This is a genomic window from Vreelandella sp. H-I2 (genome assembly GCF_052959335.1).
In genome coordinates, this window is the sequence record NZ_JBRAMC010000001.1 from 801,013 (window position 1) to 858,683 (window position 57,671).

Sequence of the window (57,671 nt, forward strand, 5' to 3'; positions counted from 1 at the left end):
TATTGCGAAAGATAAAAGGAAGGTCCCACAGCATGGCTTCTGGTACGAAACCGCCCATAGGGCCGTTTTCAACGTCTGCCATTTCAATAGTGCCTAATTGGATACCTTCAACGATTGTACGGGCATCCCCTAACTGGCCAGCGGGGTAAATTTGCACGCTGATATCACCATTAGAACGTTCTTCCACCATTTCTTTAAACGCCTGAACACCAACGTTTTGTGGATCTTCTGGGTTGGTATTACCGTTATGGGCCATTTTGATGTTGATAGTAGATTGAGAGAATGCGGTTAGCGGCAGTACTGCACAGATGGCACTGATGGCTATCACATGCATAACGACATTGTTTTTTATTTTAGTTTTCATCTTTTTATCCTTCTTTTAGCTTTTGTTATTTGGGTTATTGACGGGATTATTGGGAGTGCCGGAAGTGAGCGTTCTGGCGATTTCCTGAGAGGCTTTCTTTCTAAGTTCTGATACAGAGTCTTGAGATAAAAAAGCGGTATGAGGCGTAATAATGACATTATCAAGCTGGGATAGCTTAGGTACAGCACGCGGTGGTTCTTGTTCGAGTACGTCCAGGGCAGCCCCGGCAAGACTCCCTTCTAGGATAGCGTTGTAAAGATCGTTTTCTTCGATAAGGCCTCCTCGGGCAGTGTTAATCACAAAAGCGGTTTTCTTCACCTTCGCTAACGATGCTTTATTGATGATATGCTTTGTCTTTTCTGTTAGCGGTAGATGTAATGATAGGAAATCGACCTCACTGAGGAATACATCGAAGTTGGTTATATTTTCAATTTGGAATTTGGCAAGGCTTTTGGGTGAACTATAGGGATCAAAGCCGATTACCTTCAAGCCAAATGGCTTTGCGCGTGCCGCTACCTGCTGTCCAATAGCGCCGCACCCCAATAACCCTAGCGTTTTACCTTTAAGCTGAGGTACATGTTTACCTTGATTAGCGTCCCAAACGCCTTTTACAACTTGATTATGTAAATAACAGGTTTTCCTGGCTAATGCCAAGAGCATGCTAAACGTATGATCTGCCACTTCATCCTGGCAATAATCAGGAACATTGGCGACAATGATACCTTTTTTTGTGGCGGCCTCTACATCGATGTTGTTATAACCGATCCCAGCTTTAACAATGATTTTGCAACGCTCAAGGCTATCAATCACCTGAGCAGTTACGTTTGCATAAACGACAAGGAGTGCGTCCGCTGTCTTGCCTAGCTCGCTAAGTGTCTCGGCATCGCTAGAGGGGCTTAATTTAAAGTCGACACCTCCCTGGCTAAACACGCCTTGCTCTATCGAAGTATCAGGGAAAATGGTATCTGTCATAAGAACTGATAGTCTCACGTTACAACCTCTCTTATCATTATTATAGTGACGGAGGATTACTTCTCCATTTGACAAGCAATCTCATTTAGTTAAATTATTCAAGCAACTATTCTATTCGCAGTGTGTTAGTTAGAGCGCCAATACCATCGATTGTTACCGACATCACATCACCCGCATTAACGGGCCCCACCCCGTGGGGAGTGCCGGTGAGAATGACATCTCCAGGGAGGAGCGTCATGCAGTGGGATATATAGCTCACCACCTCGTCCACACCGAATATAAACATGTTTATGTTAGAGCTTTGGCGTACTTCACCATTAACAGTTAGCTGAATGTTTGCATCATTTTTATTTATTTCTTTTACTATACCTGGACCTAGAGGACAAAAAGTATCGAAAGATTTACCCCGAGTCCATTGCTTATCGCTTAGCTGAATTTCTCTAGCGGTAAAGTCATTAGCACAGGTATAACCAAAAATATAATTGCCCGCTTCATTTGGAGAAATATTTTTAGCTTTCTTACCAACAACGATAGCTAATTCAGCTTCATAATCCAGTCGACCTGTGTTGGCAGGCGCTACGATATCATCCTCATTCCCGATGACGGTGGTAGGCGGTTTTAGGAATAATAATGGCGCTTTGGGAAGCTCCTCCTTCATTTCATTCGCATGGTCCAAATAGTTAAGCCCTACGCAGATCACCTTCGTTGGTTGGCATGGAGCCAGCAGCCTTACCGACGATACAGGAATTGTTTCTTTACTAAACTCATGGTTCTCAAACATGCCACCAATAATTTTTATGATTTCACCATTTTCTAAAAACCCACAGAAAACTTTATTATTATCGCGATACCTTACATACATTTTTCATACTCCTTTTTTTATTATTTCTCTATTAACTAAATGGTTTAATCTTTCCTGTACATCCAGCAGATGGAGTTGCATTTCCCGCTCTGCCAAATTAGCATTATTTTGTTTTAGAGCCTCCAGTATTTTACCGTGAAACTTGATGGATTCTTTCATTACCGGCTTATCGTACCCCACGCTTTTCTGGGCACGGAAAACCAGTGTAATAATAGAATTATATAAGCTTGCTAATACACGACTTTGGGAGGCTTTTGCAATTTGCTGGTGAAAAGCAATATCCGCTAATACATAGTCATCGTTATTGTCTTCCGCTTCCGCTTGCACCATAAGCTTTAATTGCTGGGCCATAATATTTAAGTCATTATCTTCGATTCGCTTTGCTGCCAAACCGACCATGGTTAGTTCTAAAAACATGCGCGCTTCTGTCACGTCTTCATAGCTGCAATCATTTAATAGAATCTTTAAGGAAAGCGTTTCTTCCAAAATTGAAGAAAAATTAGTCGTAATGACAGTGCCGGCATTTGTCCGGTTTAATAAGCCCTGCAGAGAAAGAATTTTTAATCCCTCACGCACCGAGGCTCGACTCACACCAAATTGTTCGCAAAGATCTCTCTCATTGGGGATGCGATCACCTTCTTTGAGCTCACCACTGACGATCATCGACTTTATTTTTGCGACAACATCGTCACTCAAGCTTTTCTTTTCAAGGGGCTCAATTTTCATCAGTTCTTTGCTCTTCATTGCTTGCCAGCATGGACTCATCATCTGATGGTCAGACCACGGTTTTATTAAAATTAGCTACCTAGCTTTAGCGTGTCAAGTATTTATTCGGGAACCAAACCGATCTTTTAATAGGGCGCTAGCTTCTCGCCTGCTTCTTAATGTGTTTCAGAACACACCATGATTGAAAAAATCATCGTATAAAAAAACCTCCTGCTCGTTGATAACACAGGAGGTCATTGCTCACGGTACAGAGCGGTTACTGCAGCATACTGGGCAACCAAGTAGCGAGACCCGGGAACACTATCAACACGGCGACCAGTAACATCGAACAGAGAATGTAGGGAATCGCGGCTGAGTAGATTTCGCTCATAGTGGTACCGGCGGGAGCTACCCCTTTCATTACGAATAGCAACAGACCAAGGGGTGGCGTGGAGAAGCTGATTTCCAGTGCCAGCAAAACGACGATACCGAACCATACCAAATCAAAGCCAAGTGCCTGCGCCAGCGGAAAGAAGATCGGCACGGTAAGCATCATAATGGAGATCTGCTCCATAAAGGTTCCTAGCACCAACAGCACCGCAAACATCGCCAGCAGCATTAGGATCGGGGAGAGATCAAAGCTGGTAGCCCAGCCAATTAACCCACCCGATGCACCGGAGAAACCGAGCAACTGACTGAACGTGGCCGAACCAAACACAATCAAATAAGCCATCAAGGTGACTTTCAGTGCCCCGGTGACGGAAAGCTTGAACGCTTCCCAGGTCATGCAGCGGAAGATAAACGCCAGAATAATCACGCCTAGCGCGCCAAAGGCAGCGGCTTCTGACGGCGTAGCAAAACCAATCAGCATGAGCGCCACGATAATGACCATGATACTCAGCATGGGCAGGATATCCGTCACTATTAATTTTAGCTTGGCTTTCAGCGGTACCGGTTCAAGCTCATAGTTTGGTGCAGCTAACGGATCCAACTTAGTTTGAATAAAAATGGTGACAATATAGAAGCCTGCCAACGTCAGCCCCGGTAGAATGCCGGCAATCAGTAGGGCGCCGATATCTACCTTTGCCAATGTCGCCAGCAGCACCGCCAGCGCGGAAGGCGGAATAATAATCGCCAAACCGCCGGTACCCAGAATCGGACCAATGGCCATTTTCTTCTTATAGCCCCGGCGCTCCATTTCCGGTACCAGCAAGGATCCCATCAGCGCGGTGGAGCCCATGGAAGAACCGCTCAAAGTGGAGAATGCTGTACCGCCTACCACCGTCACGTAAGACAATCGCCCCGGCACTTTGCCCATCAATTGGTCGACGGCATTGAACATTTTCATGCCCAAACCCGTGCGGAAAAACAGTTCACCCATCAGCAAAAAAAGCGGTATGGGCACCAAGTTAAAGCTAGAGAGCGCACCAAAGCCGTTATTGAGCATTTGTAGAATGCCCGTTTGCCCTCCCATAAAGTGCCACGCGCCAATGACATTGGCGGCTAAAAAAGCCAAGGCAATCGGCGTACCAATCGCCATAAAAAACAGAATTAGCGAGAGTAAAAAGGCGAGCGCAAAATACCATTCCATTATTCTTTAATCCCCGCTTCGCCACTGTGAAGAATTTCATGGCCGACGACAAAGCGACCAAACTCAATCGCCATCAACGTAAAGCTGATGGGAAATACAATGGTCAGTATCCATTTCGGTACGAAGAAAGCCCGAACGTCATAATCGGTGCGTTCAATATTGAGCAACACCAAATCCAGCCCCTTCCACGCCAAAACACCGCACACCACTACACACAGTAATGAAACGCCTCGACTAAGAATATTGAGCACGGGCAGCGGTAGTACGGAGGTCAACAGCTCAATGTGCACGTGCCCCTTGTGACGCACCAACCAGGGCGCACCCAAAAGCGTGAGGTAGAACATGGCGTACTCAGTGGAGAGAAAGAACCATGCCGACGGTTGGAGCCCCAAGTTGCGAATGACCACTGAGAGCACCACTGCCACCATCAACCAGACCAGCATGATAGCGGCCAGCAAAGCCATGCCATTGAGCAGCAGCAAATAGCCGCGTTGTGCGTAGCGCATAAAAAGTCCTGAGAATTAGCCACACTAAGGGGGCGCTCGATCACTCGGCGCCCCGTCGTTGCTATAGATCGTTGAATTTTTCGATCAATGTATCGTAGTGCTCAAGACCCATTGGATGGCGCTCCATCTGACTACGCATCCTTTCCCAGGTGGCATCACGGGCCGCCTCGGAGAAGCGCTGAGCGGCTTCGCCTTCCAGCGTGATTACCTGCATCCCATCAGCCTCAAGCTGCGCCTGCTGCTCTTTGGCTAATTCAGCCAATTTCTCGGCGCTTTCACGCTCATGCTCAATAGCAACTTCTTGCAGAATTTGCTGCGACTCTTCGCTGAGCTGGTTCCATTTATTCAGATTGACGATCACACCCATATCGGTAGAGAAGAACGCAGGGTCTACACGATAATTCAGGAAGCGATCCCAGTTGAGATCTTTCAAGCCAATTTGGGTCCAGCCGGTGGCATTGACCACACTGCGCTCAAGAGCGGCATAAACATCCGTGGTCGGCAGGCTGATCGGCTGGGCGCCCAGGTAGTCCTGGAAGAAGGCGTCATACACCGGGTTACTGCGCAGGCGCAGGCCCGACACACTCAGGTTGCCGTCGGCATCAACGGTGGGTTCCTCAATAGTGTAGAAGTTATAGCTAACGCCACTATCGAACCAACCCAAGTAGTAAGTGCCCATCTTTTCCTGATGGATCTGGTTGAGCAGGTCGATACCGCCATTTTCGCGGGCGTAAATGGCGTTGGTGTTAGACGCCACCATGGCATCGCGCTCCGGCACGGTGCCAGCGTAAAAGCTTGCCGCGGTGTAAGCCATGTCTACGACGCCGTTACGCACTGCATCGGGCTGCTCGGAAAGTCCGATCACTTCAGGGCCGCCACGCACGTTGATCTGCACCACCCCTTCACCACGTTCGTTCACCTTGTCGACGAACTCCAGAAAGCTCTGGGTATAGATCAACGAGGGCGGAAACGCGTGCACAGCGTTGATTTCATCAAGCGCCAGCGCCTGCGTTGTGGCTAAGGCGGTGAGCATGCCCACGGTAAGGGTTACTTTTTTCATTCGTTAGTCTCCTGCACGAAAGTAGTTTGCGTTATCGCGTTTATTGTTGCTGTTTCGTTTTATAAGTCATTCTTGTAAACGACTGCTGCAAGCGTGCTTACTGTTGTTATGGATAGAGGTGGGTTTAACGTCTAGCACACTGCCCCACTATCCTTTTCCTATAAGGGCGCTTACTGGCGGCTGCGCCGCCACCCAGGGAAACTGCTCGGCGTAGCGTGCTGCGAAAGCGGTAATGGTGTCGGCGTGTTGGCGCGTCATATCAATATCATCCCAGCCATTGAGCAATTTGGTTCGCCACACGGGGCTAATCATAAAGCTGACCTCTACCTCAGCGACCCTGATAATCTGCTGCTCAAGATTGACGTATATGGCAGCAGGCGAGTCGTCAAGCGCTGCCAGCAAGCGCTCAGCGTCATCCTCTTCCACGACCGCTGGCAGCAGGCCATTATTAACGGCGTTGGAGGCAAAAATATCGCCGAAACTCGGTGCCACTACGCAGCGAAAACCGTAATCGACCAGGGCATAGACCGCCGCTTCACGGGAGGAACCGGCGCCAAAGTTGCGGCGACTGACCATCACTTCAGCGTTCTCCCCGCTGGGGCGATGCAGAATAAAATCAGGATTGGCCCTGCCCTGTTCATCATGACGAACGTCATAGAGTAGAAACTGGCCATAGCCTACGCTACGCGGCTCTTTCATAAAGCGCGCAGGAATAAGCTGATCGGTGTCCACATTAGCGGCAGCAAGAGCAACCCCCAAGGTCTCCAGAACAGTGATCGGTTGCATCAATGAGCTCCTGACTCATGAACGGGGGAGTCGGTGCTGACAGAGTGCGAGCGCACATCCGCCAACCGACCCTGTAGTGCCGCAGCGGCCACCATGGCGGGCGACATCAAATGAGTGCGTGCGCCTGGCCCTTGGCGGCCTTTGAAGTTGCGGTTGGTGGTGGAAGCACAGCGTTCGCCGCTCGCCACCAAATCACCGTTCATGCCCACGCACATGGAGCAGCCCGAGTGACGCCACTCAAGCCCCGCATCGATAAAGATGCGGTCCAGCCCTTCGGCCTCGGCCTGGGTTTTCACCAGCGTAGAGCCGGGCGAGACCATGCCGGGCACGCGGCTTTTATGGCCAGCCAGCACCGCAGCGGCAGCACGCAGATCTTCGATACGCGCGTTGGTGCAGGAGCCAATAAATACCCGATCAATGGTGATATCGGTGAGCTTTTGGCCAGGCATTAGCCCCATATAGGCCAGGCTATCCCGCGCCTGGCGCGCTTTCGCCGGGTCGCTCAACTGGTCGGGATCAGGCACGGCACGATCAATCGGCAGTGCCTCTTCCGGCGAGACGCCCCAGGTAACCGTCGGCGCAATTTCATCGGCATGCAGCGTTACTTCCAAGTCAAAGCTGGCATCCGGGTCGCTGTGCAACGTGGCCCAGTAAGCGCAGGCTTGTTCGAAGGCGTCGCCTTTCGGGCTCCAGGGGCGCTCTCGCAAATAGTCGAAGGTGGTTTGATCCGGCGCAATCATGCCGCAGCGGCCACCGCCTTCGATGGAGAGATTGCATAGGGTCAAACGCGCTTCCATGGAGAGCGAGCGAATCGCCTCACCAGCGTACTCAATGGCGTAACCACGTGCACCATCCGCACCCAAACGGGCAATCCAGGTGAGCGCGACATCCTTGGCGGTGATGCCTTCAGCCAACTGGCCCTCAACGGTGATACGCATCACTTTAGGCTTGCTTTGCCACAATGTTTGCGTGGCCAGCACGTGGGCGACTTCGGAAGCACCAATGCCAAAAGCAATGCTGCCAAAGGCGCCGTGGGTGGCCGTGTGACTATCGCCACATACCATGACGGCACCTGGCTGCGTCAGCCCCTGTTCCGGTCCTAAAACATGCACAATGCCCTGGCGTGGGTCGTCCAGGCCAAATAGCGTTACCCCATGTTGCTGGGTATTGTGGCTCAGTTGCTCGATCATTGAGCGCACCTTGGGGTCGCCAACGCCTGCTAGGTCACGGGCGAGCGTCGGTACGTAGTGGTCCGCGATCCCGAAGGTCAGGTCGGGCCTTGCCACCGGCAACTGGCGTTCAGCGAGTTTATTGAAGGCGTGAAAGGAGCCTTCATGGACAAAGTGGCGGTCAACCCACAGCAGGCTCTGACCGCTATCACTGCGGTGAACCTCATGGGCGCGCCAAACTTTATCAAACAGCGTTGTCGGGGTACTCATGGTCTTCGCTCGTTGCCTCGGCCTTCGTTAGACTTGTCATCACCACCCCAATACAACTAGCGCAATTTAACAACACAGGTCAAATGTATTTTTTACAATTTTAAATCTGTATTAAATTTAATACATTAAAAAATAGATCCTCATGTTACCCTTCTTTCCCGCTGACAGGCATTCCTCCTACCTTCGGCTCCCAATAGCGAGAGTTATCATCGCCGTTTCGTTCCAAGTCGATCTGGAAGCGATAACGATCCGGACGGTAGAGCGCATCGAGATGCTCCACCCCGCGCCCTTGCTCGTCATACACCACACGAGTGAGCGAAATCAGCGGTGAGCCAACGGCCACCTCCAACGCTTCCGCAACCTCATGGCTGGCAAGCGTCGCGGAAATAGATTGGGAGGCATGGTCTACCTTTACCCCACTGCGCTCCAGCAGTACGAATAACGGCGTGTTGGCTAAATCCATCTCGTTGTAGTGCAACGCGATGGATTCAGGCACGTGCGTTACCAGATGCGAGAATGGCTTATCATCGACCATTCGTACCCGCACTGAACGCTGCACTCTGCCACCCTGCGCCATGCCCAACTGCTCGCGGATCATTTCCGGCGGCAGTACATAAGCGAACTCCAGTAGCCGCACCTGGGAGGCCTGGCTCATCTTGACCATATTAGGCATCAGGTTAGACACGCTGGCGGTCATCACCGTGGCATCCAAAGGTTGCGTCAGCACTACGGTGCCCACTCCCGCCTTGCGTGCCACCAACCCCGTCGTCTGCAGCGCTTCCATGGCGCGGCGCACGGTCACCCGAGACACACCGTGCTGCTCCGCAAGCTTGTTTTCCCCCGGCAGTTTACTGCCGGGAGGTAGCCGCCCGCTCAAGATGGCGTCTTTCAACAGCAGGTAAATCCGGTGTGATTTGGTGCCACCCACCGCAGAGGGTTGTGCCTCATTCATCCATGCCTCTCCTCAGGACGTTATTCAAAAAAATTCATATCAGGCTTGACGCAGGGATAATAATAGACATAAAAATGTATTACATATAATACATATCAATAGCCAGTAAATAACACAATTAATGCCGCAAGAAAGTCATTATTACAGAATCAGCGCCCCTAAGTATCGCTCACTACAATGCCGCCAGTGAGCCACTGGCATAAGAGAATCGACGATGTCTGATGCAGAAAACCGCAACGTAGAGCAGGTACGCGCTTTTTTAAGCGCCATGGAAGCCCGCGATCTAGCCAGTGCCGAGCGCTGTCTTGCGGCCAATGTGGTGATGCAGTTCCCCGGTGCACTCCCCATGCAGCATCTCAGCGAGGTCGTTGAATGGGCCCAAACCCGCTATCGCCGAGTAAGCAAAACCCTTTATGCGATAGATCTCTGCCACCACCCAAGTCATGACACTTCCCCCACCTTCGACGTGGTGGTCTGCCATGGCGAACTGGCGGTGGGATGGTTGGATGGCAGCGCAACCACCGGCGTGCGCTTTATTGACCGTTTTGAATTAACCGATGGCCTGATTACCCGCCAGGACGTTTGGAATGACCTGGCGCTTGCCGCTAGAGCAAACAGCTACTGCTAACGCTTAACGCTTAACGTACCTTTCGCTTACCTTACAATGACGAGATAGTTATGACACGCCAACAGCACGCTACACACCAACCCGCCCAGCTTAAACAGCAGTTGCACGACAGCCCCATCGTGGTAGCTCCAGGCGTATTTGACGCACTCGGCGCGTCCCTTGCCGAGCAGGCGGGCTTTGATACGGTCTACCTTTCCGGTGCCAGCCTTGCCTACACCCAACTCGGGCGGCCAGACATTGGCCTTCTCAGCATTACCGAAATTTGCACCGCGATGTCGCATATTCGCGAACGCACCAACCTTTCCGTGGTGGTGGATTGCGACACCGGCTTTGGCAATGCCATGAACGTGATGCGCAGCGTACGTCTGCTGGAGCGTTCAGGCGCCAACGCCATTCAATTGGAAGACCAAACCTACCCCAAGCGCTGCGGCCACCTGCGCGGTAAAACATTGGTTTCCAAAAGCGAAATGGTCGGCAAATTGCATGCTGCCCTGGATGCTCGTGAAAGCGATAGCACGCTGATTATTGGCCGTACCGATGCACTCGGCGTGGAGGGCACCGACAACGCCATCGAGCGTGCCCAAGCCTATTATGAAGCGGGCGTGGATATGCTGTTTATCGAAGGTATCCGTAGCGACGAAGATATCAGCAAGATCATGACTCAGTTCAAAGGTAAGGTGCCGATCATGGCCAATATGGTCGAGGGGGGAGACACACCCCTGCAGAGCGCTCAGGCGCTAGAAGCGCTGGGCTTCTCGCTGGTGATTTTCCCTGGCGCCTTGGTGCGGGCGATTACCCACATGGCCAGTCGCTTCTTTGCCACGCTGAAACAGGACGGCACCACCGACGCCTTCCGTGACCAGATGCTCGACTTCAAACAGCTCAATGAATACCTAGGCACCCAGGCGATGCTGGAGCTTGGCGAGCAGTACGACAATCGCTAACGCTCGCTTCTCGACTCTTGCCAATCATTTATAAATAAGCAAATTCAGGAGACAACCATGCAGACCACTGATAAAACGGCAAAAGAGATTTTTAACGACGTCATGGCCAACCCTCAGCGTGTGCCCTTTGGCTTTGGCAACAAAGCGGTGCTGGTGAACGTCGACCCGCAAAAGGCCTACACCCGTACCGATCTCTTTAAAACCGCCTACGAAACCGACCCCAAGCAGTTGGCGTACACCAACCAGCTGGCCCGCGGCTTTCGGGAGAAAGGCTGGCCGGTGGTCTGGACCCATGTCGCTTTTTTGGACTCCGCCGAAGACGCCGGGGTTTGGGGTACCCGAACCGATACGCCTGACTCGCTGCAAAATATCAAGTATGGCTCTGAGCGCGCCGAGTTCGACGAGCGCTGCGAGATCGACCGTAGCCGCGATGTGATCTACACCAAGCGTATGCCTTCGGCTTTTTTTGAAACGCCGCTCCAGTCGCTGCTGGTGTGGCATCAAGTCGACACGGTGATCATTACCGGTGGCTCTACTTCGGGCTGTATTCGCGCTACCGCCGTGGAAAGCCTGTCACGTGGCTACCGTACTATCGTCCCGATGGAGTGCGTCTCCGATAAACACGAAAGCTACCACTACGCCAACCTGACCGACCTGCACCTCAAATACGCCGATGTCATGCCCGTTGCTGACGTGCTGGCGTGGCTTGAAGGCGATGTATAAGGCGAGGAGCCAGCGATGAAAGAGTCTCTCGGCGTTTACGACTACTGGGCCTACGACCAGCGCCCCAAGATCACCTGGCCCGGTGGGGCAAAGGTGGCCTTCTGGGTCGCACCCAATATCGAGTATTACGAACTCGACCCGCCGCAGAACCCGAGCCGCAAGCCGTGGCCGCACCCGCACCCGTCGGTGCCCGGCTACAGCATTCGCGATTACGGCAATCGGGTGGGCCACCAACGCCAAATGGCTCTGTTGGATAAGTACGGCATTCGTGGCTCGATATCACTCTCCGTGGCGCTCTGCGAGCACCACCCGGAAATTATCCAGATGTGCAAAGAGCGTGACTGGGAGTTCTTCAGCCACGGCATTTACAACACCCGCTACACCTACGGTTTGAATGAAGCCCAGGAGCGGGCGATGATCCGCGACAGTATGGAAACCATTCATCGCCATACTGGCCAGGCCTGTGCGGGTTATCTGGCGCCTGCGCTATCACACTCGGAGCGCACCCTGGATCTATTTGCCGAAGTAGGTGAAGAGCTATTCGGCGAGCGGGGCGGGCTTTATACCTGCGACCTGTTCCATGACGACCAACCGACGCCTATTAGCGTCCGCTCAGGAAAGCGGTTTATCTCCATGCCCTACTCACTGGAGATGAATGACACCATCGTCTACGCGGTGAATAAAGTAGAGCCGCGCCAGTACGCCACCATGCTCAAGCGCCACTTTGACCGCCTGTATTTAGAGGGCGCGGAGTCCGGCACCGTGATGTGCATTCCCACTCACAACTACCAGGTGAGCTGCCCGCACCGCATCAAGGCGTTTGAAGAGGCATTGGAGTACATCACTGGGCACCCGGATGTATGGGTCGCCACCGGGCGCGAGATCGCCGACTACTACATGACCCACTATTACGATGCCGCTCTCGACAGCATGGCGGCCCAGTCCGCCACTGCAGGCAAACAGGGGTAACGCTATGGCGCTTAATGATGACTATCTCGACTACCCTTTACGCCGCCAAGGCTATGACCATGAACGCTATGCGTGGTCGATGCTGAGTGAACGTACACCGGTCACCTGGCCCGAGGGTAAAACCCTGGCGGTGTGGATCAATATTTCGCTGCAGTTCTACCCGCTCAACCAGCGCGGCGAGCCCTTCAAGGTGCCCAACGGCATGACCATGCCCTACCCGGATCTGCGCCACTTCTCGCTGCGGGATTACGGTAACCGGGTGGGTATTTATCGCGTACTCAAAGCGCTGGCGGCGTACAACATCACGCCTACATTTGCGATCAACGCCCAACTGGCGGAGCAGACGCCCTATTTGGTGCAGCGCTTGAAAGAGCACGGCGGTGAATTTATCGCCCATGGCTGGAACATGGATCACCTGCACTACGGCGGCCAGCCGATCGAAGAAGAGGCCGAGCTGGTCAAACGCTCAGTGGACACGCTGCGGCGAGTGACCGGCCAACCCGTGCGCGGCTGGCTAAGCCCCGCCAAGCATCAGAGCTTTAACACCCCCGACCTGTTGGCGGAAAACGGCATTGCGTACTGCGCCGACTGGGTGAACGACGACATGCCTTATGCTTGTGAAACCAAGACAGGCAGTTTGACTATGCTGCCGCTGGCCACTGAGATCGAAGACCAGTTCGTCATGAGTCAAAACCTACACTCGGAAGATGCCTGGGTGATGCAGGTAACAGACGCCTTTGATTTTCTGCTCGAAGAGTCCCGGGAACAGGGCGGGCGGCTGTTTGCGTTAAATCTGCACCCCTGGCTGGTGGGTCAGCCCCACCGCATTGCCTGCTTGGAAGAAGTGCTAGCGCATATCAGTGGTCACTCTGAGGTGTGGCAGGCCCCAGCGGGTGAGATTTTGGATGCCTTCCACCAAGCTGCGGAGCAGGCGTAATGGCGATCATTTCCTACACACACGACAGTTTTGATGCTCACCTGCCGCTGCTGATCATCGGTGCGGGGGCCTGCGGGCTGGTAGCGGCCCTGGCCGCCCAGGAAGCGGGCGTTGAGCTTGCCGTTTTAGAGCGCGACGCCCTGCCTCGTGGCAGCACGGCGATGTCGTCGGGCTTTATTCCCGCGGCCAATACGCGCTTTCAGCATGCGTTGGGCGTCACCGACTCTGCCGAAGCCATGGCGGAGGATATTCAGAAGAAAAACGGCTTTGAGGCAGACCCGGCCATTGTCGAGCTGCTGGCCAGCCAATCCGGCCAAACCATCGAGTGGCTGGCGGACCAGCACGGCGTGCCTTTTGAGCTCGTCGAGGGCTTTCTCTACCCCGGCCACCGCTATCTGCGTATGCACGCCACGCCACGGCGCACCGGAGAAGAGCTGATGGGCGCGCTGCTCAATGCTGCCGAAGCGGCGGGCATTGATATTCTTACCCAGGCATGGGTAGTGGATTTGCACGTTGACGACACGCAGCGAGTGCGCGGCGTCACGCTCGAGCGCCCGGACGGCAGCCGCGAAAGCATTGGCTGCGACGCGCTGATTCTGGCCTGCAACGGTTATGGCGGCAACCCCGAGCTGGTAGAGCGTTACCTGCCAACGTTGAAACACGCACTCTATTACGGCCACGAGGGGAACCAGGGTGATGCCTTGCTGTGGGGCCAGGAAATGGGCGCGAGCACCAAGGATTTGGGGGCCTGCCAGGGCCATGGCTCGCTGGCGACGCCCCACCAAACGCTGATCAGTTGGGCACTGATGATGCAAGGGGGCATCCAGGCCAATATCAAGGGCGAGCGCTTTTCCAACGAGCACGGCGGCTACTCCGAGCAGGCGGCCAAGGTGCTGGCGCAGCCCGAGCAAGTGGCCTGGAATCTTTATGACGCCCGCATTCACGAGTCTGCTCAGGCATTTGAGGATTACCGCAACGCCCAGGAGAGTGGCGCGGTACGCAGCTTTACAAGCCTTGAAGAGATGGCGGTTGGCTTAAGCCTGCCGCTAACGGCGCTGCAGGCGATGCTAACGGAGATGAAAAAGCATGCCGAAGAGCAAACGGCGGATACGTTTGGCCGCCGCTTTGAGCCCACCAACCTGCTGAAGCCGCCCTACTATGCCATTCGCGTCACCGGTGCGCTGTTTCACACCCAGGGTGGTCTAGAGGTTAATTGCAAGGCTCGCGTGCTCAGCACCCAGGGCCAAGCGATGCCCAACCTATTTGCCGCAGGCGGCGCTGCACGCGGCGTTTCCGGCTCCAACGACAGTGGCTACCTTTCCGGCAACGGGTTGCTGAGTGCCGTAGTGCTGGGGGCGGTGGCAGGAAGAAGCGCCGCTGAGTTACTGCGTTAATTTTTTAAATTCAGAAGCTAAGCTCGGCGGTGCTGGCCTAGCCTCCAGGCCTTAGCAGCTCTGACCTAACACCCAAGCATTGCCCCCGCTGGCTGACACACATATGAACAGAGAGACTGAGGCCTCTCTCTAAAATGGTAAGCTATTAACTTCACTATGCACCTATTAACTTTATGTCTTTACAATTTTCATTAGTTTTACTGGCCATATATCGCAATACCGCAGCGACCACTATGTTTAACGAAATACATGGTTTGGTCGGCAGCGTTCATAAGCTCTCGGCTATCGGCAAAGCCGCCGTCGTGCAGACAAGCAATACCAATAGAAACGGTGATATGGATGGGCTGATTTTCCACATAGGCAATAGGTTGTTCAGCCAGTTTCTGTAAGATTTGTTTTACTAACTGCTGAGCAGAATGGGCGTCTTCATTAGGCATTATGATCATGAATTCTTCCCCCCCGAAACGTCCGGCGAGGTCACTATCCCGAACAAGCTCTCTGATGAGTTTTCCAAAGTTTTCCAGTATCACGTCGCCCACCAAGTGTCCATATTGATCATTGACCGTTTTAAAATGGTCTAAATCAATAAACGCTACCGAGAGATTTCGTCCCTCTTCACGGCAATGGGTAAAGTGTTCACTCAATTGTTCTTCCAACCACCCACGGTTAGCCAGCCCTGTTAATGGATCAATACGACTGCAGACTTCTAACTCGTCTTGACGCTTAAGCAGGTTTGCTAGTTCTGATTGTTGTTGCTCTAAGCGCGCATTCAACGCCAATGTTTGTTGAAACAAAAGGTGTTGCGCTTCAGCCATGAGAGCGTCGCTATCAAGGTTTTTTGGGGCTGTGATTTCGAGTACGTCTGCTAATGAGGGAAGCTGTGTTTCAATCGTCGATAGCAGCTCGGCAAGCACGATATGCTGAGCTTCTGCGTGATTTTTTAGCTTGCGCATTAAGCTGACCAATGAATGCGCGGGGGAAGGGGCAAGCCAAGCATCGGCGATAAGCCCTGAAATGCGCACACAGAATAAGTCTATTGGGGCGAAAGTAAAATCAGAATGACTGGTACTAATCGCTTCGGCAAGATGGGTGGGGACGCCCCATTTTGCTGCTAACCAAGCACCTACTGTTGCGTGATCGCAGCCAAACTGCAGTTGCTCTGAATGGATAAGCTCGGAGTGATGCGTTGGTAGCGGCTCATATATAGCTTCGACATCTTCTGGATAAAGCGCTTTTAGAGCCAATACACCAATGTCTTGCAGCAGTGCTGCAGTGAATACAAACCCCGCTTGCCCAGGACATAATTGCTCTGCCAGATAACGCGCCGCAATAGCAGCAATTAAAGAACGGCTCCATACCCGCTGCAGGTAGGCGGCTTGGTCTTTCAGCTTGAATAAATTAAAACTTAGCGTGGTGGCTAAGGTGGTGTCTAGGCCAACACGTGCCACAGCTTCGCGGCAAGTATGGATGGTCGGTGCGCGCCGAGCGTAATAAGCGCTGTTAGCCAGCGCCAATAAGCGCATGGTTAAGATAGGATCTGTTTGAATGGCTTCCGCATAGGCCTTTACGTTTGCATTTGGAGAACGGGCTACATCAAGTACTTTAATGGCGGCGGACGGCAGTGTGGGTAGATTGAAGCAGTCATTAAGCCCTTCGCGTATAAAGTCGGGCAAGTTTGCGCTCAAGCTGAGCTGTTGGCTGTTGTCAGTTGGTTGAATAGCTAGCATTTCGATTCCCTTCACGAGGTATGGCTCCGAGCGTTAGCACCCTGGCGCCCCACCCTTTGGTTATTCTCTGGCTAGGAAGGTACGGCAAGTCTTACACTTAGTCTAAGCCTAAAACACTTTTTTATGGACTAGATTTTTTAATCTTGCGGGCTCTTTGCCACGCCGTCCTCGATTGTGACGGGAGGAAAGCTGATGATACCCCCTACGGCGCTACTCGACTAATCGGGGTGTTGTCACATAGCCAGGGCCATGACCTTACTCTCCAAGCATTGCCTCCGCCCACTGGCGCACCTCTGGGTAGGCGCGCTGCTCAAAGACGGCGAAGCCGTGCAGACTTCGCGCTTTGAGCGGAGTAAAGATCGGCATGGTTAAACCGCATAGAAAGTGCGCGAGTCGCTGGGCATTGGGCGGTTGGCCAAGCTGTTTGATATGGCGCTCCATCAGCGGCGTGGCGTAGCGCTGAAATTCGGCCGCCGTCAGCGGTGGCTCAGGGGACGCTTCCGGCAATCGCACGGGGTGGCCGTAACACACCGAACAGTGCCCACAGCGGCCCGGCTCGGTATCGGGAAGCGCATCAAACATGCTATTACCAAAAGAGCCATCACCAAAGTGCTCAGCCAGCCGTCGCGTCAGGCAAGTTTCTGATTCAAACAGCGCTAGCATAGACTGCAGCCGATCAATCTCAATGCGCTCCCGCATCAAGCAATCGTCGTATAACTGGCTCGCTAGCGTTTCAACGGCAAAGTCCGGCTGGCGAATCTCATACACGTCGGTCATCCGCTTGCCTTCCAGGGTTAACCAGCCTTTGTTCTGAAAGTACTCAAGCGCCGTGATGGCCCGAGCGCGGGAGGCATCAATCTGTTGTGTCTGCCCTGCCTTGTTCAAGCGCTCAAAATCCACCGTACCCCAGGTGCGAGCGATAGGGATATTATCGACAATAAGATGAACAAAGGCCGCCCGCTCGCCTTCAAAACGATTTACCAACTCACTCGGCTTAATGTGGTAGCGCAGCCGGTACTCGGCTAGAAATGCAAAGCGCGGTGCGATAATGCCATGCATCTCCAACCGCACTAGCAGCGTCTTTAGCGGCAGCGGGCGAATATTGGTATCTCGGGAAAGCGTATTAAGCAGCACCTCCCACTGATGGTCCGGCGTTTTACCTGCCGCTGCGATCTCTTCTAGCAAGTGAACGATACCGCCGAACTCGGGGGTATCGCCGTAAACGAAATTTTCCAGTACGCGCAAACCATCTTGTCCGGCCATGGTCAGGCAGGTAGAAGGCTGACCATCGCGTCCCGCCCGGCCAATCTCCTGGCTGTAGTTCTCGATGGATTTAGGCAGATCATAATGCACCACATTGCGAATATCGCCCTTATCGATGCCCATGCCAAAGGCAATAGTTGCCACAATGCAGGGTGACTCTCCGCCCATAAACTGGCGCTGAATCTCATCCCGCCGCTGTGCATCCAACCCTGCGTGGTAGGCCTGGGCGTTGATTACCTGAGCGGCGAGCGTGCGAGCTACCTGCTCTGCCGTCTGTTGCAGGGTGACGTAAATAATCGTCGGCGCTTCGCTACCCGGCTGCATCTGCGGCTTCAGCCAGTTAATCAGCTGCTGCTGGCGATCCTTCATGGCAGGCGCCACCAGCAGTTCTAAATTGGAGCGGTAAAAGCCGGTGGTGATGACGTTCTCCGGCGCAATGGCAAACTTTTCACCCATATCGGCGATCACCGCGGGGGTCGCCGTAGCGGTAAGCAGTAGCACCTGAGGGATGGCAAACTCGCGCTGGTAGTCGGGTAGTTTGAGGTAGTCAGGGCGAAAGTTATGCCCCCATTCAGACAAACAGTGGGCTTCATCCACCACTAAAAGCGATATCTGAACCTGACGTAGAAAGTGGCGAAAACGCTCGTTTTTGAGCCTCTCCACCGACACCATGAGGATTTTTAGCTCGCCACTTTTGGCGCGCTCCATCACATCCCGGATGGTGTCGCGATCCTGAGTGGAATCAATGCTGGCCGCGGCTACGCCGTGGCGGGTCAGAAACGCGAGTTGATCCTGCATCAACGCCAGCAGCGGTGACACCACCAGGGTTAAGTGCGGCAAATGCAGCGCCGGGAGCTGATAGCACAAGGATTTTCCCGCGCCGGTGGCAAAAATCGCCGCCGTGGAGTGCCCCTCCAACACCCGAGACACCACCGCCTGCTGGCCACCGCGAAAGTCATCAAAACCGAATACTGCTTTCAGCGTTTGCTGGGGTGATGAGGGGGACATGAGCAATCCTTGTTAACGAAACTCAGGCTTAAAACGCTTTCTCCAGCGCAAAGCGCGGCTGGGTGTGGCCCTCTCTCGTCACTGTTTCAGTGAACATCGCTAGCGGCCGTACCCAGAGGCCGTACTCACCATAAAGGGCGCGATAGACCACTACATGCTCTTCGCTTTCGCTGTGTTGGGCAGTGCCGAGCACTTCGTAGAGATTACCTTTGTAATGGCGATAAATACCGGGAATAGGGGCGGTCATTGGCTCTCCTCTTAAGTGCCGTTTTTGGCGGTTGGCTGGTTAGCTTTTTTAGCAAGGCGTTCAAGCACTTTTGAGGCAGCCACAAAGCCAAAGGTGCCGGTCAAAAAGGTAGCCGCACCAAAGCCCGAAGCACAGTCCAGGCGAGTAGCATCACCGGTACCGGGCTTTTGCAGGCATACCTCTCCATCCCCGCTTGGGTAAACCAACTGCTCGTCGGAGTAGACGCATTCCACCGAGAAGCGCCGTTTGGGGTTGCGGGAAAAACCGTAATCACGACGCAGCCGCGAGCGCACTTTGGAGAGCAGCGGGTCGTGCTCCGTACGGGTTAAATCCGCCACTTGAATGCGCGTCGGGTCGGTTTGTCCGCCCGCCGCGCCGGTGACGGTAATCGGTATTTTGTGCCGCTTACACCAGGCAATCAGCGCGGCTTTGGCGATCACGCTGTCAATGGCATCCACCACATGGTCGGCGTCCTCGGGGATACGCTCGGCCAGGTTGGTTGGCGTGACGAAGGCGGTATCCGCAACAATCTCAATTTCGGGGGCGATCAGACGGCAGCGCTCGGCGAGCACCTCCACCTTGGGCTGGCCAATAGTGCCATCCAGCGCATGGAGCTGACGATTGATGTTGGAAACACACACATCGTCCAGATCGATCAGCGTGAGTTTGCCAAGGCCCGAGCGAGCCAGCGCCTCTACCGTCCAACTACCCACGCCGCCTACCCCGACTACGACTACATGGGCATGGCGAAACGCCGTGGCAGCGCGCTGGCCGTACAGGCGGCGAATACCGCCAAAGCGAAAATCATAGTCGCTAGAAACATAGTCGCTAGAAACATAGTCGCTAGAAACATAGTCGCTAGAAACACGGTCGTTAGAAACTGAGGCGGTAGCAAGCGAGGTTGAGGGCTCGTTCAATGACATAAAACAGACTCACAATGCTTGGAGGGCTGAAGGCGTGGTATGGGGTGGCGTGCGCACGCTATCCAGCGGTAAGTGCCCCGCCCAACCAAGATGATTAAACAGCGCGATCATGGTGTCGTCCAAGGCGCAGCTTAATTGTACACGCTTGTCCAGCACAGGATGATCAAAGGCCAAATGGGTCGCTGCCAACAGTAAGCGTGGCGCCCCCATCTGCTCGGCAAAAAAGCGGTTGTGAACACTTTTACCGTGCTTGGCATCGCCAATAATTGGGTAACCGCGCCGCGACAGATGACGGCGAATCTGGTGGCGCCGCCCGGTAAGCGGCCGCGCTTCCACCAACGAATAGCGCGCCACCGGATAGCGGTCCACCTGTACAGGCAGCTCTACGCTATCCAGGCGGCGAACATCAGTCATCGCGGGCATGGCAGGCATTTCAGCCTTGGGGCGCGTGCCGTCTTCTTCCCGAAGAGGGTAATCCAACCGCTCGCTTTCCGGCGCTTTACCGCGCACCACCGCCAAGTAGCGTTTCTCTACCTGTCTCTCACTGAACACCTCGCTAAGCAGGCCAGCGACTGTTGAGGAAAGCGCGAATACAATCACTCCCGACGTAGGCCTATCCAGCCGATGAACGGGATAGACCCGCTTACCTAACTGATCTCGCAGCCGCTGGAGCAAAAATTCGGTTTCGCCACGCGCCAATGCCGAGCGATGCACCAGAAGCCCTGATGGCTTATGCACCGCAACGAGATGCTCATCCTGATAGAGGATGTTGAGTGGCGTCATAACACTCCCTGGTAAAAGCTGGCGACAAAAAAACGTCGTTCATTATAAAAACAGCCCGCTATTGTCGCGGCTGGGCAGTGAGATGTCATCCACTGGGTAAGTTGGCAGAGTGGCGCAGTGGCAACTACCTTAAATGAGCAACGCTGCTACGGCGTTTCCATGGATCAGGAAGGAGAGATCGATATGCGCTATACAATCCCCGTTACTGCGATGGCTGCCTCGCTGCTGTTCGCCGCTTCATCGGCGCACGCCAATGACACGCTTGATGTAGAGATGCATAAAGTTAGCGCCGAGGGAGTTGAAGAATCCATTGGTACCGTTTCACTTGAGCAGACGGATCATGGTTTGCTGCTGACACCCTCGCTCAGTGACATGAATCCCGGCGTTTACGGTTTTCACGTACACCAAAATGCCAGCTGTGAACCTGCAGAAGACGACAACGGTGAAATGACCGCTGCGCTGTCTGCGGGCGGCCACTACGACCCTGAAGATACCGGCACCCACCAAGGCCCATATGGGGATGGCCATCTAGGGGATCTTCCCGTGCTAACCGTCAATGAAGATGGCGAAGCTAACCTACCTGTTTTGGCACCGCGCCTGAGCATGGACGATATGCCGGGTCGTGCGCTAATGATTCATGAAGGCGGCGATACCTACGAAGATGAACCACACCTTGGCGGTGGTGGCCCTCGTATGGCTTGCGGCGTAGTGGAGTCGTAAATCAGCCGCCGTTGTTAGCAGCCAGCACGGGCAGCCATTGGGCTGCCCGTGCTGGCTGTGACCAACTAAAGTCTAACTGTGATTTCATAGCGCTTATCTGTACATTCGCCCTGGCTAAAGAAGCACCTGCTTGCTAATTAATGGCATGTACGCCCATCCCCTTTACTGCTCTAGGTACCTTAGATGATCACCTTTATCGTATCGATCCTGCTGTTAATAGCGGGCTACTTTACCTATGGGAAGTTTGTTGAGCGCGTGTTTGTGACTGACCGCAAACGACGCACACCCGCATTCACCATGCGCGACGACATCGACTATGTGCCGATGAATACAACGCGCAACTCACTTATTCAATTATTAAATATTGCCGGTGTGGGACCTATCTTCGGGCCCATTTTAGGCGCGCTTTACGGTCCAGTGGCATTTATCTGGATCGTGATTGGCTGCATTTTTGCCGGTGCCGTGCACGATTACCTGACTGGCATGATCTCGATCCGCAACCACGGTGCTCACTTGCCACAACTGGCCGGTAAGTTTCTGGGTAAAGCGATGAAGCACGTCGTCAATGGCTTCGCGATTCTGCTGCTTCTGCTGGTCGGTACGGTCTTTGTTACCTCTCCCGCGGCGCTGTTGGCCAATATGACCTCGCTGTCATTAACGCTGATCATCGTCGCTATCTTTATTTATTACTTGATTGCCACCCTGCTGCCGATTGATAAGGTCATTGGCCGTATCTACCCCTATTTTGGCGCCCTGCTGCTGTTCAGCGCGGCGGGTATCGGTATCGGCTTGATCACCACGGGCGCTCCAATTCCCGAGCTCTCGTTCCAGAACATGCACCCTGACGCCGCACCGATTTTCCCGCTGCTGTTTTTAACCATCTCCTGCGGCGCGCTTTCCGGTTTTCACGCCACCCAAACGCCGATTATTTCGCGCACCACTCAAAACGAAACCAATGGTCGCAAAATTTTCTACGGCATGATGATCACCGAAGGCATTATTGCGATGATCTGGGCGGCCGCCGCCATGAGCCTGTTCTATGGCGACCAGTCGCTTTCCGATGTGCTGGCGGCCGGTGGCCCTGCTGCGGTGGTAAGCGAAGTTTCTACCACCATGCTCGGCGCTATAGGCGGCACCCTGGCGGTACTCGGTGTTATTGTGCTGCCGATCACCTCTGGCGATACCGCTTTCCGCAGCGCGCGGATGATCATCGCCGATTACATTAAGATCGATCAAAAGCCGATTATGAAGCGCGTCATGGTCGCTCTACCGCTATTTGTGGTGTCTTACGCGTTAACGCACATGGACTTCACACTGCTGTGGCGCTACTTCTCCTGGGCGAACCAAACCACCGCCGTGATCGCGCTGTGGGTAGGCACCATGTACCTGGTGCTGTCGCGTAAGCCTCACTGGATTACCTCGATCCCAGCCACCTTTATGACCATGGCCACGTTTACCTACTTAGCCTACGCGCCGATCGGTTTTGGTCTACCGCTACAGCTAAGCTATGTGGTAGCCGCGCTAGGTACGCTTCTTTGCATTGCGCTGTTTATGAAGCGTGTCCGTCGCCTAAGCCGGGCAACTTTTGCCGTTGATGAGCCGGCGGTACCAAGCCAGTTTGTGGACAGCGGTGAGGCGATTGCCGCTAAATAGTTAGGCGCTCCATAACGTTACCGCCACACTCTCTTCACAGGACGCTCTTCACAAGACACTCTCCACACAAGAGCCACGCCACAAAAAAGGGCACACATCAGCCACATAACCGTGTTTGATGCGTGCCCTCGCTTTTTCTCCTATCTCTTTTATCCTACCTTTATTCTCCTAATTCTCGTATGTATTGCTTCCATACTGCTGCGGTATAGAGTGATACAGGCAGGGAACTACTCCAGTGGTATCGACCAGAAGTAGGTCTCGCCGGAACTATCGTCCACGCCATCGTTGTCGCTGACCAGCCAGGCGTTGCCATTATTGTTGATCGCCATTCCTTCAATCTTGTCCACCACAAAGCCGTTGTAGCTGGCCAGGTCGGGGATCAGGTCGCGCACTAGCTGTTTCTCGACCACCGGCAGCTCACCGCCCAGCGGGGTGGGTTGCAGGCCGTCGAGGGCAACGCGAGTCACTTGCTTAACCTTAGCCTCGGCGCCGATCTGGTTGTCGCGCTCGATCAGATACAGCCAATCGCCATGGGCAGTGATTTCGGAGAGACCGATCCAACCCTTTTCTACGCTATCCAGCGGGTAATGAACAGCGCCCCACTCACCGCTGTCGATATCAAAACGCAGCAGCTTGACCATGCCTTCGGGGTCATCCTTCCAAGGGCGTTGCACCGTCAGCCACAGTTGATCATCAATGCGCGTGACGCCTTCTAATCCCCACTTCAATGCCTGTTGAGCGAGCGCCTCGGGCAGTGCAATTCCTTGGATAATCTCGCCGTCGGAACCCACATGATAAAGGGTGTTGGCAAGGCCTTTGTCGTTACCTTCGGAAGCGACCCAGAAGCCACCTTCACCATCGGTAGTAATGCCTTCCATATCCAGCCCTAGCGCAGGCTCACCGTTGCGGGTCACGTCCAGTGCTGCCGTAATCCGCGCCGGGGAGGCTGAGGGGTCGATGGTAAAGATGCGCGGCTGGGCGCTGTAGAAGCTGTCGTTGACCGCGTAGAGCATGTCATCAGCGGCGACCAAACCGGAAAGTGCGCCCCAGCCGATCAGTTCATCAGCGCCCGCCGAGGTCAGGGTGGGATAGACCGCTGGCGCATCCTGGTATTGATAAATCATGACATGGGCGCGGGGGCCGCCGTCTTCGCCCAGATCCCCTTCATTGGCGGTGGCTAACAGGGCACGGCTGGGAATCGCCACGGCGCCTTCGGGAGACAGGCCCGAGGGCAGTAGCTGGGTGAGCTGCGGTTCGGCCAGGTTGCTAACGTCATAAACGCCCACCAGCGAGCCGCGCTCGGAAAGCAGGAAGACATAGGGCGTACCTTCGAACACCGCAAACTCCATCCCCTCCGGCTCGCTGCCTTTGGCATCCGAACGCTTATCGGGGTAGTGACCCGCTTCAATCACCGCGCGCTCGAATGAAGTACCTGACTCGTATACCACCTCGCCACGCTTGTTGAAGATCGTCCAGCCGCGCGCACCGCCATCCATATCGCCTTCGTTGGCAATGGCAAAATGATCGTTGTCGATCCACTGCAGCGCATCCGGCTCGCGCAGACGCTCGGCTTGCTGCTCGTTGAAGATCAGTGCACCGTCATCGCTGGCGTCAATGCCGTCCAGGTCGACAGTCCCGGCGCTGAAATCCGCCACCACCTTTCCGGCGTAGTCGAGCACCACCAGGTGGTTGTTCTCCTGCACGGTCACGACGGTCTCACCCAGGGTGTTGATATCGACAAACTCCGGCTCGGGATCCTCGGGGGCGATCTCGGCGAGCCCGGTTACGTCGGCGTAGAGCAGGCTGTCACAGTTAACCAGCCCTTCCGCATTGATCTTCACCAGTGCCACGGAACCGCCGGGCATCTGCGGTACACGTCCATCGCCCGCCTCTTCGTCGCGTTCGTTCTCAATGGCGACAGCGACAAAGCGCCCACCGGGGGCCGCAGCGGAAGCTACACTATCGGGCTGTCCGTCCAGCGGGCAGGAGGCGAGTATCTCGCCACTGGCTAAATCGACCGTGCGCAGTTCCCCGGAAGGTTCGCTGTAGGAAACCGATGTATTCACTCCGACATAGGCCATATTGCCGAGCACCGATACGGCCGTAGGCTCGCCGTCCATAACGATATTACCCAGCGGTTGCGGATTAGCCGGGTCGCTGATATCGATGCGCCCAATCACGCCCAGCGGGCTATCGGTATACACCAGCGTCATGCCATCACCGGAGGCAGCAATGATTTCAGGCGCGGTCTCGCGTGTACGATCCTCGCCCTCGGCCATGTTATCGGGAACCGCGAAACTGGCGATGCGGTTGAAATGTTTATCTGCCGCGCCTGCCGCTTGCGTGGCGGCCAGCACAGCAGCCAGCGCCAACAGGGTTGGTCTGCGTTTGAGTATCATGATGGAGTTAATCCCTTGCGTAAGCTTAAGAAACGACTAATTAAGTTATTAAACTTGCTATGCCCGATTAACTATCCAACACCATAACGATGTCAGGCTTATGACACTCACTGGCTAAGTTAGCACCGTTGGCTATCGGCACACCTCAGCGCTAAACCCAGGTTGCCGCGAAGATGGGTAAGTAGTGAAGGAACACATAGGGGAAAAGGGAAGCGGGAAAATCGATAGGTTAAAGGGGACTTTAGAACGAAAGCAGCCAGTCAGTTAGCCCTGACTGGCTGCTTTTTAGCTAGTTTTGGTTGCTAGCTTACTTCTATACATACGCGCGATAGCGTTTTACTCTTCGCCAGCCATCTGCATTTGGCGCTGCAGGTAGTTCTGAATACCTACCTGTTCGATCAGTTTCAGCTCAGTTTCGATGTGGTCGATATGACCTTCTTCATCGGCGAGCAGATCACGGAGCATATCGCGGGTAACGTAATCTTTGACGCTTTCGCAATAAGTAATGGCTTCGATGTAGTCATTACGGCCATCGTGCTCAATTTTAAGATCGCTCTCGAGCATCTCTTTTACATTTTCGCCAATGTATAGTTTGCCGAGGTCTTGCAGGTTGGGCACGCCCTCCAAAAACAGAATACGCTCGATGATTTTATCAGCGTGCTGCATCTCTTCGATGGACTCATCGTATTCCCATTTGGCTAGCGCTTTCAGGCCCCAATCTTTATACATTTTAGCATGTAAGAAATACTGATTAATCGCGACCAATTCGTTGCCAAGCGCCTTATTCAGATGCTCGAGGACTTTAATATCACCTTTCATGACGTCACCTTTTCTACTGTAATGCCGATGTTTAAGCCAATGTTTGAGCTGGCCTTTAAATAATGCGATCAAGCAGTTACGTTATTGAAGAAGCATAGACGCACATAGCTATACTCCCAGCTTTCCTGAGAGTATAGATAAAGTGTTTAAAAGTTCAAGCAAATCATATATTTGCTAACGATAACCCTAACAATAGTGATTCGCGTCACACGGCGTAAGCGAGACCCATATCGGCTTCTTGGCGTGCTTCCTGGACGGCGTCGCGGGTGATAGATTTAGCATAGCACGCGCACTTGCCGCACTGCGTTGCACAGCCGGTTGCTTCGCGTACTTCCCGCCAGCTGCGCGCTCCGTCGCTAACGTGCTGGCGAATCTGATGATCGGTTACTCCCTTGCACACACAAACGTACATGGCGACACCTCATAAAAGTCATGAGATGAATGTAAATGATTCGCATACATCTTTTCAAGTAGAAATCGCTGCTTTTTGATAGCTATTCGTCTTAACAGACACGAGAAGCACGATAACTTGTTGGCGCAACAATGTTTTTACAATGCATTTGTCACCACGCCAGTAGGAATTATTTTTTCGGCAACACCACCGTTTGCGTGTTCGATGCAATATCCGGCCAGCTGCGCCTTTCGGGGTCGAATAGCACCCACCAGTAACCCAAACCAAACGCCAACAGCGATAGCCACGCTACGCCACAGCGGATAAGGCACTGCTTTACACTCAGCGAATAGCCACCCACCGTTTGCACCCGCAGCCGCCACGCCTGCATGCCGAGTGTCATACCACCCCGGGTCCAGGAGTAAACAAAAAACAGGGTGACAAAAAACACCAGCATGAGACGCAGGCTCCAAATATCGCCGGACGTAGTGCCAACCTCTTCGGGCTGTTGGCCAAGCACATAGCGGAAAAAAATCATATGCGCGACGGTCACCGCGATCCAAATTGCGGTGACTAAGAAGCCGTCATACAGCATGGCCCCTAAGCGGCGTCCAAGGCCCGCTGGCCATACGCTATCCAACTGAGTAAAGCGTCGTGTTCCCATCGTTTTTCTGGGCTCCTGGTTGGCCGTTGGTTGTTTTAGATAATCATCGTCCGTAATAGCTCGCCGTTGCGGCATTATCCATTGCGACGTAGAAAGTAGATCCCTACCCCCGCACACGCCAACGTCGGTACAAGGACAGCCCAGACGGGGGAAAAGCCAAAAATCGTCGAGGCTGGCGCCAGCAAATCTTGTACGTACTTAAAGGTCAACCCGGTGATAACGCCGTAAAACACGCGGGTACCCGCCGCCACGGTACGCAGTGGGCCAAATACAAAGGAGGCGGCAATCAATACCAGCGAACCCATGGTGAGGGGCATCAGCATCTTCTGCCAAAAATACAGCAGCGCCCGATCATTCTGCAGACCCTGCCTTTCGAGAAACTGGGCATAGGCCCAAAGCTCACTAGGCGCCTGACTCTCAATATCACGCAACAAGCGCTCTAGCTGGGTGGGCGTAAACGCGGTATCCCAGCCCATGCTCGCCGACTGGTCAGATTCAGTGTGATCGTCGAAAATACGCGTGGTAGCGACATTTTCCAAATGCCAGGCATCACCATCCCAAAGCGCCCGCTGGGCATAGGTGGCTTCAACTAACTGACGTTCATCAAAACGATAACGGGTTAAATCAAGCACAACGTTATCTGCACGAATCGCCCCAAAACGGTAGACACTATCGCCCTCAATTTGCCAGCCGCTGCGGCTGGTCAGCATGGCGCCTTTACCCTGTAGTTTTTCTAACCGCCACGCCTCGGCATACTGCTCGGTACGCGGGCTGACATACTCGGCCACTAACAGCACCACGACCACGACCACCAGCACCGGCTTCATCACACCCCATACAATGCGCGCCAGCGAGCGCCCTGCACCACGCATAACGGTAAGCTCATTGCTCGAAGCCATACTACCCAAACCAATCAGCGCCCCAATCAATACCGCCACCGGCGCATATTGGTAAAAACGCCAAGGGGTGCGCATTAGCAGATAAAGCAGCGCATCAAAGGCGGTATAACCAACCTGCACATCGCCTAAGTCATCGATATAGGCAATAGTAATATCCAAGCCCAGCAGCACGAACTGAACGACGACAATGGCTGCTAACACGTTGCGGGCGATATAACGATCGAGACGGTCAGCTATTGTTAGTATACGTAGCATTAACGCATCCCCTTGCGTTGCGAGTGCCACAGCAGTAGCAGACCCAGCCCTAAAAACAATCCATGTACCGGCCATACGCCAAGCGCGGTGGACCAAGTACTACTGCCAATCGCATCGACCACTGCAAGCAGCAGGCTGAGATACGCAACGTATACAAATACCGCGGGTAACAATTTGCCAAAGCGCCCTTGGCGAGGATTAACCCGGGCAAGCGGCTGCGCTATTAAGGCCAGCACGAATACCATTAATGGCAGGCCCGCACGCCACTGCCATTGGGCCTGGGCACGTGGACTTGGGTCACTCCATAACGCGGATGTGGTCGCATACTCCAATGAATCAAGCTCCTGCCGGTCGCGGTTCAGTCCTAAACGCAGCGTATAGCGCTCAAAAGTAAGCCGTTCGGCATTTTGCTCGCCTGGGGTCACCCCGTAACGCTCGCCATCATCTAACACGAGAAAGCGGCTGCCGGTTTTCAGCCGAGTTTCTTGATAACCCGATGCCGCCCGGGTTACGTAGTCATGAGATCCTTCATCGCCCTGCTGGTTCTGCTCGTGCACCAGCACATTTTGCATTTCTGTACCGTCGCTGGAGAAGCTACCGATGTAAGCGGTACGACCACCGCCAAACTCCTGAAAGCGCCCCGGTGCCAGTACGGAAACATCCAGGCGGCTACGCTGCTCTTCCAATGCGGTTTCGGTTTGCAGCGCCCCATAGGGCGTCAGCCACATACTGCAGACACCTACCAGTACCGCCACGACGCTTGCGGGCAGCAGAGTTACTTTCAATAGCCGCGTAGGACTCATCCCGCAAGCAACCATCACGGTAATTTCGCTGTTCATATAAAGCTGCCCGTAGGCCAGCAGGATGCCAAGAAAAAACGACAGCGGTAAAATTAGCTCCATAAAGCCAGGCAGGTGAAACATCATCAGACTGCCTAACATAGCGACAGGGATATCACCTTCCGCCGCGTCCGAAAAATAGCGGATAAAACGGCTGCCCATGATCACCAACAACAAAATGCCAGCGACCGCCGACATGGTGAGTAACACTTCGCGAGTTAGATACCGAAATAAAATCAACGCGCTCTCCGGTTAGTCGTACAGGATGCCATGCAATAAGTGGATGGCTTGGGTACACTAATCAAACTATCCTCAGTCCCTTTTCAAAATCAAAAGCACTGGGGCATTATCCTGAATCCCTCGATGCTTGTCTTGTTGGAGACGTCATGGAATTTTCCGTTCAGACTGCTAACCCGGCCAAAACCGAAACGGCCTGCCTCTTGGTTCCGGTTTTCAAAGGTAGCGAACTCTTGCCCACCGTTGCCAAACTGGACGACGCAAGCGAGCGCCTGATTGGTCAATTGTTGGAACGCGGCGACTTTGATGCTGCGCTTGGCAACGTACAAATGGTCCCCTTTGCGCCAGGCTTAGGTGCAGAGCGTATTTTACTGATTGGCTTGGGTGAGCGCGAAAAATGCCAGGAAGCAGCCTTTATCAAAGCGCTGGATGCCGCCATGGCAGCGCTGGTAAAACTGCCCATCGACGAAGCCAGTGTGGTATTTGGCGATGTTCCGCTCGCGGACCGCGACCCGGCCTGGAAAGCGCGTAAGGTGATGGAGGCTGCTGAGCGGGCCATTTATCGATTTGATCAGTTCAAATCCTCGCCGGCCCCGGCTTTAAGCTTGGCCAAGCTAACATTATTTATCAGCGACACCGATGCGGTTCCCCAGGTCAAACAGGGCGCCCTGGTGGGCAACGCGATTGGCCAAGGCATCAATTACACCCGCACCCTGGGCAACCTGCCTGCCAACATCTGCACCCCTCGCTATCTTGCCGAACAGGCAGAGCAGTTGGGGCGCGACTCGAAAGGCGCACTTGAGGTCGATATTCTCGACGAAGAAGCGCTGGAAGCCCTGGGCGCGGGCTCGCTGCTTTCCGTTGGCCGCGGCAGCAAGGAGCCGACACGCCTGATCGTCATGAAGTATCAGGGCGCCGACAATGCTGAAGAAGCGCCCCACGTGCTGATCGGTAAAGGCATCACCTTTGATACCGGCGGTATTTCGCTCAAACCCGGCGAAGGCATGGACGAAATGAAATTCGATATGTGCGGTGCTGCCAGCGTATTCGGCACTGTCAAAGCCGTACTGTCGATCAAGCCGAAGCTCAATCTGGTATTTATCGTTGCCGCTGCGGAAAACATGCCCGACGGCCATGCCACCAAGCCCGGTGATATCATCAAGACGCTTAAAGGCTTGACCGTTGAAGTGCTTAACACCGATGCAGAAGGCCGCTTGGTATTGTGCGATGCGCTGACCTATGCCGAGCGCTTCACCCCTGCCAGCGTAGTCGATATCGCCACCCTCACCGGTGCTGCAATTATTGCTCTGGGCCACCATGCCACCGGCCTGCTTTCCAATGATGATGACTTGGCTCTCGACCTATTAGACGCGGGCGAAGGAGCTTGGGATCGCGCTTGGCATCTCCCGCTGTGGGATGAGTATCAGGAGCAGTTGGACTCTAATTTTGCCGACTTGGCAAATATTGGCGGTCGCCCGGCAGGCACGATCACGGCGGCATGTTTCCTATCGCGCTTTGCTGATCACTTCCCTTGGGCGCATCTGGATATCGCCGGTACCGCCTGGCACTCCGGCAAGCAGAAAGGCGCCACCGGACGCCCCGTTGGGCTATTAACCCAGTACCTGCTTGATCGTGAAACAGACGCCCAAGTAGAAAATAGCGACGCCTAACATCACAATTCGTCATCATGATCGGCGCTCAACGGTTGCCTTTCAGTGCGGCAACCGTTAAACCTGAATATATCAAGGTACAGCGAGCTTAAACTCGCTGAATCTTTAGCGTTTCGTCAATAACACCCAACCGCCCCTCTTACAGGGCCGGTTCAAGCGGAGAGTAACAGCCGTGCCCACTGCCAGCTTCGAAACCAGTTTTGAAACCCTGCCATCCAATCAGCCGATGGCCGATGAGATTCGCGACAACATTCTTAAAAATCCCGGTTTTGGTCGCTACTTTACCGATCATATGGCGCATATCCGCTGGACCGGCGACGCCGCTTGGCACGGCCATCAAGTGCGCCCCTACGGCCCGTTGACCCTTGACCCTGCCGCCTCTGTACTGCACTACGGCCAGGAAATTTTCGAGGGTATTAAAGCCTACCGCCATGCCGACGGCTCTATCTGGACGTTTCGCCCCGAGAAAAATGCCGAACGCTTCCGCCGCAGCGCCCGTCGTTTGGCGCTGCCGGAGCTTTCCGATGAAGACTTCATTGGCTCGCTAAAAGCGCTGCTGGCCCAGGATCATAGTTGGGTGCCTACCCCAGCCAACGCGTCTGATGAGTGCAGCCTTTACCTGCGTCCGTTCATGATCGCCTCGGAAGCCTTTTTGGGTGTGCGTCCATCGCAGGAAGTCGATTACTACGTGATCGCCTCCCCGGCGGCGGCCTACTTCAAAGGCGGCGTCGCGCCGGTATCGATCTGGCTATCTTCAAACTACAAGCGTGCTGCTGCAGGCGGTACCGGCTTTGCCAAATGTGGCGGAAACTACGCCGCTTCATTAGCGGCACAAAAAGAGGCCGAGGCTCACCAGTGTGGTCAGGTCGCCTTCCTTGATGCTGCTGAAAACAAGTGGGTCGAAGAACTCGGCGGTATGAACCTGTTTTTCGTCTTCAACGATGGCCGATTAGTGACGCCGCGCCTAACGGACACCATTCTGGAAGGCGTGACGCGCAATTCAGTACTCACGCTGGCTAAAGATGAAGGCCTCACGCCCGAAGAGCGCCCCATCAGTATTGATGAGTGGCGTGAAGGCGCAGCGTCCGGCGAGATCACCGAAGTTTTTGCCTGCGGCACCGCAGCGGTCATCACCCCGGTGGGCGAGCTGGTCACTGAGAACGAGCGTATTCGTCTCGCAGCAAGTGACGCCAATAACAACAGCAATGAGATCGCCATGCGCATCCGTACCAAACTACTCGACCTGCAATATGGCCGCAGTGAAGATAAGTACGGCTGGCTAACCCAGCTGGTTTAAGCTGCTTTAGCGTTAACGCTACCCACTCAATGCCGCCGCAACGTTTGCGTCGGCGCTGTTTATCAGCAGCACCCTTATCCGCAATCGCTGGAGCCGCCGATGGCGCGCATTGATTTCTATATTTTGCCCGATACCACGCTGGAAGCGCGCTTACAGTTTGCTTGCAAGCTTGCCGAAACCATCTGGCGCAAAGGCTATCGCTTGCATCTTCACTGCGAGGATAAAGCCCTCGCCGAGCAAGCCGACGCAGCGCTATGGAATTTTCGCCCGGACGCTTATTTACCCCACGCCCTGGAAGATAGCGAAATGGCCGCCAGCGTACCGATCACGCTAGGCTGGCAGCAGTTGCCAATCCCCGCGGAAGAGACCGCACTACTCAATTTGCACCCCGACATTCCCGACGGCGTGGAGCACTACGCGCGTATTGCCGAGATCATCAATCAACACCAACAAGTGTTGGTTGCCAAACGCGCCTGTTGGCAGCGCTATAAAGAAATGGGTTATGAAGTAGTGCCGCACAAGCTCGGTTAATAATGCTAACTCAGCGGAAGAGACTTGATATGCCTACATCACCGCTTACCCGCTACCCCTTAGCCGTCATTGTCACTGCCCAACTGTTCGGCACCTCGCTGTGGTTTAGCGTTAACGGCGTTGGCTTGGCGCTGCAGGAGGCCGTGGGCCTTAGTGAAAGCGATTTGGGCCTATTAACCATCGCCGTGCAGGCCGGGTTTATTAGCGGTACGATGCTGATTGCCACCACCGGCCTTGCCGACCGCGTCCGTGCCAGCCACCTGTTTGCGCTATCTGCCGTGCTCGGCGCACTGATCAATGCCGCCTTTATCAGCGTGGCTGAAAGCGTAACGCTGGCGGCAGTGGCACGCTTTACAACTGGGCTCTGCCTGGCGGGCATCTATCCGTTGGGCATGAAGCTGGTGGTGAGTTGGACGCCCAGTCACGCTGGGGCGGCATTGGGCTGGCTGGTGGGTATGCTAACGCTAGGCATTGCCTCGCCACATCTGCTGCGCGGCTTAACACTGAACCTGCCCTGGCAGTGGCCGCTGCTGTTGGCCTCATTGTTGGCGCTGGTCGCCGCTCTGATGATTTTCAAACTGGGTGTTGGCCCGCACCTTCCGGCGACGGCCAAGAGTGGGCGCCCCTGGGCCGGGTTAGCCGCTTTCAAACAACCCCGCTTTCGCGCCGCCGCGCTGGGTTATTTCGGCCATTGTTGGGAGCTATATGCACTGTGGGCGCTGTTGCCGTTTTTGGTTGCCCGTGAGCTTGAGCGCTTGGGTGCTTCAAACAGCGCCCAGCCGTGGCTGAGCTTTTTGGTGATTGCGTTAGGTTTACCCGGCTGCGTACTCGCGGGCAAATTTAGCCGCCGCATAGGCAGCGATCGAGTGGCCTGCGTGGCGTTAGCTACTTCGGGTGCACTGTGTTTGGTTTATCCTCTTTTGGGCAGCGCCTCGCCTTGGTTGTTATTGGCGCTACTAGGTGTATGGGGCGTCAGCGTGATTGCCGATTCCGCCCAATTTTCAGCGCTGGCCAGCGCCACAGCACCGCCAGAGCGGTTAGGCGCGGCGCTGGCGATGATGAACGCGATTGGCTTTGGCTTGACCATTCCCTCCATCGCCCTGGTCACCGCGCTGTGGTCGAGCCAGTCATTGGCGGTGATCTGGTGGCTGCTGCCCGGCCCCATTCTCGGACTACTCGCCATGCGCGGGTTCTCTGCCCATGCCATAACGATCAGTAATCAAGGGTGAGTAGCACCTGACGGCTACGCCGCTCACGCGGTATACTCTTGCGCTATACCTTTTTATCTTTTGCACATTTCTCGCCAGCCGTGAGCCAACTCCCCATGGAAAAGACCTACCAACCCGAACAGATCGAAACCCGCTGGTACGAGCGCTGGGAAGCCGACAACCGTTTCGCCCCCACCGGCCAGGGCACGCCTTTTTCGATCATGATTCCACCGCCCAATGTGACCGGCAGCCTGCACATGGGCCATGCGTTCCAGGACACCATTATGGATACCCTGACGCGCTGGAAGCGGATGCAGGGTAACAACACCCTGTGGCAGGTAGGCACCGACCACGCCGGTATCGCCACCCAAATGCTGGTAGAGCGTAAAATCGCCGCTGAAGAGGGCAAAACTCGCCATGACCTCGGCCGTGACGCATTTATCGATAAGGTCTGGGAGTGGAAGCACGAATCCGGCGGTCATATTACTCGCCAGCTACGCCGTATGGGCGCCAGCGTCGACTGGTCTCGCGAACGCTTCACCATGGACGACGGCTTCTACAAAGCAGTTCAAGAAGTATTCGTGCGTCTGCACGAAGAAAAGCTGATTTATCGTGGCAAGCGTTTGGTCAACTGGGACCCGACACTGCACACCGCCATTTCTGACTTAGAAGTGGAAAACAAAGAACAGCAGGGCAGCTTCTGGCACTTCCGCTACCCGCTGGCGGACGGCGTTAAAACCGACGACGGCAAGGATTACCTGGTGGTCGCCACGACTCGCCCGGAAACCCTGCTGGGCGATACCGGTGTGGCGGTGAATCCCGAAGACGCGCGCTACGCGTCGCTGGTCGGCAAGTTTATCGAGCTGCCGCTGGTCGGTCGGCGCATCCCGGTAGTCGCCGACGAGCATGCCGACATGGAGAAAGGCTCGGGTTGTGTGAAGATCACCCCCGCCCACGACTTCAACGACTACGAAGTCGGAAAGCGCCAGAACCACCTGCTGATCAACGTCTTCTCCAAAGACGCAGCGATCCTTGAACAGGCAGAGATATTCGATCTCAAAGGCCAGCCCCAGCCGGACGAAGACCCAAGTCTGCCCGCCAAATACGCAGGTCTTGACCGCTTTGAAGCGCGTAAGCAGATCGTGGCAGATATGGATGCCCTGGGCCTGCTGGAGCAGGTAGAAGCCATTAACAACACCCTGCCTTTTGGTGACCGCTCCGGTGATGTCATTGAGCCGCTACTCACCGACCAATGGTTTGTAGCCGTGGAATCCCTCGCCAAGCCCGCCATTGAAGCGGTGGAAAACGGCAATATTCAGTTTGTGCCCAAGAACTACGAAAACATGTACTTTGCCTGGATGCGCGACCTGCAGGACTGGTGTATCTCGCGCCAGCTGTGGTGGGGCCACCGCATTCCGGCGTGGTACGACACCGAAGGCAATGTCTACGTTGCCCGTAGTGAAGAGGAAGCCCGCGAGAAGCACGCGCTCGATCCCGAGTTGGTGCTTACCCAGGACGAAGACGTACTCGACACTTGGTTCAGCTCGGGTCTATGGACGTTTGGCACATTAGGCTGGCCTGAGAAAACGCTGGAACTGGAGACCTTCCATCCCTCCAGCGTGCTGGTGACCGGCTTTGACATCATCTTTTTCTGGGTTGCCCGGATGATCATGATGACGCTGAAGTTCACCGGAGAAGTCCCGTTCAAAACCGTCTATGTACATGGGTTGGTACGCGATGGCCAAGGCCAGAAAATGTCCAAATCCAAGGGCAACGTTCTCGACCCCATCGACCTAATCGACGGCATTACCCTGGATGAGCTACTCGAAAAACGCACCGGCAATATGATGCAGCCGAAACAGGCCAAAGCAATTGCCAAAGCCACTCGGGACGAGTTTAAAGACGGCATTGAAGCCCACGGCACCGATGCACTGCGCTTTACCTTTCTCTCCCAAGCGACCACCGGACGCGATATCAAGTTTGATATGAACCGCCTGGATGGCTACCGCAATTTTTGCAATAAGCTGTGGAACGCCTCGCGCTACGTGCTACTGAACGCCGAAGGCGAAGATTGCGGTACCAGCGGTGAAGAGGTTGAGCTTTCTCTAGCTGATCGCTGGATTATCTCGCAGTTACAGAAAACCGAAGCCCAAGTCACCAAAGCAATGGATGAGTATCGCTTCGATCATGCTTCACAGGCGCTATATGAGTTTGTCTGGAACGAGTATTGCGACTGGTATTTGGAGCTTTCCAAGCCGGTACTTTGGGACGAGAATGCCAGTGCCGAAGCTAAGCGTGGAACGCGCCGCACACTGGTGCGAGTTCTGGAAATGACCCTGCGCCTTGCTCACCCGATGATGCCCTATATCACCGAAGAGATCTGGCAGCGTGTCGCGCCACTATCGGGCGCTTATATGGGCAAGGATGCATCGATCATGCATCAAGCTTGGCCGGAAACCGACGAGAGTAAAGTCGACCATCAGGCTAGCCTGGACATCGAGTGGCTAAAAGGGGTCATCATCGCTGTTCGTAACATCCGCGCTGAGATGAACATCTCGCCCGGCAAACTGCTCGACGTACTGCTGACCAAAGGCAGGCCCGAGGATGCCGAGCGCCTGGAGAGCAACCGACATTTTCTATCCAAATTGGCCAAGTTGGAAAGCGTGACCTGGCTTGAAAACCCCAACGATGCGCCGCTTTCCGCCACGCAATTAGTGGGCGATATGGAAGTGCTGGTCCCGATGGCGGACTTGATCGATAAAGACGCAGAGCTGGCACGCCTCAACAAAGAGATAGAAAAGCAGGACAAGCTCATCGGGGGCATTGAGAGAAAACTCGGTAACGACGGTTTTATCGCCAAAGCCCCCGTAGCAGTCGTCGAAAAAGAGCGCAGCAAGCTGGTCGAATTCCAAGCCACCAAGCTGCTATTGGAAGAGCAGCGAGCCAAGATTGAGGCGCTGTAAGTAAGCTCAAATGATAACTTACAGCTAAAGAAGGCGGTGCTGAACAGTACCGCCGATTAACGAAAGTTATAAATGCTGTTGGGTTAGAGGTTTATGCGCTAATTAGTTAGCCTGCCACTGGACGCCCGTGCCTCCTTGACTATGTTGAAAGTGATGTCGGTTAACGCTTCGTTTAACCGGCGTTTTAATCACTTGGCATATTAAGGAGGATAGCCATGCGTTTCATTTCGACTCGTGTACACGGGATGGTCGATTACGCGATGGGCCTGCTACTCATCGTGGCGCCTTTCCTTTTCGGCTTCGCCACAGGAGGTGCTGCTCAGTGGGTACCGATCATTCTAGGTGTGGTAATGCTAGCCTCAGCCATCATGACGAAATATGAGCTTGGGCTTATGCACCTGATTCCCATGCCATTACACCTCACTATGGATCTGATTAGCGGTATTTTACTACTGGTTTCTCCTTGGCTATTCGGCTTCGCAGATATTATATACCTGCCCCATGTCATCCTCGGTATTCTTGAGATCGGCGCCAGTCTCACCACGGAAAAGCAACCGAGAAACGTGGCGGCTTCAACGAACCGCGGCTGACGACCAGCGGACTGATGATTCCAGGCATTGCCCAATTCGTCTTGGAATGCTTGTTTCATTACCGCCCGTTAGCTTACGCGCCCGCTGCTCGATGCAGTGGGCGCTTTTCGTTAAGCGAATCCCCTCAAGCTGTTCGATAGGTATTTCTAGCTCCTTGTGTTATCTCTTAACCACTTTTTCTTACGAAACGTGTAAGGTTGGTATAAGAACAGCCACTAAGTGGCATCGCCGAGCCAACAACAACACGGATTGTTCTATGCCGACACCTACTGAGGCGCGATTAGAAGCGCTGACGACCGAACTTAAACGGGCCGGGATTGCGTACCGTGAGCTTTCGCCGATGGCGGATACCGGTCTAGCCCACGATCATGTATGGGTTCATCGCCACAATGGCGATGACTGGGTGGCGCGCCTGCCGAAGCAGAGTCAGATGAACCTGCCACCGGAAGAGAACCTTGCCTATCAGGCTGCCTGTTATGAGCGCTCCAGCCCTGGCGGGCACACGCCTAAACTTTATGACATCCTGCCACCAAGCGAAGCGCTACCTCGTGGTGGGCTACTGGTAGAAGCTATCCGTGGACGCCTGGCAAAGCTGCCGGAAGACCTGGACGCCATCGCGGATGCCCTGGCCAGCTTACACAGTCAATCGCTGCCTAATGCCGCGGCGCGGCCACCACTGCTTGCCCCTGAGAACCCTTGGCTGGCGATGGTGAATGAAGTGCGCCAGCAGGCTAACTGGTTAGCCGATGCTCAGTTGGCGAGTAAAATTACTCAGCGTATCAAGCAGGAACTCGATCTGCTCCCGACCCGCTTAAGCGACGCTACGCCTACCCTGATAAGTTTTGATACCCACCCTGGCAACTTTTTAATCCGCGAAGACGGCCGCGCAGTGCTGGTGGATTTAGAGAAGTGCCGCTATGGTCTGCCGGGTATCGATCTTGCCCACACGTCGCTCTACACCTCGACCACCTGGGATCTCAATAGCCAGGCCGTGCTGTCGCTGGGGGAAGTGGTTAATTTTTACCGCCGCTGGCAAGCCGCCATGGAAAAGTCGCCCGATACCGACACCCTTGTCGCCTGCCGCCGGGCTACTTGGCTATGGTCGCTGACCTGGAGCGCTAAGTGGCGCGCCCAGCATTTAAACGCCAAAGATAGCCATCAGCGCGGTGAAGACTGGTCGGCAGAGCTCACCGACCCAGCGGTGATAGACCACGTACGCAACCGCGTTGAGCACTACCTCTCACTGCCGATTATTGATCACGTTCACAGTGAATTGCAGTGCTTGCAGGCCTCCCTATAACGTTCTTATTTCCCTAACGATGAGGTATGCGATGCCGAATAAACGCAACTCCCTGAGCGCTACAATTGCCGTAGCGACGCTGGCTTTCTCTTTACCGGCAATGGCAAACCTTGATCCCAGTGATTGGAAGGGAATGCTCGCGGAAGCCGAAGGCGAAACCGTTTACTGGAATGCCTGGGGTGGCGACACGCGAACCAACCGCTACATTGATTGGGTAGCGCAGCAAATGCAGGCACAGTACGGCGTCGATGTGGAGCATGTGAAGCTTGACGACACCGGCAGCGCGGTAGCGCGGGTGCTGGCGGAAAAACAGGCCGGTAACCACGACGACGGCAGCATTGACCTGATTTGGATCAACGGTGAAAACTTCGCCGCCATGCGCGAAAGCGACCTACTCTATGGCCCCTTCGCCGAGGCTTTGCCCAATTTTGCGCTCACCAACGCCGATGATAATCCCGAGGTCGTTACCGACTTTACCCTGCCCACCGAAGGCTACGAATCACCGTGGGGAAAGGCGCAGATCACTTTCTATTTCGACAGTGCCCACCTCGAATCACCGCCCCAGGATATGCAGGCACTGCTCACCTGGGCTCGAGCCAATCCCGGCCAGTTTAGCTACCCGCGCATTCCCGACTTCACCGGCAGCACCTTTTTGAAGCAGGCGCTGATTGAGCTTACCGAGCAGGATGAGGCACTTTATCAGCCTGTGTCAGAGAGCGATTTCGAGGCGGTAACCGCGCCACTGTGGTCATACCTGGATGCGCTACATCCACACCTGTGGCGCGGCGGGCGCTCCTTCCCCGATTCAGGGCCCAACCTGCGCACGCTGATGAGTGATGGCGAGCTGAGTCTGGCGTTTTCGTTCTACCCCACCGAAGCCGCAGTGGCGGTCATGGAGTATGAACTGCCCGACAGCGTGCGTAGCTACGTGCTGAAAGGCGGCACGCTGGGTAACGTCCACTTTGTGGCGATTCCCTACAATTCACCCCGTAAAGCCGGTGCCATGGTGCTCGCCAATTTTCTTCTTTCGCCGCAAGCCCAGGCCGAAAAGCAGTCACTGGCGATGTGGGGCGACCGCAGCGTGCTGGATATCGATCAGCTCGACGCTGCTGATCAGGCGCGCTTCCAACAGGGGGAACGCCACCCGTCAGAGCTACCGGCCGACGCGCTCTCGAACACTTTGCCCGAACCCCACCCCAGCTGGATGACCGCTCTACAAGAGGCATGGCTTGAGCGTTACGGCGTTAACTAACGATGTTACGACTGGCCCCGGCGCTGGTTATTGCTCTGCTAGTACTCCCCGTTGGGGCGGGTTTACTGATGGTAGTGCTGCCGGCATTTGGCTACCTGCCCGCGCTGGGCGGCCTCGACGTTAGTTTTGCCCCTTGGCAAATGCTGTTCGCCCAGCCAGGGCTTGGTCGTTCGGTCGCCATCAGCTTTTCCAGCGGGCTGGTTAGCACTGCCATTGCACTGGTTATCGTGGTGCTATTTCTGGCCGCCAGCCGCGGTACTTGGTTAGACCGCGGCATTCGACGGCTGGTGTCACCGCTGCTTGCCATCCCCCATGCCGCTATCGCGTTTGGATTGGCCTTTTTAATTGCCCCTTCGGGTCTAGTGGCGCGGTTGATCTCACCATCACTAACCGGGTGGGAACGCCCCCCGGATGCGCTGATCGTCAACGATCCGTGGGGGCTCTCCCTGATGGCTGGGCTGGTGTTGAAAGAAGTCCCGTTTCTACTGCTGATGAGCCTGGCGGCGCTACCACAACTGGCCCCAGAAAAGCGTCTGATGCTGGCGCGGTCGCTGGGCTATGCGCCGACGATTGCCTGGCTAAAAACCGTGCTGCCTTCGCTCTACCCGCTGATTCGCCTGCCAGTGTATGCGGTGATCGCTTACGCCACCTCGGTGGTCGACATGGCGATGATTCTCGGCCCCACGCTGCCGCCTACGGTGAGCGTGTCGATTTTAAGCTGGTTTAACGACCCGGATATCAACCGTCGCTTTATGGCCTCGGCTGCTGCGGTGCTGCAACTGGGGGTAACGCTAGCGGCGCTGTTATGCTGGTGGCTGCTGGAACAGTTTATCCTCACGCTAACGCAAAGCTGGCTAACTAACGGTAACCGTCATCGGGGTGAAGTCGCCCTACGCATGGCTGGCCGCTCAGCGTTACTGGTTTCAAGTGGAATTGCCTTGGCCGCCCTGATCGGGCTGGGGCTGTTTTCAGTGGCCGGTTTTTGGCGTTTTCCTGATCTGCTGCCACAAATGTTTACCCTTGACCACTGGCAGCGAAGTGGCGACATGCTGATCACGCCGCTGGTTAATACCGCCCTGATTGGGCTTGTCGCCTCGGCCCTTGCCACGGCGCTGGTACTGGCGACACTGGAAAACGAGCACCGCCAGCACCTAAAGCCCAAGCGCGCCCTGTGGCTGCTTTATCTACCGCTGCTAGTGCCGCAGATCGCCTTTCTGTTTGGCCTGGTGGTGGCAGCGGAAAGCCTGAACATCCGCCCTCAGCTAAGCTTAGTGATCGTCGGCCACCTACTGTTTGTGCTGCCTTATGTCTACCTGTCGCTTTCCGAGGCGTACCGGCGCTTGGACCCACGCTGGCTGCAGGTAGCACGCTCACTGGGTGTTTCGCGTAGCGCTACTTTTTGGCGGGTTCGTTTACCGTTACTGCTCGCACCGGTGTTAACGGCATTTGCTGTGGGCTTGGCGATCAGTATTGGCCAATACTTGCCTACCCAGCTGCTGGGTGCCGGGCGTGTAACGACCGTCACGACCGAGGCAGTGGCACTGGCGTCGGGGAGTAACCGACGCTTAATTGGAGTATGGGCGCTTGTGCAAGCGCTCCTGCCACTGATTGGCTTTATGCTTGCCCTGGCACTCCCCCGTTTGCTGGGTGTCGGGCGCCGTGAACTTTCGACGTAAAGGTATGACCGTGACTGCTACGACTAACGCGCCGCTACGCCTTGAGCAGATTTCCATCGCCCTCGCAGGCCGCGAGCTGTTGGCGGTGGATGCTACGATTGCTCCCGGTGAGGTGCTAACGGTCATGGGTCCTTCCGGGTCTGGGAAATCAACGTTGTTAGCCTATATTGCCGGTTTTCTCGGCCGAGAGTTTAGCGTCAGTGGCGGCGTGTGGTTAGGCGAACGCAACCTGCTAAGCCTCCCTGCTGAAAAGCGCGGTATCGGCCTATTATTTCAAGACCCACTGCTATTTCCCCATCTAAGCGTGGGTGGCAATTTGCGCTTTGGGCTGCCTCGCCATATCAAAAACAAGCGTCAACAGGTCAGCCATGCCCTTGAACAGGTAGGCCTAGCGGGCTTTGAAGAGCGTGACCCGGCCACGCTTTCCGGCGGCCAGAAGGCACGGGTAGCCCTGATGCGACTGCTGCTTTCCAAGCCTCAGGCAGTGCTGTTGGATGAGCCGTTTTCAAAGCTGGACACGGCACTGCGTAAAGAAATGCGCTCGCTGGTATTTAATCAACTGCACGATGCCGGCCTGCCAGCCCTGCTGGTCACTCACGACCACGCAGATGCGGACGCGGCGGGAGGGTTTGTGATTGAACTCGGCTGAACGCTATCCACGTCTTAGCATCGTAATACCGGTGCTTAATGAAGCGCCTACACTGGCAATCCATTTAATGGCGCTACAAACGCTGCGTGCCCAGGGTGTCGAAGTGATCGTGGTGGATGGCGGGAGTGGTGATGACAGCGTACGTAGTGCGAAACCGCTGACGGACCGCGTGCTTAGCAGCACTCCCGGCCGAGGCGTGCAGATGAACCTAGGGGCTCGGCATGCCAGTGCACCGGCCCTACTGTTTCTACACGCGGATACCCACTTGCCCACGGGCGCCGTCGAGCAGTTGCTCCACGCGCTTAACACGCACGACTGGGGCCGTTTCGATATCCAGCTCACCGGTCGCAGCCGCTGGCTCCCGGTGGTCAGTAGAATGATCAATCAGCGCTCACGGCTCACCGGCATTGCGACCGGTGACCAGGGTATCTTTGTGCGTGCCAACACGTTTCAGGCCGTTGGCGGTTTTCCCGAGCAGCCGCTGATGGAGGATATCGAACTCACTAAACGACTCAAGCGGATCTCTCCACCCGCCTGCCTGGCAGCGAAAGTGATAAGCTCGGGAAGGCGCTGGGATCAACACGGTGCTTGGAAAACGATCCGCTTGATGTGGTGGCTGCGCTATCGCTACTGGCGCGGCGTCAGCGCAACCCAACTTGCCAAGGAGTATCGTGATGCCCGCTGAAACGCTGGCCAACCGCCCGGCGCTGCCGCACCTCCATCTGCTGGCCAAGGCCCCGCTAGCCGGGCAGGCGAAAACGCGCCTGGCCCCGTTGCTGGGTAATCAAGGCGCCGCCAACGCCCATGCAGAACTGCTGCGCCACTGTGTCGCCAATGCTTGCCAGGCGCTACCGGCCGAAAACGTCACGCTATGGACAGCGCTTGACCATGCGCACCCTTTATTCATCGAACTTCACGAGCAGTTTGGCTTGACGTTAAAGCGTCAGCCCAATGGCGACTTAGGCGCACGCGTACGTCACGCATTGAACCATACGCCTGGGCCCGCCATAGTGATGGGCAGCGACTGCCCGAGCATTACTAGCGCACTCATCACCGCTTGCGCGCAGCAACTAACCCGCCATGAAGTGGTCATTCTGCCTGCTGAGGATGGTGGCTACGGATTGATCGGCACCCAGCGCGACTATCCGGACCTTTTTGAAGGCATTCCCTGGGGTAGTCATCAGGTGCTGAACGCAACCCGCCAGCGTATCGAAACGCTTGGCCTTCGCGCCGTTTACCCGACCATCATTTGGGATGTGGATCGGCCCGAAGATTGGCAACGCTGGAAAGGGGTAGCAGCTTCGCTGTAAGGAAACGGCACGACTGCCCACTGAGTTAGCAACGTTCACTCTGTTTATCCCCTGCCGCCGGAGCTTACCGTGACCCGACAACGTTTACTGATCGCAACGCTACTGGTCATTGCCATTGGCGTGTTCTTTGTCAGTGGTGCCCATCAGTGGTTCACGCTGGATACCCTCAAGGCTTACCAGAGCGACTTTCAAGCAGCCTTCGAGCAGCACCCATGGCAGGTGGCGGGCATCTTTTTTGCTATTTACGTGTTCATGACTGCCCTGTCGCTGCCTGGGGCAACGCTGCTGACACTGCTGGGCGGCGCTCTATTCGGCCTTGGCTGGGGGCTGCTGATTATCTCTTTTGCCAGCACGCTAGGCGCCACGCTTGCTTTTTTACTCTCCCGCTTTCTGTTCCGCAACCCCATTGAAAAACGTTTTCCGCGCCCGTTTGAGGCGGTTAATCGCGGCGTAGAACGCGACGGCGCTCTTTACCTCTTCACCCTGCGTTTAGTGCCGGTGTTTCCGTTCTTTATGATCAATCTGGTGATGGGCCTCACCCGGATTAGAACGTTCACCTTTTACTGGGTCAGTCAGGTTGCCATGCTCCCCGGTACCGCTATCTATGTGAATGCTGGCGGTCAGTTGGGGGAGTTGGAAAGCCTAAGAGGTATCCTTTCACCAACGCTCATCGCATCGTTTTTATTGCTGGCCATCTTCCCCTGGATTGCCCGTCGCATTGTGCTACTGGTCAAGAGGCGCAAGGCTTATCGGGGATTTACACGCCCATCGCACTTTGACTACGACATTGTCGTGATCGGCGGCGGCTCAGCGGGGCTAGTCACCAGCTATATCGCCAGCGCGGTGAACGCCAAGGTAGCACTAGTGGAGAAACACATGATGGGCGGCGACTGCCTGAATACCGGCTGTGTACCCTCCAAAGCGTTGATACGCGCTGCCCGCGCCGCCCATGAGATTCGTAATGCGCCTCGGTTCGGGGTAACGGCGAGTGAACCCAAGGTCGATTTTGCCCAAGTAATGGGCCACGTTCAGCAAGCCATCAGCGACATCGAACCCCACGACAGCGTTGAGCGCTATCGAAGCCTGGGTGTTGAGGTGTACCAGGAGCACGCCTCGCTTACCTCTCCCTGGGAGATCCGGGTCGGCGATAAAACCCTGACTACTCGTCATGTGGTGCTGGCCACCGGTGCCCGGCCACGGATACCGCCCCTACCGGGTATTGAAGGTGCGCCCGTTTTAACCTCAGAGACTCTTTGGTCACTCACTGATCTGCCTAAACGTCTGGTGGTACTGGGCGGTGGGGCCATAGGCTGCGAGCTAAGCCAGAGCTTTGCCCGCTTGGGCAGTCAAGTCACGCTGATTGAGGGGGTTTCTCAACTACTGGGACGCGAGGATAGGGAAGTCGGTGAGCTGGTCGAAAATACTTTGATTGAAGAAGGTGTCACGGTAATGACCGACGCCGAGGCGCTGGAAGTGCTTAACGACGAGGCAGGCTATCATCTGGTGGTGAAGCATCACGGCGAACGTAAGCTGCTTCCTTTTGACTACCTGCTGGTGAGCGCAGGCCGCCAAGCCAATCTAAAAGGCTTGGGCCTAGACGCGTTGGGAATTACAACTACCCAGGCGGGCACATTGGAACTTAACGAACGCCTACAAACCCGCTTCCCCAATATCTGGGCCTGCGGTGATGTGGCCGGGCCGTATCAGCTCACCCACGCCGCGGCCCATCAGGCCTGGCATGCAGCGGTCAATGCGCTGTTTGGTGAACTGAAGAGCTTTGCGGTGGACTACCGCTTTATGCCTGCCGTCACTTACGTGCAGCCTGAAGTCGCGCGGGTCGGGCTGAACGAAAAAGAAGCTAAGGCAAAAAACGTAGCGTATGAGGTCACCCGCTACAGCATGAGCGAAAGCGACCGCGCCATTGCCGAAGGCGCTACCCAGGGCTTTATCAAAGTGCTCACCGTGCCCGGCAAGGACAAAATTCTTGGCGCAACGATCATGGCGGAAAATGCCGGCGAGTGGCTGGGCGAATTCACCATCGCCATGAAACACGGCCTGGGGCTCAACAAGCTACTGGGCACCATTCACCCTTACCCAACGCTTGGCGAGGCAGCCAAGGCCGCTGCAGGCGTATGGAAAAACGCTCACAAGCCTGAAACGGTGCTGGCGATATTGAAGCGTTACTTCAATTGGCGCCGAGGTAGGGATAAGTGAAATTACTGCTTATAGGCGCAGGGCATACTCATGCCTTTGTACTGGAAGCCTTTGCCAAGCAGCCTGATCCAAGCGTCGAGATCACTGTTGTTAGCGATAGCCCTTTCGCGGCTTATTCGGGCAGCGTGCCAGCATGGCTAGCGGGTGAATGTACGCTACGAGAAACACAGATTGATGTGAAGGCACTCTGCCAGCGAGCCAAGGCTCGATTGATTCTTTCCCCCGCTAGCGCTATCAACTTACAGGCGCGTTATGTGGAGTTGTCAGATGGTGAACGCATTAATTTTGACGTAGCCTCGTTCAATATCGGCTCAACGCTAACACTACCCCAGCAGCATGGAAAGCAACTCCCCAAGTTACTCGCCATGCGTCCGTTAAGTTCGCTCCATCAGCGTTGGCAGGCGCTGCAAGAGGATGTTAGCTGTCTACCCAGTGGTGGCATCCAACGCATTGTAAGCGTTGGCGGGGGAGCTGCAGGTTGTGAAACGTTGATGAGTGTATTGGCGCAGTTGCGCCATCTACGTCCAGATATTACCTGGCAAGGCGTGCTGATCAGCGCATCCAAAACACTACTGCCCGGCGCCGGTAGGCTGCCCCGCTGGTTAACGGCGCGGGCACTGAAGCGTGCGGGTATTAGCGTACACTCAGGCGTACGGGGCAACGCCTTGGTAGCGGGCGGAATAAGCACCACAGAAGAAGGGCGAATAAAGGCCGATATCGTGCTCTGGGCGACCGGCGCCGTAGGCCAGCCGTGGCTAAAAAGCACTGCTCTGCCACTGAATGAGAAGGGCTTTATCCGCGTTAACGCATCGCTTGAGGTCGTTGGCCAGCCAGGAATCTTTGCCGCCGGCGACTGCGCGGCCTTTACCCCATCGCTACCCAGCGCAGGCGTTTATGCGGTACGCATGGGGCCCCTTCTGGCGGATAATCTGCGTGCCGCTTGCCACCGCAAAGCGCTAACCGCATGGAAGCCACCCCGCCGCGTGCTGGCCCTGATTGGAACCGGTGATGGCCACGCTATCGCCAGCCGGGGGGTAATCGGTTTTGCAGGCAAGTGGGTGTGGCAATGGAAGAAGCGGATTGATGCGCGCTTTATCGCCCGCTTCAACCCGCCTTTTAAAGACTAAATGGCTGGATTAATTGCCTTCGCGCCAGCCACCCAAAACCCGACTATCCGGGCCAAAAAAGACCAACCGATCGTGATCGATCAAATAACGATAGGCGTTTTCCATCATATCCGTAACGCGCTTGGCATCGCCCATTTGCGGACACGCCATACGCGTAGTAGCCAACTCGCTAAACTCGATGCGCTGATTTTCGCCTAGCGTTACTCCACCGGTAAAACGGTTGCAGCCATCATGGCCGCTGACGCTACCATCACGAGATATCTGGAAAAATGGTGTTTCCGGCATAGAGAGCCGTTCATCAGTGCCCACCAAAAGCAGGTTCCAGCGCTGCTCAACAATAGCGCCCGAAAGCGAGGAGCCACTTGGCCCTTGTGGGGATGTGCTTGGCCCTGAAGTGCTGCTACAAGCACTTAACAGTAGCGCAGCCGAAGCAAGCAGTGGCAGTAAACGCCAACCTTTCATGGTGATATTTCCTTCTATCATAGTTACCAGCTACCGCTGTTTTCCATGGAGGCCCAGGGCTCTTGCGGCGCCAGGGCGTCGCCCTTCTGCAACAGCTCTACGGAAATGCCATCGGGTGATTTTACAAACGCCATATGGCCATCGCGGGGCGGACGATTAATCGTAACGCCATTCTCCTGAAAGTGCTGGCAAAGTGCGTAGATATCATCCACACGGTAAGCCAGATGGCCGAAATTACGTCCGCCCGAGTACTCTTCAGGATCCCAGTTATAGGTCAGTTCAAGCTCGGGGGCCGTCAGCCGCTCTGAACGCGTCTCGTCCGCTGGCGCAGCTAGGAATACCAGCGTAAAACGGCCTTTCTCATTGTCTTTGCGGCGGATTTCTTTAAGCCCCAGCAGGTCGCAATAAAAACGCAGCGAAGCGTCTAGGTCACTGACACGCACCATGGTATGTAGATATTGCATATTGACTCCTGAGAAAACGTTCTTAGCCATATTTTACAAAAACGTGACAGCGCCCACAAAGCATCGCGACACTGTACAATTAAGTCATACCGTTTATCTTAGCTGGGTTTACCCGTCGGAGAAACCTATGGATTCAGTGACACAAGCCGCGCTTGGCGCAGCTATTGGCGGTGCTGTTCTAGGCCGGCGACTAGGACGTAAGGCCATCCTGATTGGCGCAGTGCTGGGCACTCTACCGGACCTTGATGTGGCATTAGATTACGGCGATGCCGTGGCCAATGTCACCGAGCATCGCGGGTTTAGCCATTCGCTGTTTGTGCTAACAGGATTAGCGACCCTGCTGGCGCTTCTGTGCGTCCGTTTTGCTCCAACAAAAAATATTAGCCTGCCGCACTGGTGGTACTTCTTTACGCTTATTCTGGTCACCCATCCTCTGCTTGATGCGCTGACCACGTACGGTACCCAACTGTTTTGGCCACTCAACGTAGTACCTGCGGCGTGGCCGATTATTTTTATTATCGACCCCCTTTACACCCTTCCCTTGCTGTTCGCGGTGGGAGTTGGCCTCGTATCTCTGCGAGTTAGAAAAGCCTGCACTTGGGGATTGGCGATCACCTGTGTTTACTTAGCCATGGCAGCTGGGGCAAAGTTAATGGTTGAGCAGCGGCTTGCCCCTGTCCTGGCGGAGCAGGGGTTGGAAGATGCTCCCCTGCTGATACAGCCAACACCTTTTAATACAGTGCTATGGCGCGCCACGGTTGTGGATGGTGATCATTATTATGAAAGCTTGATTAGTGTGTTTGACGGCGACAGTCAACCGCGTCTCGAGTCGCTGGTTCGTAACGCGGCATTAGAAGAACCCATCCTGGCCAGTCTGCAAGGACAGCGCTTAGCGTGGTTTGCGGGTCCTTTCCTGCGCTATGAAGTGCGTTGGCTAAACGGTAAAGAGACGCTGATGGCCACCGATATCCGACTCGGCTTCCCAGGGTTTCATCCGTTTAGCTTCACACTAGCAACACGAGAGGATGAGCGCTGGGTACCGCTAGCTGTGAGCGAGCAGGTGCAAAGCTCACGCAGCATTCATATGACAACGCTATCGCGGCTTGCCGCTCGTGCCGCTGGCAATACCTCAGCCCTGTGTGCCAGCGAGTTTGTAGAGCAACACTGGCGGGCTGAGCATATTGGCTATCGTTGCTGAGCTAACGTACTAGGGAGCGATACCTTGGCCACAGCCACTGTACTGTTCGCCATTATAGGTTAGCGTGACCCGCGCAGGAAAAGGCTTGCCGCTCATGCTGTCAAAGCAGGCACCAGCTTCGATACGTACACGAAAAAATGGCGTCACGTCGGCATTTTCAAGCACTACTCGCCCTGCTTCATTATCCATCACACTCACCATATAGGGTTGTTGCACACCCTCTTCCCCATAGTTGAGTTCCATCGTTAGTGTTGGCGTCTCATTTGCCAAGGTAACTGACCAGCCCGGCTCATTGCCGCGGCCAAAGAACATCACGCCGGGTCGCTCAGTACGGGTTAACGCATCACGATGCTCGGCCAATGTGCATTGCAACTGGCCTCGCGGCGTCTCGACGAGCGCCTTCTCACCCCGGTTCCAAAAGCTAATTTCGCCGTCTTGATAGCGAGCGCCGCTGGCCACTACCGCTTGGGGCAACCGCCATGCGCCGTGCAACGACCAAAGACGTAGATCATTGGCGTTGGTAGCGGTCACCAAATGCTGCCGAGCAGGCTCACAATGCCAAGCGTCAAAGCGTTGCGCAGAACCGGGGAAAAGCGACGATGGAAAAAAGGGGGCTCGGTTATCCTGCGTGGCTTGATTGGCAGCAGACGTTTCTGCGGAAGGCGTCGCCGCACACCCTCCGATGACGACCATCATCCCCGCTGTGACGACGGCTCCACCCCATGCTTTTAATACCTTCATACACCACGCTCCCTTTATGTCTATTTCTTTTGCTGTCTGTATGGCTTATCCGCGCTTGAATGCCTGCAGATCATTCGTATCGATACTCTGTACCTGCGGGGACAACCCCAGCTCTTCACGTTTGATTTTAATCTGCATCTTTTCAGCTAGCCGCTCAGAGTCGTCGTCTGTGGTACGGCCATTAAGCTCTGCCAACTGCGCCATGCCCTGATGATAGAAAGTAAGCAGATCTAGCGCTGTACGGTTATTTTCTTCCACCGCTTTGCGTAGTTGAGAAAGATAGCCGCTGACTTGCGACAAGTGATGTTTGAGCTGCCAGACATAGCGCACCTCGGTCATCCACGGGCGCTCACGTAGCACGGCAAACAGCGCACTGGTGGCCAGCAGGCCAAGAAGCACCCCTAACGCATTTAGCCAGAAGCTGCTGCCAAAAGTGGACGTTAAAAGCATTGAAAACAGAAGGCCAAAAATCATCAGTTGCCCCGCCATGGCAAAACTGATCATGCGGGCTTTGCGGCGGTAGGTCTCGGGGTCGTGATGTTCTAAGGTAAATACCATGGCCAGCCTCACTGTTTCTGCAAACGCTCTATGATACGGGGCTGGCCAGGGCAAACAAGTAATAGTGTAAGTGAGGGCTTAACTTAAACGCTCCGCGGCCGTTTTTAACAGATGTTCGGTGGTTTCCCAGCCGACACACGCATCGGTGACCGAAACACCGTAGCGTAGTGCACCGGGTTTCAGGGGCTGCTTACCTTCAAAGAGATGACTTTCCAGCATCAGTGCCACCAAGTTGGCTTCCCCCGCCTGACGCTGAGCTAATACATCCAGCATTACTTCACTCTGGCGGCGATGGTCTTTACGCGCATTGGCATGACTGCAATCTACCATCAGCCGAGGATTTTGCCCGGCATGACGCAGCGCGGCGGTAGCCGCCCGAACATGTTGCGCCTGGTAATTGGGCTCACCATGACCTCCCCGCAGCACCACATGGGTGTGAGGATTACCCACGGTTTGCTGAACCACCGGACAGCCTTGAAAATCTACCGTGAAACGTTGGTGTGGGTGAGCGGCGGCGCTCATGGCATCAATAGCAACCTGAACATCGCCGCTAGTCGCATTTTTAAACCCCACCGCAGCAGCGAGATCACTGGCAAGCTCACGGTGCAACTGCGACTCGGTCGTGCGGGCACCGATCGCTACCCAACTCAGTAAGTCATCTAAATAGGGTGCCAGCATCGGTTGCAAAAGCTCGGTGGCTACCGGCAGGCCGCGCGCAGCCACGTCGAGCATCAGCTCACGAGAGAGGGTCAAACCGCGGGGCATATCACCGCGACCATCCAATCCAGGGTCATAGGCCAACCCTTTCCAGCCCACGGTGGTCCGCGGCTTTTCAATGTAAACACGCATGACGGGTAAAATCTGTTCACTCACCTCATCACTCAGCGCGGCCAAGCGGTCAGCGTACTCAAGCGCTGCGTCGGGGTCGTGCACAGAGCAGGGACCTACAACGACCAATAGCCGGTCATCATGGCCGCTTAAAATTTGCTGCACGGCGTGGCGCTGGCGGGCAATTTGCTCACTTAACGGGGCATTTAGCGAAATACGCTGACGCAGCTCAGCTGGCGTAGGCAGCCTTTTGGTTGTGGTTTCAAAAGGGCCTGTAGACGAAAGTTGCGAAGTAACGTGGGTAGCGTTGATTAGGGGGTTACTTACAACGGAACTGATGAACGCATTCATGATTAATTCTCCGTAATCGTATGACTTCGTGTGTCTACGTGACCACCCAGGCACACACGATCGGAGGTGGCAGCTAGCACCGATCGCGCATCGCTAAATCGCCAGCCATAGCCATAACCCACAAAGCCGATAGCGAAAGCGTTAGTCAGTGCGCGATAAATCATGATGTAGCTCCTTGATGAAATAACAATGATAAATAAGCCCTAAAACGCCAAAAGCCCCGGCGGGGTTACCGACCGGGGCTTTTGTGCTTGCGGCAGGCAACCGAGTAGTGTGCCTGCTGGCGCGACATTAGGCGTCGGCCAAGGGCACACCGTGGCTAAACCAATACCAATAAGAGACTGCGCGGCCCCGATCTATACATACATCCACACATACGCCATCAGCCATATCTGGCTGTGGTTTCATTGTGCATGGCGTGATAAGTCGCTGCATGTCTCTATTCCGTTAGTTCCGCTGATAAAGGCTAGCCCGAAAGTCTCGTCCGCTAAGGCTGCTGCTGTGGCGCTTTAATTTATCCTGCCTGCAAGCGTTGCAAATGGCAACACTTAACCGACAAATGCTTGTATCCAGCCAATCGTGGCAGGCAACGCTGCCATGCCAACCAGCACAACCACGCCTAGAAAAATGGATAGAAAGCCAGATTCGTCTTTATAGTCTTCGTCGTGATGGGCCATATTAGCCTCCTTTTATAACGGTGCTATTTATAACGCTGCTGCGCCAAAGCGCTATGCCAAAGCAGTATTAAAGTTCAGGGGCAATATATTAGTTAGCTCGCGGTGCGTAAGCAAACACATCCGAAAACACCCGTTCCAATTTCGCACCTTTATCTTCAAGTACGTCCAGGCAGGCGTACACCATGCCGGGTGAACCCGAAATATAAACGTCGTGGGTATCCGGGGTAATCTCAGCAGCTTTTAAGACGTGGTCAATGCGCCCCTGATGATGGCTAATCCGTTCGCCCACTGCCAACGGTTCTTCTAATGGTAGCTCTGTCACTGCATTGAACGAGACGTTAGCGTGGGTTTGCGCCCAGTGGCTGGCCAACTGTTCCAAATAAAGATCACGATGCTCTCGCGCTGCCCACCATAGCGAAATTTCCCGCTCTGGCTGCTCGTGGAGCACCGCTTCAGTGATCGCTTTCATCTGTGAAAAGCCTGTGCCTGCAGCTATTAGCATTAACGGCCGATCGCTTTGACGGTCAAGCATGCATTCACCACCCGGCAAACGTAGCGTAAGCTGGCTTGCTACCTGGAGCAGTTCACGCAGCCGCGCAGAGTTGTCACGCTCTGGCCAGTGCTGGATATGCAGTTCAATAAGACCATCACCACGATCGAAGCTAGCAATTGAAAACGGCACCCATGTTGTATCGTCTAACTTAAGTTCTAAATATTGCCCCGGCTCATGCTGCATGGCTTCTGCACGCCCTGCCAGCGTTACACCAAACACATCGGCGTTTAAGTTCTCAACCTCGGTGACTTGGCAAGTCAACGTCCTTGCACTCATGAAAGCCTCTTTTTGCAAATTCGATCAGCGATGCGCCCCATGATCAACTACCGTGGCGAGAGGGCGGCAATTCAAGGCCTATACCCAATGCTTCCCAGCGTTCATCTACTCGCGCTTTAACGGCCTCATCCATAACAATGGGAGTACCCCATTCGCGGTCGGTTTCTCCCGGCCACTTATTGGTAGCGTCTAACCCCATTTTCGAGCCTAAGCCTGAGACCGGCGAAGCGAAATCGAGATAATCAATCGGCGTATTTTCGACCATCACGGTGTCCCGTGCAGGGTCCATCCGTGTGGTGATCGCCCAGATGACATCTTCCCAGTTGCGTGCATCCACGTCGTCATCCAACACAATCACAAACTTGGTATACATAAACTGACGCAGGAAACTCCAGACCCCCATCATCACGCGCTTGGCATGACCAGGGTACTGTTTCTTCATAGTGACCACCGCCATCCGGTAAGAACAGCCTTCCGGTGGCAAGTAAAAGTCAACGATTTCGGGAAACTGCTTGCGCAGGATGGGCACAAACACTTCATTCAGCGCCACGCCCAGAATCGCCGGCTCATCAGGTGGGCGCCCCGTGTACGTGGAATGGTAAATTGCATCGCGGCGCATGGTCATTCGGGTAACAGTAAATACCGGAAAGTGGTCAACCTCATTGTAGTAACCGGTGTGATCACCAAAGGGGCCTTCCGCGGCGATATCATCGGGGTAGATAAAGCCTTCGAGGATAATTTCGCTCGACGCGGGCACATCAAGGTCTGCGTGGCCGCATTTTACTAGTTCAGTGCGCGAGCCGCGCAGTAGCCCGGCAAAGGCATACTCCGAGAGCGTATCCGGTACGGGAGTAACCGCACCCAAGATCGTCGCTGGGTCAGCGCCGAGTGCCACCGCAACGGGAAAGGGCTCGCCAGGATGGGCTTTCTGAAATTCCAGGAAATCCAATGCCCCACCACGATGAGAAAGCCAGCGCATGATCAGGCGGTTCTTAGCAATTTTTTGCTGACGGTAGATGCCTAGGTTCTGGCGTGCCTTGAGCGGTCCTTTGGTAATTACCAATGGCCAGGTGACCAGCGGCCCCGCATCGCCAGGCCAGCAATGCTGAATCGGCAGCAGGCCGAGATCAACCTCGTCACCTTCATACACCACTTCTTGCACCGGTGCATGCTTGACGTTTTTCGGGCTCATGCTGAGCACTTGCTTGAAGATCGGCAGCTTGCCCCAGGCATCTTTCAAGCCTTTGGGTGGGTCAGGCTCTTTGAGAAAAGCCAGCAACTTACCCACTTCTCTGAGCGCATCTACCGAGTCCTGCCCCATGCCCAGCGCCACCCGCTTGGGGGTGCCAAACAGGTTACCGAGCAGCGGCATGTCGTGGCCTTTGACGTTTTCAAACAATAACGCCGGACCACCGGCACGTAGCGTGCGGTCACAAATTTCAGTGATTTCCAGATAAGGGTCGACTTCGATATGGATACGCTTGAGTTCACCCTGCGCTTCAAGCGCCGCGATGAACTCGCGTAAGTCTTTGTACTTCAAGGCACGCTCCCTGACTGGCGATGCGCCGCTCTACCCGTTTTGATCAACGTTAGCGGCGCTTCATCGCTTCAAAGAATTCAAGATTGGTCTTGGTATCTTTTAGACGGTCAATCAGAAATTCAGTAGCGGCGGTGTCTTCCATGGGGTTGAGCAGCTTACGCAGAATCCACATGCGCTGCATTTCATCCTCAGAGGCCAGCAGGTCTTCACGACGGGTGCCGCTGCGGCGAATATTGATCGCCGGGAAAACGCGACGCTCAGCCAGCTTGCGGTCCAGGTGAGCTTCCATGTTGCCGGTACCCTTGAACTCTTCGAAGATGACTTCGTCCATCTTGGAGCCGGTATCGACCAGCGCCGTGGCGATAATCGTCAGGCTGCCGCCCTCTTCGATGTTACGCGCCGCACCAAAGAAGCGTTTCGGCTTCTCCAGGGCGTGGGCATCGACACCACCAGTGAGTACTTTGCCGGAGCTAGGTACCACGGTGTTGTAGGCACGCGCTAAGCGAGTAATGGAGTCGAGCAGGATGACCACGTCTTTCTTGTGCTCAACCAAGCGCTTGGCTTTCTCGATGACCATTTCGGCTACTTGTACGTGACGCGCCGGCGGCTCATCGAAGGTCGATGCCACCACTTCGCCACGCACAGTACGTGACATTTCGGTCACTTCCTCAGGGCGCTCATCAATCAGCAGAACGATCAGATGACACTCTGGGTTGTTGCGCGTGATGGAGGTCGCGATATTTTGCAACATCAGCGTTTTACCCGCCTTGGGCGGCGATACCAACAAACCACGTTGGCCTTTACCGATCGGCGCGGTTAGATCGATGATCCGCGCAGTCAGGTCTTCTGTGGAGCCGTTGCCGATCTCCATGCGCATACGGTCGTCTGGGAACAGCGGCGTCAAGTTCTCAAACAAGATCTTGTGCTTGGCATTTTCCGGGCGGTCAAAGTTGATTTGACTGACCTTCAGCAGGGCGAAATAGCGCTCACCCTCCTTCGGCGGACGGATTTTGCCTGAAATGGAATCGCCTTTACGCAGATTAAAACGGCGGATCTGCGAGGGCGAAATGTAAATATCGTCCGGGCCGGCGAGATAGGAGCTGTCAGCGCTGCGCAGGAAGCCAAAGCCATCCTGAAGAATTTCCAGCACACCGTCGCCGTAGATATCCTCGCCACTTTTGGCGTGTTTTTTGAGGATGGCGAAAATGATGTCCTGCTTGCGCGAACGGGCCAAGTTATCAATACCCATTTCACGGGCGATATCGAGGAGCTCGGGAACGGTTTTTTGCTTGAGTTCAGTGAGATTCATCGGTGTGTTAGAAAGTTGCTCATGGAAGCTGGGCGCCAGGCGCCGGGAGTAAGACAGGAGGCGTGAAAGTGACGCCGTGTGATGCGTTCAGACCCCACTAAAGGCACGCGCTCGAAAATGAAAGGAACTTGGTTGAACTTAACGGATAACACCTTGCTTGTCATCATTAAGGCTCAACTCGAGGGTGCTAACACTTGCTTAATCTGGTTCACACAGAAGAGTGCCTGAACCAGTGGGCTATCTGACGACTTGGAATTCTGGCTGACGCTAACGGGATAAACAGTAAGTAACGTCTGGGGCGACCAAGGTGCCGTACTTGAACGACGTATGCAAGATGATTTATCTAACTAATGGCTCACCTAAACAACGACGTGCTTTCGAACACACTAACTAACCAGGTCAGATCAGGCCAGTTGTTCGATGGTAGTCAAGCGCCGCGACAAACGCAAGCCTTTGGCAATTGACAATAGATAAAGGTCGCCGCAACCTTGGCACAGCCAACACGAAGGAAAGCTTATGCACAAGGATATTTCACCTCCCATTCCCGGCTCTGCCGCTGAGACAGATAACAGTGCACCGCAGCGCCTAGCCGCTATTGACCTGGGTTCCAACAGCTTTCACCTACTGGTGGCCAACTATCAACATGAACGCCTCCAAGTGGTGGCCCGCTTAGGTGAAAAAGTGCAGCTCGCTGCTGGCTTAGACGATGACGGCCTGCTCAGCGAAGAGTCGATACAGCGCGCGTTGGACTGCCTGGGCCGCTTCGCGCCGTTTTTAAACGATATTACTGATGCCAATTTGCGCATTGTCGGTACTAACGCGCTGCGCGATGCCGATAATAGCCAAGCGTTTATCGAGCGCGCCGAGGCACAATTAGGTCACGCCATCGAAATCATTGCCGGCCGCGAAGAAGCGCGGCTGATTTATTTAGGTGCCGCCCACGCGCTGGCCGAAACTGGCCGCCGCTTGATCGTCGATATTGGCGGGGGCTCGACCGAATTTATCATCGGCGAAGCCTTTGAACCCAAGGCGTTGGAAAGCCTACGCATGGGCTGCGTGACTTTCTCTCGACGCTTCTTCCCCGACGGCGAATTAAACGAAAAACGCATGCGCCGCGCCGAGCTAGCCGCCCTTTCGGAGCTGGCCAACATTCAGCGCCCTTACCAGCGTTTAGGCTGGGATGACCCGGTTGGCTCAAGCGGCACGATCAAGGCCGCCGCCAGCGTGCTGCATGCTTATGGCGATACGCACAATGAGGGGGTTATCAC

General features: G+C 54.9%; 55 protein-coding genes (2 of these 55 only partly in view). 24 read left to right on the top strand and 31 right to left on the bottom strand.

Features of this window, described 5'->3' with window-relative positions; translation table 11 throughout:
- The 10 genes from ACUVOF_RS03810 to ACUVOF_RS03855 form a co-directional block, all read right to left on the bottom strand.
- Positions 1-364, bottom strand: the start of a protein-coding gene (locus ACUVOF_RS03810; protein ID WP_447043096.1) for a DctP family TRAP transporter solute-binding subunit. It extends 662 nt beyond the left edge of the window; only the first 364 of its 1,026 coding nucleotides appear in the window; the start codon lies at positions 362-364; its stop codon lies beyond the left edge, outside the window.
- 15 nt (positions 365-379) lie between these two features.
- Positions 380-1,336, bottom strand: coding sequence for a C-terminal binding protein (locus tag ACUVOF_RS03815; RefSeq protein WP_447043097.1), 957 nt, complete (start codon positions 1,334-1,336; stop codon positions 380-382).
- 106 nt (positions 1,337-1,442) lie between these two features.
- Positions 1,443-2,198 carry a fumarylacetoacetate hydrolase family protein gene (locus tag ACUVOF_RS03820; RefSeq protein WP_447043098.1) on the bottom strand — a complete coding sequence of 252 codons (756 nt, stop codon included), beginning with the start codon at positions 2,196-2,198 and terminating at the stop codon, positions 1,443-1,445.
- Positions 2,199-2,201: 3 nt separating this feature from the next.
- Positions 2,202-2,942 carry a FadR/GntR family transcriptional regulator gene (locus tag ACUVOF_RS03825; RefSeq protein ID WP_447043099.1) on the bottom strand — a complete coding sequence of 247 codons (741 nt, stop codon included), beginning with the start codon at positions 2,940-2,942 and terminating at the stop codon, positions 2,202-2,204.
- A 238-nt stretch (positions 2,943-3,180) separates the two neighbouring features.
- The gene (locus ACUVOF_RS03830; RefSeq protein ID WP_447043100.1) at positions 3,181-4,494 is read right to left on the bottom strand and encodes a TRAP transporter large permease; all 1,314 of its coding nucleotides are present in this window, start codon (positions 4,492-4,494) and stop codon (positions 3,181-3,183) included.
- Entirely contained in the window at positions 4,494-5,000 is a 507-nt protein-coding gene (locus ACUVOF_RS03835; protein WP_445530929.1) for a TRAP transporter small permease, read from the bottom strand. Before ACUVOF_RS03835 ends, ACUVOF_RS03830 begins: the two co-directional genes overlap by 1 nt.
- A 61-nt stretch (positions 5,001-5,061) precedes the next feature.
- Positions 5,062-6,060, bottom strand: coding sequence for a TRAP transporter substrate-binding protein DctP (dctP, locus tag ACUVOF_RS03840; RefSeq protein ID WP_447043101.1), 999 nt, complete (start codon positions 6,058-6,060; stop codon positions 5,062-5,064).
- Positions 6,061-6,207: 147 nt separating this feature from the next.
- Positions 6,208-6,846: a 3-isopropylmalate dehydratase small subunit gene (gene leuD / locus ACUVOF_RS03845; protein WP_447043102.1), complete on the bottom strand. Its 639-nt coding sequence runs from the start codon at positions 6,844-6,846 to the stop codon at positions 6,208-6,210.
- On the bottom strand, positions 6,846-8,285 hold the full coding sequence (gene leuC, locus ACUVOF_RS03850) for a 3-isopropylmalate dehydratase large subunit (RefSeq protein ID WP_447043103.1): 1,440 nt from the start codon (positions 8,283-8,285) through the stop codon (positions 6,846-6,848). The genes leuD and leuC overlap by 1 nt, the downstream gene beginning before the upstream one ends.
- Before the next feature lie 145 nt (positions 8,286-8,430).
- On the bottom strand, positions 8,431-9,237 hold the full coding sequence (locus ACUVOF_RS03855; protein WP_447043104.1) for a GntR family transcriptional regulator: 807 nt from the start codon (positions 9,235-9,237) through the stop codon (positions 8,431-8,433).
- A 214-nt stretch (positions 9,238-9,451) separates the two neighbouring features.
- Here ACUVOF_RS03855 and ACUVOF_RS03860 point away from each other — a divergent pair, with 214 nt between their 5' ends.
- From ACUVOF_RS03860 to ACUVOF_RS03885, 6 genes are read left to right on the top strand one after another with little or no spacing between them, the layout of a single operon-like run.
- On the top strand, positions 9,452-9,865 hold the full coding sequence (locus ACUVOF_RS03860; protein ID WP_447043105.1) for a nuclear transport factor 2 family protein: 414 nt from the start codon (positions 9,452-9,454) through the stop codon (positions 9,863-9,865).
- 50 nt (positions 9,866-9,915) lie between these two features.
- A complete protein-coding gene (locus tag ACUVOF_RS03865; RefSeq protein WP_447043106.1) occupies positions 9,916-10,809 on the top strand; it encodes an isocitrate lyase/PEP mutase family protein in 894 nt (297 codons plus the stop codon).
- Between the two features lie 57 nt (positions 10,810-10,866).
- Positions 10,867-11,532 (top strand): isochorismatase family protein, encoded by a 666-nt coding sequence (locus tag ACUVOF_RS03870; RefSeq protein WP_447043107.1) that lies wholly within the window; start codon positions 10,867-10,869, stop codon positions 11,530-11,532.
- Positions 11,533-11,547: 15 nt separating this feature from the next.
- Complete coding sequence (locus ACUVOF_RS03875; RefSeq protein WP_447043108.1) at positions 11,548-12,501, top strand: polysaccharide deacetylase family protein; 954 nt, start codon at positions 11,548-11,550, stop codon at positions 12,499-12,501.
- A 4-nt stretch (positions 12,502-12,505) separates the two neighbouring features.
- Positions 12,506-13,438 carry a polysaccharide deacetylase family protein gene (locus ACUVOF_RS03880; protein ID WP_447043109.1) on the top strand — a complete coding sequence of 311 codons (933 nt, stop codon included), beginning with the start codon at positions 12,506-12,508 and terminating at the stop codon, positions 13,436-13,438.
- Positions 13,438-14,832, top strand: a complete 1,395-nt coding sequence (locus ACUVOF_RS03885) for an FAD-dependent oxidoreductase (RefSeq protein WP_447043110.1) — start codon at positions 13,438-13,440, stop codon at positions 14,830-14,832. Before ACUVOF_RS03880 ends, ACUVOF_RS03885 begins: the two co-directional genes overlap by 1 nt.
- 197 nt (positions 14,833-15,029) lie before the next feature.
- Here ACUVOF_RS03885 and ACUVOF_RS03890 read toward each other — a convergent pair whose 3' ends face one another.
- The 5 genes from ACUVOF_RS03890 to ACUVOF_RS03910 all read right to left on the bottom strand — a co-directional run bounded on the left by ACUVOF_RS03890 (position 15,030) and on the right by ACUVOF_RS03910 (position 20,783).
- The gene (locus ACUVOF_RS03890; RefSeq protein WP_447043111.1) at positions 15,030-16,559 is read right to left on the bottom strand and encodes a sensor domain-containing diguanylate cyclase; all 1,530 of its coding nucleotides are present in this window, start codon (positions 16,557-16,559) and stop codon (positions 15,030-15,032) included.
- 255 nt (positions 16,560-16,814) lie between these two features.
- Complete coding sequence (locus tag ACUVOF_RS03895) at positions 16,815-18,830, bottom strand: RecQ family ATP-dependent DNA helicase (protein WP_447043112.1); 2,016 nt, start codon at positions 18,828-18,830, stop codon at positions 16,815-16,817.
- 28 nt (positions 18,831-18,858) lie between these two features.
- Positions 18,859-19,077 (bottom strand): DUF1653 domain-containing protein, encoded by a 219-nt coding sequence (locus ACUVOF_RS03900; RefSeq protein WP_447043113.1) that lies wholly within the window; start codon positions 19,075-19,077, stop codon positions 18,859-18,861.
- A gap of 11 nt (positions 19,078-19,088) precedes the next feature.
- Positions 19,089-20,000, bottom strand: a complete 912-nt coding sequence (gene tcdA / locus ACUVOF_RS03905; RefSeq protein ID WP_447043114.1) for a tRNA cyclic N6-threonylcarbamoyladenosine(37) synthase TcdA — start codon at positions 19,998-20,000, stop codon at positions 19,089-19,091.
- A 9-nt stretch (positions 20,001-20,009) separates the two neighbouring features.
- The gene (locus ACUVOF_RS03910) at positions 20,010-20,783 is read right to left on the bottom strand and encodes a pseudouridine synthase (RefSeq protein WP_447043115.1); all 774 of its coding nucleotides are present in this window, start codon (positions 20,781-20,783) and stop codon (positions 20,010-20,012) included.
- A gap of 183 nt (positions 20,784-20,966) precedes the next feature.
- On the opposite strand from ACUVOF_RS03910, the gene sodC reads away from it, so the two are divergent.
- Positions 20,967-21,503 carry a superoxide dismutase [Cu-Zn] SodC gene (sodC, locus tag ACUVOF_RS03915; protein ID WP_447043233.1) on the top strand — a complete coding sequence of 179 codons (537 nt, stop codon included), beginning with the start codon at positions 20,967-20,969 and terminating at the stop codon, positions 21,501-21,503.
- A 183-nt stretch (positions 21,504-21,686) separates the two neighbouring features.
- Positions 21,687-23,156 (top strand): carbon starvation CstA family protein, encoded by a 1,470-nt coding sequence (locus ACUVOF_RS03920; protein ID WP_447043116.1) that lies wholly within the window; start codon positions 21,687-21,689, stop codon positions 23,154-23,156.
- Positions 23,157-23,383: 227 nt separating this feature from the next.
- Here the strand turns inward: ACUVOF_RS03920 and ACUVOF_RS03925 are convergent, their stop codons facing one another.
- The 6 genes from ACUVOF_RS03925 to lptF all read right to left on the bottom strand — a co-directional run bounded on the left by ACUVOF_RS03925 (position 23,384) and on the right by lptF (position 29,662).
- Positions 23,384-25,555 (bottom strand): esterase-like activity of phytase family protein, encoded by a 2,172-nt coding sequence (locus ACUVOF_RS03925; protein ID WP_447043117.1) that lies wholly within the window; start codon positions 25,553-25,555, stop codon positions 23,384-23,386.
- 336 nt (positions 25,556-25,891) lie between these two features.
- Positions 25,892-26,374: a bacterioferritin gene (bfr, locus tag ACUVOF_RS03930; protein ID WP_113268544.1), complete on the bottom strand. Its 483-nt coding sequence runs from the start codon at positions 26,372-26,374 to the stop codon at positions 25,892-25,894.
- A 205-nt stretch (positions 26,375-26,579) separates the two neighbouring features.
- Positions 26,580-26,786, bottom strand: a complete 207-nt coding sequence (locus ACUVOF_RS03935) for a (2Fe-2S)-binding protein (RefSeq protein ID WP_008959830.1) — start codon at positions 26,784-26,786, stop codon at positions 26,580-26,582.
- 169 nt (positions 26,787-26,955) lie between these two features.
- On the bottom strand, positions 26,956-27,429 hold the full coding sequence (locus ACUVOF_RS03940) for an RDD family protein (RefSeq protein WP_447043118.1): 474 nt from the start codon (positions 27,427-27,429) through the stop codon (positions 26,956-26,958).
- 74 nt (positions 27,430-27,503) lie between these two features.
- Positions 27,504-28,583, bottom strand: coding sequence for an LPS export ABC transporter permease LptG (gene lptG / locus ACUVOF_RS03945; RefSeq protein ID WP_447043119.1), 1,080 nt, complete (start codon positions 28,581-28,583; stop codon positions 27,504-27,506).
- The gene (lptF, locus tag ACUVOF_RS03950) at positions 28,583-29,662 is read right to left on the bottom strand and encodes an LPS export ABC transporter permease LptF (protein WP_447043120.1); all 1,080 of its coding nucleotides are present in this window, start codon (positions 29,660-29,662) and stop codon (positions 28,583-28,585) included. Before lptF ends, lptG begins: the two co-directional genes overlap by 1 nt.
- Before the next feature lie 146 nt (positions 29,663-29,808).
- On the opposite strand from lptF, the gene ACUVOF_RS03955 reads away from it, so the two are divergent.
- The 14 genes from ACUVOF_RS03955 to ACUVOF_RS04020 all read left to right on the top strand — a co-directional run bounded on the left by ACUVOF_RS03955 (position 29,809) and on the right by ACUVOF_RS04020 (position 47,446).
- Positions 29,809-31,329 carry a leucyl aminopeptidase gene (locus ACUVOF_RS03955; RefSeq protein ID WP_447043121.1) on the top strand — a complete coding sequence of 507 codons (1,521 nt, stop codon included), beginning with the start codon at positions 29,809-29,811 and terminating at the stop codon, positions 31,327-31,329.
- Between the two features lie 172 nt (positions 31,330-31,501).
- Positions 31,502-32,626, top strand: coding sequence for a branched-chain amino acid aminotransferase (locus tag ACUVOF_RS03960; protein WP_447043122.1), 1,125 nt, complete (start codon positions 31,502-31,504; stop codon positions 32,624-32,626).
- Positions 32,627-32,725: 99 nt separating this feature from the next.
- Positions 32,726-33,157, top strand: a complete 432-nt coding sequence (locus tag ACUVOF_RS03965; RefSeq protein ID WP_447043123.1) for a DNA polymerase III subunit chi — start codon at positions 32,726-32,728, stop codon at positions 33,155-33,157.
- Between the two features lie 29 nt (positions 33,158-33,186).
- Positions 33,187-34,386, top strand: a complete 1,200-nt coding sequence (locus tag ACUVOF_RS03970; RefSeq protein WP_447043124.1) for an MFS transporter — start codon at positions 33,187-33,189, stop codon at positions 34,384-34,386.
- Between the two features lie 95 nt (positions 34,387-34,481).
- Positions 34,482-37,328: a valine--tRNA ligase gene (locus ACUVOF_RS03975; protein WP_447043125.1), complete on the top strand. Its 2,847-nt coding sequence runs from the start codon at positions 34,482-34,484 to the stop codon at positions 37,326-37,328.
- Between the two features lie 215 nt (positions 37,329-37,543).
- Positions 37,544-37,918: an SPW repeat domain-containing protein gene (locus ACUVOF_RS03980; RefSeq protein WP_447043126.1), complete on the top strand. Its 375-nt coding sequence runs from the start codon at positions 37,544-37,546 to the stop codon at positions 37,916-37,918.
- Between the two features lie 256 nt (positions 37,919-38,174).
- A complete protein-coding gene (locus tag ACUVOF_RS03985) occupies positions 38,175-39,218 on the top strand; it encodes an aminoglycoside phosphotransferase family protein (protein WP_447043127.1) in 1,044 nt (347 codons plus the stop codon).
- 31 nt (positions 39,219-39,249) lie between these two features.
- Positions 39,250-40,470, top strand: a complete 1,221-nt coding sequence (locus tag ACUVOF_RS03990) for an ABC transporter substrate-binding protein (RefSeq protein WP_447043128.1) — start codon at positions 39,250-39,252, stop codon at positions 40,468-40,470.
- Between the two features lie 2 nt (positions 40,471-40,472).
- Positions 40,473-42,146, top strand: a complete 1,674-nt coding sequence (locus tag ACUVOF_RS03995; protein ID WP_447043129.1) for an ABC transporter permease — start codon at positions 40,473-40,475, stop codon at positions 42,144-42,146.
- Between the two features lie 4 nt (positions 42,147-42,150).
- The gene (locus ACUVOF_RS04000; RefSeq protein ID WP_447043234.1) at positions 42,151-42,795 is read left to right on the top strand and encodes an ATP-binding cassette domain-containing protein; all 645 of its coding nucleotides are present in this window, start codon (positions 42,151-42,153) and stop codon (positions 42,793-42,795) included.
- A complete protein-coding gene (locus ACUVOF_RS04005; RefSeq protein ID WP_447043130.1) occupies positions 42,782-43,480 on the top strand; it encodes a TIGR04283 family arsenosugar biosynthesis glycosyltransferase in 699 nt (232 codons plus the stop codon). The genes ACUVOF_RS04000 and ACUVOF_RS04005 overlap by 14 nt, the downstream gene beginning before the upstream one ends.
- A complete protein-coding gene (locus ACUVOF_RS04010) occupies positions 43,470-44,105 on the top strand; it encodes a TIGR04282 family arsenosugar biosynthesis glycosyltransferase (RefSeq protein ID WP_447043131.1) in 636 nt (211 codons plus the stop codon). The genes ACUVOF_RS04005 and ACUVOF_RS04010 overlap by 11 nt, the downstream gene beginning before the upstream one ends.
- Positions 44,106-44,174: 69 nt before the next feature.
- Complete coding sequence (locus tag ACUVOF_RS04015) at positions 44,175-46,319, top strand: FAD-dependent oxidoreductase (RefSeq protein ID WP_447043132.1); 2,145 nt, start codon at positions 44,175-44,177, stop codon at positions 46,317-46,319.
- Positions 46,316-47,446 (top strand): FAD-dependent oxidoreductase, encoded by a 1,131-nt coding sequence (locus tag ACUVOF_RS04020; RefSeq protein ID WP_447043133.1) that lies wholly within the window; start codon positions 46,316-46,318, stop codon positions 47,444-47,446. The genes ACUVOF_RS04015 and ACUVOF_RS04020 overlap by 4 nt, the downstream gene beginning before the upstream one ends.
- 9 nt (positions 47,447-47,455) lie before the next feature.
- Here ACUVOF_RS04020 and ACUVOF_RS04025 read toward each other — a convergent pair whose 3' ends face one another.
- Complete coding sequence (locus ACUVOF_RS04025; protein WP_447043134.1) at positions 47,456-47,908, bottom strand: META domain-containing protein; 453 nt, start codon at positions 47,906-47,908, stop codon at positions 47,456-47,458.
- Positions 47,909-47,931: 23 nt separating this feature from the next.
- Positions 47,932-48,372, bottom strand: coding sequence for a lactoylglutathione lyase (gloA, locus tag ACUVOF_RS04030; protein ID WP_447043135.1), 441 nt, complete (start codon positions 48,370-48,372; stop codon positions 47,932-47,934).
- A 127-nt stretch (positions 48,373-48,499) separates the two neighbouring features.
- On the opposite strand from gloA, the gene ACUVOF_RS04035 reads away from it, so the two are divergent.
- Entirely contained in the window at positions 48,500-49,570 is a 1,071-nt protein-coding gene (locus ACUVOF_RS04035; RefSeq protein ID WP_447043136.1) for a metal-dependent hydrolase, read from the top strand.
- Positions 49,571-49,579: 9 nt separating this feature from the next.
- Here ACUVOF_RS04035 and ACUVOF_RS04040 read toward each other — a convergent pair whose 3' ends face one another.
- The 8 genes from ACUVOF_RS04040 to rho form a co-directional block, all read right to left on the bottom strand.
- Positions 49,580-50,311 (bottom strand): MliC family protein, encoded by a 732-nt coding sequence (locus ACUVOF_RS04040; protein WP_447043137.1) that lies wholly within the window; start codon positions 50,309-50,311, stop codon positions 49,580-49,582.
- Between the two features lie 45 nt (positions 50,312-50,356).
- Positions 50,357-50,869 carry a DUF3087 family protein gene (locus tag ACUVOF_RS04045; protein ID WP_447043138.1) on the bottom strand — a complete coding sequence of 171 codons (513 nt, stop codon included), beginning with the start codon at positions 50,867-50,869 and terminating at the stop codon, positions 50,357-50,359.
- Between the two features lie 78 nt (positions 50,870-50,947).
- Positions 50,948-52,048: a 3-deoxy-7-phosphoheptulonate synthase gene (locus ACUVOF_RS04050; protein WP_447043139.1), complete on the bottom strand. Its 1,101-nt coding sequence runs from the start codon at positions 52,046-52,048 to the stop codon at positions 50,948-50,950.
- Between the two features lie 2 nt (positions 52,049-52,050).
- Positions 52,051-52,212, bottom strand: coding sequence for a hypothetical protein (locus tag ACUVOF_RS04055; RefSeq protein ID WP_447043140.1), 162 nt, complete (start codon positions 52,210-52,212; stop codon positions 52,051-52,053).
- Positions 52,213-52,596: 384 nt separating this feature from the next.
- Positions 52,597-52,725 carry a hypothetical protein gene (locus ACUVOF_RS04060; protein WP_274541997.1) on the bottom strand — a complete coding sequence of 43 codons (129 nt, stop codon included), beginning with the start codon at positions 52,723-52,725 and terminating at the stop codon, positions 52,597-52,599.
- 88 nt (positions 52,726-52,813) lie between these two features.
- Positions 52,814-53,554 (bottom strand): FAD-binding oxidoreductase, encoded by a 741-nt coding sequence (locus ACUVOF_RS04065; RefSeq protein ID WP_447043141.1) that lies wholly within the window; start codon positions 53,552-53,554, stop codon positions 52,814-52,816.
- Between the two features lie 43 nt (positions 53,555-53,597).
- On the bottom strand, positions 53,598-55,094 hold the full coding sequence (ubiD, locus tag ACUVOF_RS04070; RefSeq protein ID WP_447043142.1) for a 4-hydroxy-3-polyprenylbenzoate decarboxylase: 1,497 nt from the start codon (positions 55,092-55,094) through the stop codon (positions 53,598-53,600).
- 49 nt (positions 55,095-55,143) lie between these two features.
- Positions 55,144-56,403 carry a transcription termination factor Rho gene (rho, locus tag ACUVOF_RS04075; protein ID WP_007111700.1) on the bottom strand — a complete coding sequence of 420 codons (1,260 nt, stop codon included), beginning with the start codon at positions 56,401-56,403 and terminating at the stop codon, positions 55,144-55,146.
- A 516-nt stretch (positions 56,404-56,919) separates the two neighbouring features.
- On the opposite strand from rho, the gene ppx reads away from it, so the two are divergent.
- Positions 56,920-57,671, top strand: the beginning of a protein-coding gene (gene ppx / locus ACUVOF_RS04080) for an exopolyphosphatase (RefSeq protein ID WP_447043143.1). Its footprint extends 802 nt past the window's final position; the window shows 752 of its 1,554 coding nt (coding positions 1-752); it begins with the start codon at positions 56,920-56,922; its stop codon lies off the right edge, out of view.

Coding starts and splice junctions, on each gene's coding strand:
- ACUVOF_RS03925 (WP_447043117.1), bottom strand. CDS start 25,555: ATGATACTCAAACGCAGACCAACCCTGTTGGCGCTGGCTGCTGTGCTG.
- ACUVOF_RS03895 (WP_447043112.1), bottom strand. CDS start 18,830: ATGTCCCCCTCATCACCCCAGCAAACGCTGAAAGCAGTATTCGGTTTT.
- ACUVOF_RS03940 (WP_447043118.1), bottom strand. CDS start 27,429: ATGGGAACACGACGCTTTACTCAGTTGGATAGCGTATGGCCAGCGGGC.
- ACUVOF_RS03910 (WP_447043115.1), bottom strand. CDS start 20,783: ATGACGCCACTCAACATCCTCTATCAGGATGAGCATCTCGTTGCGGTG.
- ACUVOF_RS03880 (WP_447043109.1), top strand. CDS start 12,506: ATGGCGCTTAATGATGACTATCTCGACTACCCTTTACGCCGCCAAGGC.
- ACUVOF_RS04065 (WP_447043141.1), bottom strand. CDS start 53,554: ATGAGTGCAAGGACGTTGACTTGCCAAGTCACCGAGGTTGAGAACTTA.
- ACUVOF_RS03855 (WP_447043104.1), bottom strand. CDS start 9,237: ATGAATGAGGCACAACCCTCTGCGGTGGGTGGCACCAAATCACACCGG.
- ACUVOF_RS03995 (WP_447043129.1), top strand. CDS start 40,473: ATGTTACGACTGGCCCCGGCGCTGGTTATTGCTCTGCTAGTACTCCCC.
- rho (WP_007111700.1), bottom strand. CDS start 56,403: ATGAATCTCACTGAACTCAAGCAAAAAACCGTTCCCGAGCTCCTCGAT.
- dctP (WP_447043101.1), bottom strand. CDS start 6,060: ATGAAAAAAGTAACCCTTACCGTGGGCATGCTCACCGCCTTAGCCACA.
- bfr (WP_113268544.1), bottom strand. CDS start 26,374: ATGAAAGGTGATATTAAAGTCCTCGAGCATCTGAATAAGGCGCTTGGC.
- gloA (WP_447043135.1), bottom strand. CDS start 48,372: ATGCAATATCTACATACCATGGTGCGTGTCAGTGACCTAGACGCTTCG.
- ACUVOF_RS03815 (WP_447043097.1), bottom strand. CDS start 1,336: ATGACAGATACCATTTTCCCTGATACTTCGATAGAGCAAGGCGTGTTT.
- ACUVOF_RS03875 (WP_447043108.1), top strand. CDS start 11,548: ATGAAAGAGTCTCTCGGCGTTTACGACTACTGGGCCTACGACCAGCGC.
- ACUVOF_RS03955 (WP_447043121.1), top strand. CDS start 29,809: ATGGAATTTTCCGTTCAGACTGCTAACCCGGCCAAAACCGAAACGGCC.
- ACUVOF_RS04060 (WP_274541997.1), bottom strand. CDS start 52,725: ATGGCCCATCACGACGAAGACTATAAAGACGAATCTGGCTTTCTATCC.
- ACUVOF_RS04050 (WP_447043139.1), bottom strand. CDS start 52,048: ATGAATGCGTTCATCAGTTCCGTTGTAAGTAACCCCCTAATCAACGCT.
- ACUVOF_RS04010 (WP_447043131.1), top strand. CDS start 43,470: ATGCCCGCTGAAACGCTGGCCAACCGCCCGGCGCTGCCGCACCTCCAT.
- leuD (WP_447043102.1), bottom strand. CDS start 6,846: ATGCAACCGATCACTGTTCTGGAGACCTTGGGGGTTGCTCTTGCTGCC.
- ACUVOF_RS03860 (WP_447043105.1), top strand. CDS start 9,452: ATGTCTGATGCAGAAAACCGCAACGTAGAGCAGGTACGCGCTTTTTTA.
- ACUVOF_RS03920 (WP_447043116.1), top strand. CDS start 21,687: ATGATCACCTTTATCGTATCGATCCTGCTGTTAATAGCGGGCTACTTT.
- ACUVOF_RS03870 (WP_447043107.1), top strand. CDS start 10,867: ATGCAGACCACTGATAAAACGGCAAAAGAGATTTTTAACGACGTCATG.
- ACUVOF_RS04045 (WP_447043138.1), bottom strand. CDS start 50,869: ATGGTATTTACCTTAGAACATCACGACCCCGAGACCTACCGCCGCAAA.
- ACUVOF_RS03965 (WP_447043123.1), top strand. CDS start 32,726: ATGGCGCGCATTGATTTCTATATTTTGCCCGATACCACGCTGGAAGCG.
- ACUVOF_RS03935 (WP_008959830.1), bottom strand. CDS start 26,786: ATGTACGTTTGTGTGTGCAAGGGAGTAACCGATCATCAGATTCGCCAG.
- ACUVOF_RS03975 (WP_447043125.1), top strand. CDS start 34,482: ATGGAAAAGACCTACCAACCCGAACAGATCGAAACCCGCTGGTACGAG.
- ACUVOF_RS03835 (WP_445530929.1), bottom strand. CDS start 5,000: ATGCGCTACGCACAACGCGGCTATTTGCTGCTGCTCAATGGCATGGCT.
- ACUVOF_RS03885 (WP_447043110.1), top strand. CDS start 13,438: ATGGCGATCATTTCCTACACACACGACAGTTTTGATGCTCACCTGCCG.
- ACUVOF_RS03900 (WP_447043113.1), bottom strand. CDS start 19,077: ATGACCGCCCCTATTCCCGGTATTTATCGCCATTACAAAGGTAATCTC.
- ACUVOF_RS04040 (WP_447043137.1), bottom strand. CDS start 50,311: ATGAAGGTATTAAAAGCATGGGGTGGAGCCGTCGTCACAGCGGGGATG.
- ACUVOF_RS04035 (WP_447043136.1), top strand. CDS start 48,500: ATGGATTCAGTGACACAAGCCGCGCTTGGCGCAGCTATTGGCGGTGCT.
- ACUVOF_RS03990 (WP_447043128.1), top strand. CDS start 39,250: ATGCCGAATAAACGCAACTCCCTGAGCGCTACAATTGCCGTAGCGACG.
- sodC (WP_447043233.1), top strand. CDS start 20,967: ATGCGCTATACAATCCCCGTTACTGCGATGGCTGCCTCGCTGCTGTTC.
- ACUVOF_RS04000 (WP_447043234.1), top strand. CDS start 42,151: ATGACCGTGACTGCTACGACTAACGCGCCGCTACGCCTTGAGCAGATT.
- leuC (WP_447043103.1), bottom strand. CDS start 8,285: ATGAGTACCCCGACAACGCTGTTTGATAAAGTTTGGCGCGCCCATGAG.
- ACUVOF_RS04055 (WP_447043140.1), bottom strand. CDS start 52,212: ATGATTTATCGCGCACTGACTAACGCTTTCGCTATCGGCTTTGTGGGT.
- ACUVOF_RS03865 (WP_447043106.1), top strand. CDS start 9,916: ATGACACGCCAACAGCACGCTACACACCAACCCGCCCAGCTTAAACAG.
- ACUVOF_RS03985 (WP_447043127.1), top strand. CDS start 38,175: ATGCCGACACCTACTGAGGCGCGATTAGAAGCGCTGACGACCGAACTT.
- ACUVOF_RS03970 (WP_447043124.1), top strand. CDS start 33,187: ATGCCTACATCACCGCTTACCCGCTACCCCTTAGCCGTCATTGTCACT.
- ACUVOF_RS03890 (WP_447043111.1), bottom strand. CDS start 16,559: ATGCTAGCTATTCAACCAACTGACAACAGCCAACAGCTCAGCTTGAGC.
- ACUVOF_RS04025 (WP_447043134.1), bottom strand. CDS start 47,908: ATGAAAGGTTGGCGTTTACTGCCACTGCTTGCTTCGGCTGCGCTACTG.
- ACUVOF_RS03825 (WP_447043099.1), bottom strand. CDS start 2,942: ATGAAGAGCAAAGAACTGATGAAAATTGAGCCCCTTGAAAAGAAAAGC.
- ACUVOF_RS03820 (WP_447043098.1), bottom strand. CDS start 2,198: ATGTATGTAAGGTATCGCGATAATAATAAAGTTTTCTGTGGGTTTTTA.
- lptG (WP_447043119.1), bottom strand. CDS start 28,583: ATGCTACGTATACTAACAATAGCTGACCGTCTCGATCGTTATATCGCC.
- tcdA (WP_447043114.1), bottom strand. CDS start 20,000: ATGTCATTGAACGAGCCCTCAACCTCGCTTGCTACCGCCTCAGTTTCT.
- ACUVOF_RS03830 (WP_447043100.1), bottom strand. CDS start 4,494: ATGGAATGGTATTTTGCGCTCGCCTTTTTACTCTCGCTAATTCTGTTT.
- ACUVOF_RS03980 (WP_447043126.1), top strand. CDS start 37,544: ATGCGTTTCATTTCGACTCGTGTACACGGGATGGTCGATTACGCGATG.